Here is a 55,852-nt window from a genome sequence, read left to right as displayed (position 1 = left end):
ACCGACGCGATCCAGGTGGGCGGCAGCATCGGCAACGTCAACCGCAATGCGCCGGTCGTCGTCGCCCAGATGCTGGGCGTGTTCAGCCTGATGTCGATGTTCGTCGTCACCATCTTCATTGCCGGGACCGTGCTGCGCGACAGCGAAGTGGGCATTTCCGACATGCTGTTCGCCACCCCGATGAAAAAGCACGACTACCTGATCGGCCGTTTTTGCGCCGGCCTGGTGGGCTGCCTGGTGATCTTCGCCCTGGTCGTGGTGGGCATGATGCTGGGCCCCCTGATGCCCTGGGTCGACACCCAGCGCGTGGGACCATTCCCTGCTGGCGCCTACCTGTGGGCCCTGGGCGTGATCGTCGTGCCCAACCTGTTCTTTGTCGGCGCCCTGTTGATGCTGCTGGCGTCGACCACGCGCTCGATCATGCTGGTCTACGTCGGCGTACTGGCCTTCTTCGTGCTGTGGATCGTGGCCGGTAACTTCACCGCGGACATCAACAACGAGTGGGTCGCCGTGCTGGCCGATCCCTTCGGTATCCGTGCCCTCGGCCGCGCCACGCGTTATTTCTCCACCGCCGAAGCCAACGCCGGCCTGCCGGACTTCGCCGGCTACATGCTGGCCAACCGGGTCCTGTGGGGGGCGGTGGCGCTCGCGCTGTTCGGCCTGACCCTGGTGCTGTTCAAGCCCCAGCGCGCCGGGACCGGCAAGCGCCTGTTCGGCAAGGCCAAGCTGCAGGCAGCCGGCGCGCCGGTCGCGGCGCAGCTGGCCCTGCCGCGCATCGCGCCGCGTTTTACCCGTGCGACGCACTGGGTCCAGGCCTGGCACATCTTTACCTTCGATGCGGTGGCGGTCTTCAAGAGCGTGCCTTTCCTCGTCATGCTGCTGTTCGGCGTGCTGAACATGGTCGGCGCCGCCTCGCAGATGGGTGAGATCTTCGGCACCACCGTGTACCCGATGACCCACCTGATGGTCGAGCTGCTGAACGGCAGCTTCAACTTCCTGCTCATTATCATCGTGACCTTCTATGCCGGTGAACTGATCTTCAAGGAGCGCCAGGTGAAGATCGCCGACGTCAACGACGCGATGCCGGTGCCGAACTGGGCGCCGCTGGCGGCCAAGAGCCTGGCCCTGGTGGGTGTCGTGCTGGCCTTCCTGCTCACCGGTATCGTGACAGCCATCGCGATCCAGCTGGTCAAGGGCGGCGCGCCCATCGAGCCGCTGGTCTACCTCAAGGGTGTCCTGATCGCCGGCCTGCCGTATGTGTTCATGGGCCTGTTCGCCGTGGTGCTGCAGGTGGTCACCAACAACAAGTTCATCGGCTACCTGCTCATGATCGTGCTGATGGTGTGGCAGGTGGTGGCGGGCGTCGTGCACCTCGATCACAACCTGGTCAACATCGGCGGCCTGCCGCGCACACCGTACTCGGACATGAACGGCTTCGGCCACTTCATCGCGGGCTGGTCCTGGTTCGCGCTGTACTGGACCCTGTTCACGGTCGCCGCGCTGATCATGGCCCAGGCCTTCTGGGTGCGCGGACTGTCGAGCCAATGGCGTAGCCGCGTGCGCGAAGCAGGCCGCCGCTTGAAAGGTCCCGCCGGCGCCGCGCTGGCGGGTTGCCTGGTCGCGTTTGCCGGCGTGGGTGGCTGGATCTTCCACAACACGAACACCCTGGCGCGCTACGAAGCCGGCGACACGAGCATGGACAAGCAGGCCCTGTACGAGAAGACCTACCGCAAATACAAGGACCTGCCGCATCCGAAGATCACGGACGTGCGCGCGGCGGTGGACATCTATCCGGAACAGCGCCGCCTGATGATCAAGGGCAGCTACGTGTTCGAGAACAAGACCGCGCAGCCGCTCGACACCCTGCGCCTGCAGCTCAACTCCGACGTCGTCACCACCCTGTCGGGATTGCCGGCGCACCGGGTCGAGCTGGACGACAAGGAGGCCGGCTTCCGGATCCTGAAACTGGCCCAGCCTTTGCTGCCTGGCGCGCGCCTGCCGCTCGCATTCACGGTGGACGTGCGCCGTCCGGGATTCACGAACGGCGGCACGCCCGACACCATCAACCTGAACGGCACCTTCTTCAACAACCGCCAGTTCTTCCCGATGGTCGGCTACCAGCCGAGCTTTGAACTCACCGACCGCAACGAACGCCGCAAGCGCGGCCTGGGCGAGCCCGAACGCATGGCCAGGCTGGAAAACCAGGCCGCCCGTGCCAACTCGATGTTCGGTGGCGAGGCGGACTGGATCAGTTTCGAGACCACGGTCTCGACCAGCGCCGACCAGATCGCACTGGCGCCGGGCTACCTGCAGAAATCGTGGAAGGCGGGTGGCCGCAACTACTACCAGTACAAGATGGACCAGAAGATGATGCCGTTCTTCGCCTACCTGTCGGCCAACTGGCAGGTGAAGAAGGGCCACTGGCGCGGCATCCCGATCGAGGTCTACCACGACCCGAAGCACACCTACAACGTCGACCGGATGATCGCGGGCACCCAGAAGGCGCTGGACTATTTCAGCACCCGGTTCACGCCTTACCAGCACAAGCAGGTGCGCATCCTGGAGTTCCCGAACTACAGCACCTTCGCCCAATCGTTTGCGAATACGATCCCGTTCTCGGAATCGATCGGCTTCATCGCCGACCTGCGCGACAAGGAAGACATCGACTACGTCTTCTACGTCACCGCCCACGAAGTGGCGCACCAGTGGTGGGGCCACCAGGTCACCGCCGCCAACGTGCAGGGCGCCAGCATGCTGATCGAATCGCTGTCGCAGTACTCGGCGCTGATGGTGATGGAGAAGGAATACGGCCGCGACAAGATGCGCCGCTTCCTGCGCCACGAGCTCGATCGCTACCTGCGCTCGCGCGGCGCCGAGAGCATCGAGGAACTGCCGCTGGCGCGGGTGGAAAACCAGGACTACATCCACTACCGCAAGGGCAGCCTGGTGTTCTATCGCCTGCGCGACGAGATCGGCGAGGAAGCGCTGAACCGGGCACTGAAGCGCTTCTTGCAGGACAAGGGCTACCAGGAGTCGCCGTTCACGACGTCCGCCGAGCTGCTGGAATATATCCGCGCCGAAGCGCCGCCATCGAAGCAGGCCCTGATCGCCGACCTGTTCGAGAAGATCGTCTTCTACGATAACCGGGTGCTCGAGGCCAGCGCGAACAAGCGGCCCGACGGCCAGTGGGACGTGAGCATGAAGCTGCACCTGGCCAAGATGGAGGCCGACGGCAAGGGCAAGGAAACGGCGCGCGCCTACGACGAGCCGGTGGAGATCGGGATCTTCGCCCGCGCCAAGGGCGCCAGGGAAGCCGACGAGCGCGTGCTGCTGCTGGAAAAGCGCGTCCTGTCGGCCGACAATCCGGTGGTGAACGTGACGGTCAAGGAGCAGCCTTTCGAGGTCGGCGTCGACCCCTACAACAAGATGATCGACCGGGTCTCGCGCGACAACCGCAAGGAAGTCAGCATCGACTGACCGAGAACTGCCCCGCGATCGGCGATGCTTGCGGCCACGGCGCGTCGGCGCTGTAGCGCAAGCATCGCCTCTTGGTTTAGGATAGTGCGACGTGTTCTTTCTCGGCGGCGCCCACAACACATACATATGTTCATGCACCGATTTCTTATCACCGCAGGTCGGTATGGCCGCCAGGCCCTGGCCGCAGTGCTGCTGGCAGTGCTGCTTCCCGCGCTGGCCCTGGGGGCGGAAAGCAATGCCCAGCGCAGCCCGCGCGCCACGGTGACGCTCATCAGCGAGCATGCGGCCGTCAGCCCGGGCCAGCAGCTGCGCATCGGCCTGCGCCAGCGCCTGGCCCCGCACTGGCACACCTACTGGAAAAATCCGGGCGACGCAGGCTCGCCGCCGAACATCGCCTTCAAGCTGCCGCAAGGCGCGTCGGTCGGCGAGATCGACTGGCCGGGGCCCGATCGTTTCATCATCGGGCCGGTTGCCAGCTATGGCTACGAGAACGAGATCGTGTTCCCGATGGGCTTGACCGTGCCGCAGGACGCGCGGCCAGGAGGCCAGCTCGTGATCGAAGCCGATGCCGACTGGGTGGTGTGCGAAAAAGAATGCATTCCCGAAGAAGGAAAGTTCCGTCTAAGCCTGCCGGTGGAAGCGGCGCCGTGCCCGGCCGATGCGGCCTTGCTGGCGGCCTTCGGTATCGCCGATGCGCGCCGGCCGCAGGCGGCGCCATGGAAAGCCACCTTGTCGCCAGGCGGGGCGAACCTGGAGCTGCTGGTCCAGGGCGCGGGCATTTCCGCGCAGTCGGTGCGGTCGGCCCTGTTTTTCCCGGAGCGCTGGGGCGTGGTCGACCACGCCGCCCCGCAAGTCCTGCAGGCAGGGCAGGGCGAGCTGCGCCTGAAGCTGGCAAAGGCCGAAGGCTATGCGCCGGGCGCGTCGCCCGGCTTGCTGGCCGTCACAGACGGGGGCGGCCAACGGCGCTGGTTCGTGCTGGAGCCGGCCGCCGGCGCGGGTACGGCCGCCACCACTGCGCCATCTGCCACCCTGCCGTTGTGGCAGATGGCGGTGTTTGCTTTCATCGGCGGCTCGATCCTGAACCTGATGCCCTGCGTATTCCCGGTGCTGGCGATCAAGGCCACGGCGCTGGCCGGCATGTCCGGCACGGATCGGCGCGAGGTGCGCTGGTCAGGCATTTACTACACGTTGGGCGTGCTGGCCGCCTTCATGGCCCTGGCGATGGCCTTGCTGGCCGTGCGCGCCGGCGGCAGCGCCGTCGGCTGGGGCTTCCAGTTCCAGTCGCCGCTATTCGTGGCCGCCATGTGCTGGCTGATGCTGGCGATCGGCCTGAACCTGTCCGGCGTGTTCGAGGTGGGCGGTTCGCTGGCCGGCGCCGGGCAGCAGTTGGCAGAGCGGAAGGGCCATGCCGGCAGCTTCTTCACGGGCCTGCTGGCCGTGGTGGTGGCGACGCCCTGCACCGCGCCCTTCATGGGCGCGGCGATCGGCTCGGCGCTGGTGGCGCCGGCCTATGTGAGCGTGATCGTGTTTGCGATGATGGGCCTCGGCCTGGCCTTGCCTTTCCTCTTGCTGGGACTGTTCCCGGCGCTGGCGCAGCGCCTGCCGCGGCCCGGCAAGTGGATGATCACGCTGCGCCAGGCGATGGCCTTCCCGATGTACGCAACCGCGGCCTGGCTGCTGTGGGTCCTGACCCAGCAGGCGGGCGAGGCGGGCCTGCGCACGGCCCTGGCCGGGGCCGTGCTGGTGGGCCTGGTCGCCTGGCTGGTGGGTCTGGGCCAGCAGGGCGCAAGAAAAGCCTGGTGGCCGCGTGGCGGAGCGCTGCTGGGCCTGGCCGGCCTGCTCGGCCTGATGGCGGTCCTGCATGCGCTTGAGCCGCCGTCTGCCTCGCCTGCCCAGCAGGCGGCGAATGCGGAACCCTACAGCGCCGCGCGGCTGGCCAGCCTGCGCGCCGAGGGCAAGCCGGTATTCGTGAACATGACTGCCGCCTGGTGCATCACCTGCCTGGTCAACGAGCGCACGACCCTGTCCAGCGCTGCCGTGCAGCAGCTCATGCGGGAGAAGAAGGTGGTCTACATGAAGGGGGACTGGACCAACCGCGACCCGGCCATCACCGCCTTCTTGCAATCCTTCCAGCGTGACGGCCTGCCGTTCTACGCGTTTTATGCGCCCGGAAAGGAGCCGGTGGTCTTGCCGCCGGTGCTGACCCAGGCCATCGTGACCGAGTCCCTGCAGTACTAGCTGGTCCTTGCCGGCGCCGTCCGGCTTCCGATTCACTTTTTTTGAAAGAGGCATTCCATGAACGCTTATCCACGCCGCGCCATGCTGCGCACCACCGCCCTGGCAGCCTGCCTGTTCGTGTCGACCCAGGCGCTGGCCGCACCCGCGGTCGGCCAGCCGGCGCCGTCGTTTGTCGCCGTCGACAGCAAGGGCAAGCAGCACAAGCTGGACGATTTCAAGGGCAAGGTCGTGGTCCTGGAATGGACCAACCACGAATGCCCTTACGTGAAGAAGCATTACGGCGCCTCGAACATGCAGAACCTGCAAAAGCAGGCACAAGCTGCCGGCGTGGTGTGGCTGAGCGTGATTTCCTCGGCGCCGGGCGAGCAGGGGCATGTCGCCGGCGCCAGGGCCGACGAGCTGACCGCCAGCCGCCAGGCTGCGCCGACGGCCGTGCTGCTCGACCCGCAAGGTACGATCGGGAAGGCCTACGACGCGCGCACCACGCCGCACATGTATGTGATCGACGCCAAGGGCATCCTGCGCTATGCCGGCGGCATCGACAGCATCGCCTCGCCCAAGGCCGACGATATCGCGAAGGCCGATCCGCTGTTCAAGAGCGCGATGGAGTCGGTCGTGAAAGGGGAGAACGTCAAGCAGGCGGTGACGCGCCCTTACGGCTGCAGCGTGAAGTACAAGTCGTAAGCCGGGGCTGGCCCGCTGCGGCAAGCGCAGCGGGCCGCATTTGGCTCAGCCCGAAATACCGTACTTGCGCCTGGCCTGCTGGAATTCCTCCGCCAGCGCCGCCAGGCGCGGGTGGTTCGCGTCCAGCGCGCGCAGCCGCTCGATCTGCTCGTGCGCGACTTCGCCCAGGGCGTGGTCCCAACCGAGCTCGTTCACCTGGCGCAGGATGCCGCCGGCCACCGCCACCATGACCTGCTGGTTGCCGGGCGCCATATGCAGCGCTTCCATCAGGGTCTGCACGGCGCCGCGCACGTCGCCCATGTTGCGCTTCTCGTCGGCCACGCCGAGCAGGATCTGGGCTTGCGCGCGCAGTTGCTGGCCCATGCCGTCGGCCAGGTCCGGCCGGCCGGCGCGCACGAATACGCCGATGGCCTGGTCCACCGTGACAGGACTCGCGGCGTCATGCATCACCGTCATCATCACGTTGGAAGCCTGCTCGTCCATCTGGTGCTCGAGGCAGGCCTGGGCCAGGCCGATCTTCAGGTTCGAGGACAGGCCGCTGCTGGCGCGGGTGGCGCTCACCGCCATCTGCAGCTCGGCGACCGCGGCGCCGATATTGCCCATCTTTTCGTGCAGCAGGGCGCTTGAATAGGCCTTGCAGGCGTCCACGTTGGCGTTGCCGCGCAGCGAGCGCTCCAGGTCGCGGATCACGCCGCCGGCGCCCTGGACGTCGCCGCGCGTGACCATGGCCTTGACCAGGTTCACATGGTCTTCCGGGTCGCGGAATTCGGAATAGCGCGCCTTGCTCACCACCTGCTTGAAGGATTTCTCGGCCGCTTCCGCATCGCCGTTCTCCAGCGCGACTTCGCCCAGCTTGCGCAGCCGGCGCACCATGTGCGGCGAGATCGCCACGGCTTCTTCCAGGATCTTCTGCGCCTCGCTGCTGGCGCCGAGCTGTGCGTGGCAGCGCGCCAGCAGGTCGTAGGCGCCCATCAGGCGCGGGTTGCCCTGCACGAGGTGCTCGAGGGTCGCGCGCGCCTCCTCGAAGTTGCCTTGCGCAACCATGGTGCGCGCCAGGCCGAGGCCGGCCCAGCCCAGCGGGCGCTCGGCCAGCACGTCGCGGTAGAGGGCGCCGGCTTCGAGGTGTTCGCCCACCGAGACGTGCAGCTCGGCCTTCAGGCGCAGGAAGTCGAGTGCGTAGCGCGGGCTGGTGAGGGCGGCCGTGGTGCAGGCGCGGATCGCGTCGCGTGGCTTGCCTTGCGCGGCCAGCTGCCACACCGGAAGCAGGGCGGTGCGGCGCTCGAGCGCGCGCTTGATCCGGCCGCTGAGCATGTCGACGGTGAAGGGCTTGAGCACGTAGTCGGTCGGGGTCAGTTCGGCCGCGCTCACGACCTTGCCGTAGACGCCTTCGGAGGTGAGCATGATGAAGATGGTCGAGGCGGTGATCAGGCGGTGGTGGCGCAGGTCTTCCAGCAGCTGCTGGCCGTCCTGGCCGTCGCCGCCGGGGCCGTCGAGGTCGTATTCGCACAGGATCACGTCATAGCTGCGCTTGCCCAGCTGCTTGATCGCGGTGCTGGCATTGACTGCGGACTCGACCTTGGTGATGCCGGCCTGGTTCAGCATGTTCTGCAGGCTGGCGCGCATGCCCGGGTTCGGGTCGACCACCAGCACCGACAGGTTGGCATTCTCTTGCATCTTCGCTCTCGTTCCCCGTTGGGCGCGCGCGAGTTTGCGGCGCACCTTTTGTAATTATGGTCCCGTTACAATACCGATAAGTTCCAGAAGGATCAAGAAATGTCCGTACTACAAGGCCACGGCTGCCTGGAATGCAACGCTGCAATGCAACACTGTATAATGGCGGGCTATCTTCCACCCAAGCAGCGACGCTGCATCAACCGACTTCTCAGCCATGTTGATTCTGCCGGGTTCCAATGCCCTGTCCGCCTTCCGTAGCCAACGCCTCCTGTCGCAACTCCAAGCCGTCGCCCCATCGATTGCCGCAGTCCAGGCCCGCTTCTTCCACTTCATCGACGCCAGCGCACCGCTGACCACCGCCGATACCGAGCGCCTCACCGCCATGCTCACCTACGGCGAAACGGCGGCCCAGACCCTGTACGAAGGCGTGACCGAGGAATTCTTCGTGATCCCGCGCCTGGGCACGATCTCGCCGTGGGCCTCGAAGGCCACCGACATCGCCCACAACTGCGGCATGGCGCACGTGCACCGCATCGAGCGCGGCGTCGGCTATACCGTTGTGCTCAAGGGCGGCCTGCTCGGCACCGGTATCGGCGCGCCGAAGAAGCTTGCCGACGACCAGCTCGCGGCCGTAGCTAGCCTGCTGCACGACCGCATGACCGAGACCGTGCTGCGCTCCGCAAGCGAAGCTTCGCGCCTGTTCGACGAGCTGGAAGGCAAGCCGCTTGAAACCGTGGACGTGCTGGGGCAGGGCGTCGAGGCGCTGCTGAGGGCGAACACCGAGCTGGGCCTGGCGATGTCGATGGACGAGATCGACTACCTGAACGAAGCCTTCACCAAGGCGGCGCGCAACCCGACCGACGTCGAGCTGATGATGTTCGCGCAGGCCAACAGCGAACATTGCCGCCACAAGATCTTCAACGCCGACTGGATCATCGACGGCGTCAGGCAGGACCGCTCGCTGTTCGGCATGATCAAGAACACACACCAGCTGAACCCGCGCGGCACCGTGGTCGCCTACAGCGACAATTCCTCGATCATCGAGGGCGCCAGCGTGACGCGCTTCTTCCCCCGCGGCGCCGGGCACGAATATGCACCCGCAACGGACCTGACCCACATCCTGATGAAGGTCGAGACCCATAACCACCCAACCGCGATTTCGCCGTTCCCGGGCGCCTCCACCGGCGCCGGCGGCGAGATCCGCGACGAAGGCGCAACCGGCCGCGGCGCCAAGCCCAAGGCCGGCCTGACCGGCTTCACGGTCTCGAACCTCTACCTGCCCGGCGCCCAGCGCCCATGGGAAAACGGCTCGGACGTAACGGGCGGGCAAGCCGGCCGCGCCGACAGCGTCTACGGCAAGCCGGAACGCATCGCCTCGGCGCTGCAGATCATGACGGAGGGCCCGCTCGGCGGCGCCGCCTTCAGCAACGAATTCGGCCGCCCCGTGCTGGGCGGCTACTTCCGCACCTACGAGCAGAATGTCGGCGCGGCCGGCGGCCAGGGCACCGTCTACGGCTACCACAAGCCGATCATGATCGCCGGCGGCATCGGCAGCATCTCGGCCAGCCACACCCACAAGGACGAGATCCCGGTCGGCAGCCTGCTGGTGCAGCTGGGCGGCCCGGGCATGCGCATCGGCATGGGCGGCTCGGCCGCCTCGTCGATGGCTACCGGCACCAATACCGCCGACCTCGATTTCGATTCGGTCCAGCGCGGCAACCCGGAGATGGAGCGCCGGGCCCAGGAAGTCATCAACGGCTGCTGGCAGATGGGCGAGGACAACCCGATCATCTCGATCCACGACGTCGGCGCCGGCGGCCTGTCGAACGCCTTCCCGGAAATCGTCAACGACGCCAAGCGCGGCGCGCTGTTCGACCTGCGCAAGGTGCCGCTCGAAGAGAGCGGCATGGCTCCGAAGGAAATCTGGTCGAACGAATCGCAGGAGCGCTACGTGCTGGCGATCGCGCCGATGGACCTCGATAAGTTTGCCTCGCTGTGCGAGCGCGAGCGCTGCCCGTATGCGGTGGTCGGGACCGCCACCGAGGAACGCCAGCTGCGCGTGATCGACCAGGAGTCGAGCGGCGTCTCGCCGGTCGACATGCCGATGAACGTCTTGCTGGGCAAGCCACCGAAGATGCTGCGTGAGGTCGAGCACGTGACCTACAGCTTCCCGGCCGTGGACCTGACCGGCATCGACCTGGAAGAAGCCGCGCGCCGCGTGCTGCTGCTGCCGACAGTGGGCGATAAATCCTTCCTGATCACGATCGGCGACCGCACGGTCGGCGGCCTGACCGTGCGCGACCAGATGGTCGGCCCGTGGCAGGTGCCGGTGGCCGACTGCGCCGTCACCGCGATGTCCTTCGAGGGCTACGTGGGCGAAGCGATGGCGATGGGCGAGCGCACCCCGCTGGCCGTGATCGACGCCGCGGCATCGGGCCGCATGGCCGTGGGCGAGGCGATCACCAACATCGCCGCCGCCGCGATCGACGACATCTCCGACATCAAGCTTTCGGCCAACTGGATGGCGGCCTGCGGCCAGCCGGGCCAGGACGCCGCGCTGTTCGACACCGTGAAAGCCGTGGGAATGGAACTGTGCCCGGCGCTGGGCGTGTCCATCCCGGTGGGCAAGGATTCGCTGTCGATGCGCACCACCTGGAACGACGACGGCGCGAACAAGGCCGTGGTGTCGCCGGTGTCGCTGATCGTCTCGTCCTTCGCCCCCGTGGCGGATGTACGCCGTTCCTTGACCCCGCAACTGCGCACCGATCTTGGCGAGACCGCGCTGATCCTGGTGGATCTCGGCCGCGGCAAGAACCGCATGGGTGCCTCCGCACTGGCGCAGGTCACGCAGCAGCTGGGCGACAGCGTCCCGGACATCGACGCGCCGCAGGACCTGAAAGCCTTCTTCGTGGCGATCCAGCAGCTCAACCGCGACGGCAAGCTGCTGGCCTACCACGACCGCTCGGACGGCGGCCTGTACGCCACGCTGGCCGAGATGGCCTTTGCCGGCCGCGCCGGCGTGTCCGTCAACCTCGACATCCTGGCCATGGAAGACGGCCATGGCGCCGACTGGGGCGATGCCAAGAACTGGGCCGGGCAGGTGGCCGAGCGCCGCAACGAGCTGACCCTGCGGGCACTGTTCAACGAGGAGCTGGGCGCAGTGGTCCAGGTGCGTAGCGAGGACAAGCAGGCCGTGATGGCGGTGCTGCGCGAGCAGGGCCTGGGCGCCTGCAGCCACATCATCGGTAAACTCAACGACCGCGGCGTGGTGGAATTCACGCGCGACGCCAAGGTGATCTACCACCAGAAGCGCGCCGACCTGCACCGCCTGTGGAGCGAGACCAGCTGGCGCATCGCACGCCTGCGCGACAACCCGGACTGCGCCGACCAGGAATTCGAGCGCCTGCTCGACGACAGCGATCCTGGCATGACGCCCAAGCTCATATTCGACATTCAGGAAAACGTGGCCGCGCCCTTCATCGCGACGGGCGTGCGCCCGCGCGTGGCGATCCTGCGCGAGCAGGGCGTCAACTCGCATATCGAAACCGCCTGGGCGATGCACCAGGCAGGCTTTGCCGCGATCGACGTGCACATGAGCGACCTGATCGCCGGCCGCGCGAAGCTGGAGGACTTCCAGGGCGTGATCGCCGTGGGCGGCTTCTCGTATGGCGACGTGCTGGGCGCGGGCGAAGGCTGGGCCAAGACCATCCTGTTCAACCCGCAGCTTGCGGACGCCTTTGCCGGCTTCTTCGCGCGCCAGGATACCTTTGGCCTGGGCGTGTGCAACGGTTGCCAGATGCTGAGCAACCTGAAGTCGATCATCCCGGGCGCGCACGCCTGGCCGAAGTTCACCCGCAACAAGTCGGAGCAGTTCGAAGCGCGCTTTGGCATGGTCGAGGTGCTGGACTCGCCGTCGATCTTCTTCCAGGGCATGGCAGGCACCCAGGCGCCGATCGCGATCGCGCACGGCGAAGGCTTTGCCGACTTCTCGCTGACGGGCGACGTCAACGCGGCGATCAAGTCGCTGCGCTATGTCGACAACCGCGGGCAGGCGACCGAAACCTATCCGTTCAACCCGAACGGCTCGCCCGGCGGCCTGACTGCCGTCACGACCGAGGATGGCCGCTTCACCGCGATGATGCCGCACGCCGAGCGCGTGCTGCGCACCGTCGTGCATTCGTGGGCGCCGGAGGGCTGGCCGGACGAATCGCCCTGGATGCGCATGTTCCGCAATGCGCGCAAGTGGGTGGGCTAAGCAAGTAGAAAAGCGCCTCTCTTGAGGCGCTTTTTTTTATGATCCGTTGAAGCCGTACGGTGGGCAAGTCCCTTGCCCACGCGTTCACGTCACGTGTGAAATGTCTGCACGTGTTTTGTTCCACTGGGCGAACGCGTGGGCAGAATCCGCCCACCCTACGATACGCGGCGGAGCGACGGTCAGCTTCCCCAGATCGGCTCATCCTTCGAGCCATTCCCCTTGGGAGTACCCGGCGCGGCGCCGGCACCGGCACCCGCATTGTCCAGCCCACCGGCAGCGCCGGTGTCGTCCTGTCCGCTCCCTCCGCCGCCGGTCTCCGGTTTCCCGGCACTACCGCGGCTGGTCTGTGGCGCCCCCGCCGGCCCGACGTTGCCTTCGGCTGGCGCCTTCGGGAAATTGGTATGCCGGATATCCCCACCGCCCGCGCCAGGCGGAGGCGACAGCGCATCCGCACGGCTGCGTTCGTCGTCGCGCGTGCCGCCCGACTGATCAACGTTCTCGTTAGCCATCATTCGCTCCTGCATCAGTGACAGTGGAACCTATCCTAAGCTTTCCCGGCAGAGCCGCCATAGGCGCACTGGTCCCGCTCACGTAGGACGGCACGCACGCAGGCCCGGCCGCTGCATGAAAATCGGCAATTTGTGGTTAAAAATCAAGCGCTTGCGCAGATGCGCAGCCACAAACCGGGCGCTTCGGCACCGTGCATCATGGAGAGATGGCGGCTTGGGCCGCCTACCATTTCCGAGGAGATAGCCATGAGTGTCAGCATGCGGTTCACGCGGTTTGCCCTACGAACATTCGTCGCAGCCGGACTGTTGCTCGGCATCGGCGCGAGCCCGACGGCCGCGCTGGCGGCGGGGCCGGCCTCCGTCCAGCTCAAGGACGACGCCGGATGCGACGGCCAGCTGGTGGCGACGCGTGAAACAGCCGATGCCGCGCTGGCCGATTGCGGCTGCCCGCCGAAAGGCTGCGTGCGCACGCAGGGCTACTGGGGCAACAAACCGGGCGTGGTCTGGCAGGCGCCGTATGAGCGCAACGCACCCTTCTTCCAGAGCGGCTTGAGCTGGCAGGAAGTGCTCGACAGCCCGACCCGGGGCGACGCCTATTTCATCCTGGCCCACCAGTACATCGCCGCGGTGCTCAACGGCGCGGCAGGCGCCTCGGCGCCGAACAGCCTGCGCGCAGTGCTGCTGGGCGCCGGCAACTGGCTGCGCACCGCCACGCCGGGAACCTGCGTGCGTGGCGCCTGCCAGCTGCAGCGCTCCTGGGCGAACGTGCTCGACCAGTATAACAACGGCAACTACCCGGGCGGGCCGGATCACTGCGACGACTGAGGGCAGGGCGGCCGCAGGGGGCTCGCCCATGAAAAAAGCGCTCCCTCGGGAGCGCCTTCTCGTCGGGCCGGACCAGGATTACTGGATCTTGGCCTTCTTCACCAGGCTTTCGCGGTACTGGGCCAGCTGACGCTGTTGCAGTTGTTCCGCGACCTGCTGCTTGACTTCGTCCAGTGCCGGCACCTTGGCGGCGCGGACGTCTTCCAGCTTGATCACGTGGAAGCCGTACTGGGTCTTGACCGGGGCTTCGGTGATAGCGCCTTTTTGCAGGGCGACCATGGCTTTCGAGAACTCAGGCACGTAGTTGGCCGGGCTTGCCCAGTCCAGGTCGCCGCCGTTGGCTGCCGAACCGTCTTTCGACTGCTTGGCCAGCTCTTCGAACTTGGCGCCGCCCTTGAGCTTGGTGATGATGGCCTTGGCTTCGTCTTCGGTGGTCACCAGAATGTGGCGTGCGCGGTATTCCTTGTCGCCGACCTGGGACTTGTACTTGTCGTACTCGGCCTTGATCTCGGCATCCTTGATCGGGTTCTTCTTGACGTAGTCGGCGAGCATCGCGTTGATGATGATGCTCTGGCGTGCGTTGTCGATCGCTGCCTTGACATCGGCACGGCCGCCGACGCCTTGCTTGTCGGCTTCCTGGATCAGGACTTCGCGGCCGATCAGATCCTTCTTGATCGCATCGCGCAGCTGCGGCGAATCGGTGGCGCGACCCTGGGCGACGACTTGCTTGACCATCTGGTCAACCTTGGCCGCCGGGATGGCTTTGCCATTGACGGTTGCAACGTTTTGCGCGAACGCAGGCGCGGCAACCAGTGCGATCATGGCTAACAACAGGCGGGCTGGCTTCAAAATCATTGTTGAGGTCCTATCTAAACACGAAAAAGTTCGCCGCAGGCGGCAAAAAAACCGGCGAGTGGCTCACCGGCGGTAACACATATTACTGCACCTTTGCCTTTTTGACCATTTGCTCTTTGTACGCTTCGAGCTTCTTCTGGGCCAGGGCGTCGGCGATCTGCGGCTTGACTTCTTCCAGGGTCGGCAGCTTCGCGGCGCGGGTGTCGTCGAGCTTGATGACGTGGAAGCCATTGGCGGTCTTGACCGGGTTCTCGTTCACGGCGCCTTTTTGCAGGCCGGTGAAGCCAGCGGCGAATTCAGGCGGGAAGGAAGCAGGGGCTGCCCAGTCCAGGTCGCCGCCGTTGTTGGCGGTGCCGGTGTCCTTCGACTGCTTGGCCAGCTCTTCGAACTTGGCGCCGCCCTTGATCTTCGCGATCACGGCCTTGGCTTCGGCTTCGGTCTCGAGCAGGATGTGGCGGACGTGGTATTCCTTGTCGCCGGTCTGCTTGGTGAAGCGGTCGTATTCGGCCTTGATCTCGGCATCGGTCACCGGGTTCTTGCCGATGTAGTCGCGGGCCAGCTGGTTGACGACGATGGCCTGGCGCGCGTTGTCCAGCGCGGCTTTCACTTCCGGCTGCTTGTCGTAGCCCTGCTTGATGGCTTCCTGCATCAGCACTTCGCGTGCGATCAGGTCGCGCTTGATCACTTCGCGCAGCTGCGGCGAATCCTGGCCCTGGCCGGCGGCGACTACCTGCTTGACCACGGCGTCGACGCGCGACGACGGGATCGGCTTGCCGTTGACCACGGCGAGGTTCTGCGCGAAGGCAGGGGCTGCGACAACGGCGATCAGGGCTAACAGCAGGCGTGCTGGCTTCAAAGTCATTTCTGGAATTCCTGTGGGGAGAGTTGCTTGGACGAGATTGCTCAGTTCTTTTACTTCGTGTTGTGGACGTCTTCTACTTCGCCTTACGCGAAAGATTGTCGGCGAGTTTCCTTAAAGCTGACTGAAGGCAACCGCGAACGGCGCGCCCTCAGGCAGCTTCAGCGGGGGTGATGGCCGTGATGGCCAGCGCATGGATCTCCGCCTTGTTAATCATTTCGTGAACGGCATCATACACAAGACGATGGCGCATGACCAGCGGCAGGCCGGTGAACTGCTCGGAGGCGATTTTCACACTGTAATGGCTGCCGCCCGAGGCCGCGCCGGCATGGCCGGCGTGCAGGTGGGAGTCGTCGGTGATCTCGAGCAGGGTCGGGGCCAGTTCGGCCTGCAGGCGCTCGCGCAGGCGTTCGGTACGGGTTTGATCAGTCATGCATCCTCCTGAATATGTTTAGACAGCATTAACGATTGAATGACGATGAAGGCGAACAGGATGCCGGTGATGCCGAACAGCTTGAAGCTGACCCAGGCGCCGGTGTCGCTACGGAAGACAACGAAGGCCATCAGGAGGTTCAGCAGGCCCAGCACCGTGAAGAAGGCCACCCAGGCGTAGAGCACGCGGTTCCAGACGGCGTCCGGCAGGTTCATGGCGCCCCCGAGCGCCGAGCGCATCAGGTTCTTGCGGTAGACCAGGTGGGTAAACAGCAGGGCCGCGCCGAAGGCCCAGTACAGGATGGTCGGCTTCCACTTGATGAAGGTGTCATCGTGGAAGTAGATGGTGGCCCCACCGGCGATCACCACCACGCCCAGCGACAGCCACAGCATGCCGTCGACCTTGCGCCGGCGCGCCAGCAGATAGACGATCTGCAGCACGGTCGCCAGGATGGTGACGAAGGTCGCCAGCAGGATCGGCGACTGCGAGGCCGGCACCGCGCCGCCCGAAATCAGGAAGCCGAGGTAGTCGGTGACCAGGCCGTGGGCCCAGTCCTGGTTGCTTTCGCCATACTTGTAGATCCCGAAGAACAGGATCACCGGGAGCATGTCGAACAAGAACTTGATCATGTAGTGCTTCCTCAGGCAGGTTCGAAGCGCAGCGACGCGGAATTGATGCAATAGCGCAGGCCGGTCGGCGGCGGGCCGTCCGGGAAGACGTGGCCGAGGTGGGCGTCGCAGACGGCGCAGATGATCTCGGTGCGCACCATGCCGTGGGTGCGGTCGGTCTTCTCGATCACATTGGCCGGGTCGAGCGCGCGGAAATAGCTCGGCCAGCCGCAGCCGGAATCGAACTTGGCGTCGGACTCGAACAGCGGCGTATTGCAGCACACGCAGGTGTAGATGCCGTGCTCGTGGTGGTCCCAGAACTTGCCGGTGAAGGCGCGCTCGGTGCCGGCGTGGCGGGTCACCTGGTATTCCATCGGATCGAGCTGGGCGCGCCACTCGGCGTCGGTCTTGGTCAGTTTGTCGGTCATGTCGGTCTCGCGGTTCCTTGCAAATGTCAGGATGAGCAGCTTACTTCAAGATGGGCGGCCCAGCTCGGGGGCAGGGCCGCATAGGCTTCGTTCTCGGGCTGCTCGTCGAAGGGGCGCTCCAGAACTGTCAGGAGCTTGTGCACGCCGCTGTAGTCGCCGTGTTGCGCCTGCTCGATCGCCGTCTGCGCCAGGTAATTGCGCAGCACGTATTTCGGATTGGCGCGCTGCATGGCGGCGCGGCGCCGCTCGTCGCTGCTGTTTTCCTGGCGCAGGCGGGTGCGGTATTGCAGCGCCCAGGCGTCGAAGGCCTCGCGGTCGAGGAACAGGTCGCGCAGGGGCGCGTCCTGCGCCAGGCCGCCGTCCTGCTGCAAGTCGCCCAGGCGGCGGAAGAACAGCGTGAAGTCGGCGTGGTTGGCCTGCAGCAGCTTGAACATGGCGTCGAATAGGGCTTCGTCGCCCTCGCGCACGTCAAACAGGCCGAGCTTGGCGTGCAGCAATTCGTCGAGCCTGGCGCCAAAGGCCGGGCGATAGGCGTCCAGCGCTTCCTCCGCTTCGTCGGGCGTGCCGATCAGGGGGAGCAGGGCGTTGCCCAGCGCATAGCAGTTCCAGTGGCCGACCGGCACCTGGTTGGCGTACGAATAGCGCCCGCCCTGGTCGGTATGGTTGCAGATATGGTTGGCGTCGAAAGCGTCCATGAAGCCGAAGGGACCGTAGTCCAGCGTCAGGCCCAGGATCGACATGTTGTCGGTATTCATCACGCCATGCATGAAGCCGACCGACTGCCACTGCGCGATGGTGCGCGCGGTGCGGCGCGTGACCTCCGCCAGCAATTCCTTGTACGGGTTGGCGGCGCCTGCAAATTCCGGATACCAGTGCTGGATCACGTAGTCGGCCAGGATGCGCAGCTCGTCCTGCCTGCCGCGGTGGTACCAGTGCTCGAAGGAGCCGAAACGCACGAAGGTGGGCGCCATGCGCGTCACCACCGCGGCGGTCTCGACCGTTTCGCGCATGATGGGCTGGTGCGAGCCCGTCACCATCAGGGCGCGCGTGGTCGGGATGCCGAGCGCGGCCATGGCTTCCGAGCACAGGAATTCGCGCAGCGAGGAGCGCAGCACCGCGCGCCCGTCGCCCATGCGCGAATAGGGTGTCAGGCCCGCACCCTTGAGCTGGATTTCCATCTGGCCGGTGTCGGCGGGCAGGTCGCCCAGGGTAATGGCGCGGCCGTCGCCCAGCTGCCCGGCCCAGACGCCGAACTGGTGGCCGGAATAGACGGCCGACAGCGGCTGCGAGCGCACCGCCACCTTGTTGCCGGTGAAGACCTCGACGAAGTCGGGACGCTCGAGATCCTGCGGGTCGAGCCCGACCAGCCTGGCGGCGGGCGTGCTGGCCGCGATGAAGGTCGGCGCCGGCAGGGGCGTGGGCATCAGCCGGGTATAGAACGCCGGCGGCAACTCGGCAAACGAGTTGTTGAAGGGGAGTTCGTCAGCAGTGATGGCAGTTCCAGTATGAATATGCAAGCGGTGGCGAAGTAGACGCAATCTTGGCAGGATTCTACCGTACCGGGGCGTTTCCATTGGCGCACGGCTGCCGCCCGCCCCGGAAATCGCTCCCGTCGGGCACCCTGCATGGCTTGCTGCGGCGCGTCATCGAATTGCGTTGACGCAGCTCCGGGGGCCGGATGACACTCGGCATCGATTTGCCAATGTTGCCAATCCAGCCCCGGGAAAACCGCATGACAGACTATCCAGCAAGCCCCCTGATGGGCCAGATGATGGACCAGCCGCTGCTGGTCTCGAGCATCATCGCATTCGCCGCCCGCCACTACGGCAGCAGCGAGATCGTTTCGCGTCGCGTGGAAGGCGACCTGCATCGCTATACCTACCGCGACTGCGAGGCGCGCGCCCGCCGCATGGCGCAAGCCCTGCAGGGCCTGGGCGTGGCCATGGGCGACCGGGTCGCCACCCTGGCCTGGAACGGCTACCGCCACATGGAGCTGTACTACGCCGTGTCCGGCTCGGGCGCCGTGCTGCACACGATCAATCCGCGCCTGCACCCGGAGCAGATCGCCTACATCGTCAACCACGCCGAAAGCCAGTACCTGTTCTTCGACCTGACCTTCCTGCCGGCGATCGAGCAAATGGCGCGCCACTGCAAGACCATCAAGGGCTATGTCGCGATGTGCGAGCGGGCGAACATGCCGCAGGAGACGGCCATCCCGACCCTGCTGTGCTACGAGGACCTGGTCGCCACCTCCTCGGGCGACTACGCCTGGCCGCAGTTCGACGAGCGTTCGGCGGCCAGCCTGTGCTACACCTCCGGCACCACAGGCAACCCGAAGGGCGCGCTGTATTCGCACCGCTCCACCGTGCTGCATGCCTACGCGTCCGCCATGCCCAATGCGCTGAACGTTTCCAGCGCCGATACCGTCCTGCCGGTGGTGCCCATGTTCCACGTGAATGCCTGGGGCCTGCCGTATTCGGTGCCGCTGTCGGGCGCGAAGATGGTGTTCCCGGGACCCGCGCTCGACGGCAAGTCGCTCTACGAGCTGTTCGAGTCCGAAGGCGTCACCTTCTCGGCCGGCGTGCCCACCGTCTGGCTGGGCCTGGTCAATCACGTGCTCCAGAACGGCTTGCGCTTCTCGACCTTCCGCCGCACCGTGATCGGCGGCTCGGCCTGCCCGCCGGCGATGATGGACACCCTGATCGACGGGCTCGGCGTGGAAGTGGTGCATGCCTGGGGCATGACGGAAATGTCGCCGCTGGGCACGGCCTGCACCTTGAGCAGCCGTCACAAGACCCTGCCGCCGGACGCCCAGCGCGCCGTGCTGCGCAAGCAGGGCCACGCGATCTATGGCGTGGACATGAAGATCGTCGACGACGAGGGAAGCGAGCTGGCCTGGGACGGCGCAACCTATGGCCACCTGCTGGTAAAGGGGCCGTGGGTGGTGTCGGGCTACTTCCGCGGCGAAGGTGGGGACGTGCTGCAGGACGGCTGGTTCCCGACCGGCGACGTGGCCACCATCGACCCAGACGGCTACCTGCAGATCACGGACCGCAGCAAGGACGTGATCAAGTCCGGGGGAGAATGGATCGGCACCATCGACCTGGAAAACATCGCCATGGCCCATCCGGCCGTGCTGCAGGCGGCCTGCATCGGCGTGGCGCACCCGAAATGGGCCGAGGGCCCGCTGCTGGTGGTGGTCAAGCGTCCGGCAATGGACGTTACGCGCGAAGAATTGCTGGCTTTCTACGATGGAAAAGTGGCAAAGTGGTGGATTCCGGACGACGTGGTGTTTGCCGAGGCCTTGCCGATGGGCGGCACCGGCAAGATCCAGAAGAACAAGCTGCGCGACGTCTACCACGAACACCGCTTGCCAAGCGCTTGAGCCTTCCCTTGCACACCATGAAAAAATTGCTTCCGCTGCTGCTCGCAGCCCTGTTCGCACCCGGCGCACTCCACGCGAATGAACTGTCCAGGGCCGTCGCCAGGGACTATGACGCCCATCTGGCGCCGCTGCTGGATTACTTCCACCGCAATCCCGAGCTCTCCTTCCTGGAAGTGAACACCGCGGCGCGCATGGCAAAAGAGCTGCGCGCGGCAGGCTTCACGGTGACCGAGGGCGTGGGCGGCACCGGCGTGGTGGGCATCCTGAAGAACGGGCCCGGACCGCTGGTGATGATGCGCGCCGACATGGACGGCTTGCCGATGCAGGAAAAATCCGGCCTGCCGAATGCCTCGACCCGCACCCAGAAGGACATGGAAGGCAACCTGACGCCGGTGGCGCACGCCTGCGGCCACGACATCCACATGACCAGCCTGGTCGGCACGGCGCGCCGCATGGCGGCCGAGCGCGCCAGCTGGTCGGGCACCCTGATGCTGGTCGGCCAGCCGGCCGAGGAGCGCATCGGCGGGGCGCTGGCGATGATGAAGGATGGGCTGTACAAGCGCTTCGGCCAGCCCGATTTCGCGCTGGGCTTCCACGTCAAGGCCGACATGGCCACCGGCAAGGTGCACGCATCCGAGGTGTCGCCTTATTCGGGCGCCGACACGGTCGAGATCCTGGTCAAGGGCGTGGGCGCGCACGGCGCGCAGCCGCACCGCGGCAAGGACCCGATCGTGCTGGGCGCGATGATCGTCGTCGGCCTGCAGACCATTGTCAGCCGCGAGCTCGGCCCGCGCGAACCGGGCCTGATCACGGTCGGCTCCTTCCACGGCGGCAGCAAGGCCAACATCATCGGCGACAACGCCAGGCTGCAACTGACGGTGCGCTACGAGAACCCGAAGACGCGCGACCTCTTGATCAACGGCATCAGGCGCATGGCCGAGCACACGGCGCGCGCGGCCGGCATGGCGGAGAACGAATTGCCCGAGGTGAAGCTGGTGGACACGCCGGCGCCGCCGGTGCTCAACAACGTCGAGCTGGTGCGCCGCCTGAAAGCGGCCTGGACCGGCAAGCTGGGCGCGAGCGCATTCGGCGAAGAAGAATTTCGCGAAGGCATGGGCTCGGAAGATTTCCCGCAATTCGTGACCGACCCCTATATCCCGAGCGTGTACTTCACGGTGGGCGGCACCGCGCCCGAGACGATCGCCGCCGCCAGGGCCGGCAAGCTGCGCCTGCCGAGCCATCACAGCCCGCTGTTCAAGGTCGAGCACGGGCCGGCGGTGCGCATGGGGGTGGAAGCGACCGTGGTGGCATTGCAGGACCTGATGCCGCGCCGCTGACCCGGCTCAGTGCGGCGCCACGTCCCAGTGCGCCGGGCGCGGCTGGCGGTACAGGTCAACGAGCTGCTCGGGGGGCAAGGGCCGGGCCAGCAGGAAGCCCTGGATTTCGTCGCAGCCATGCGCTTCCAGGAACCGCGCCTGGCCCTGGGTCTCCACACCCTCGGCATTGACCCGCATGCCGAGCGTGCGCGCGAAGGAAATCACGGCCAGGGCCACGGCGGCGGCGCTCGGTGCGGTTTCGACCTCATGCACGAAGGAGCGGTCGATCTTGAGCTTATCGAAGGGGAAGTTGCGCAGCGCGCTCAGGCTCGAATAGCCGGTGCCGAAATCGTCGATCGAAATCGTCACCCCCAGGCCCTTGAGTTCGTTCAGCAGCTGCGCGGCGTGGTCCAGGTCGTGCATGATCGAGCTTTCGGTGATCTCCAGCTCCAGGCAGCTGGGCGGCAAGGCGGTATCGCGCAGCACCGCCTTGACTGTCCCGACAATGTGGTCGTCTCGGAACTGCCGCGCAGCCAGGTTGACCGCCACCGACTTCGTGCGCAGGCCCTGGTCGTGCCACAGCCGGGACTGCAGGCAGGCTTGCGCCAGCACCTGCTCGCCCAGGGCCACGATCAGCGCGGAATCCTCGGCCAGCGGGATGAAGCGGTCCGGCGGCAGCAGGCCGCGGGTCGGGTGCGCCCAGCGCACCAGCGCTTCGGCGCCGCGCCAGGCCTGGGCAACCAGGTCGAACTTGGGCTGGTAATGCACCACCAGCTGGCCGGCGGGAATCGCGCGCCGTAGCTCCGATTCGAGCGTCATGCGCTCGCCCACGGCCGCGTCGCGCGTGGCGGCGTAGAACTGGATGCTGTCCTTGCCCGCGCGCTTGGCGCGGTGCATCGCCGAATTCGCGCGCCGCACCAGTATCTCGGGATCGTCGCCGTCCAGCGGATAGGCGCAGGCGCCGATGCTGCAGGTCACCACCACGTCCTTGCCGTCGAGGCGCACCGGCTCGCGCACCGCCGCCTGCATCGCGCTCAGGCGCGCGCTGCTGCGCTCGATGGCGTCGAGGCCGCCGAACACGATCACGAACTCGTCCGAGCCGATGCGCGCCACCGTGTCGCTGTCGCGCACCAGCGCGCCCAGCCGGCGCGCGGTCTCGCGCAGGAATTCGTCCCCGCAGGCATTGCCCAGTCCCGTATTCATGAAGGTAAAGCTGTCCAGGTCGAGGTAGACCACGACCACCATGCGCCCGCTGCGGTGGGCGTGCCCGAGCGCGGCGCGCAGGTGGTCGATCAGGAGGGCGCGGTTGGCCAGGCCCGTAAGGGGATCGTGGGTGGCCCGGAATTCGAGCTCGCGCGTGCGTTCGGCCACCCGCAGCTCGAGGTTGTCCCGGGCCTCGCGCAATTCCTCGTTGAGCTCGGCCAGCCGCGCCTGGTAGTTGCGCGAGGCGATGATGCGGCCGACCGTGTTGGCGATATTGCTCAGGAAGGGCAGGTAGGGCCGTAGCGCGTCCTCGTCGTCGATCTCGATGACCAGCCAGCCGAAGCGCTGGTCCGGCGTTTCGATGACAAAGCAGTGGGCATGCGTGTCGAGGCGGCGCAGGGCGTTGCGCGCCGGGGCCGCATGCAGTTCGCGCTTGCAGCGCTCCAGGCGCGCGGCCATGCGCACGTTCGGCGCGCTCGTGTGGTTTTCCAGGTGCAGGTAGACGTCGGCCACGCCCGGCAGGGCGCCGAGCGAGCGGCGCACGAATTCGGCAATGCGCGCCGCGTCGGGAATGGCGTCGATGGTCTGCTGGATCACGAGCAGGCGCCCGAGCACCTCCGCTCTCGGTTGGCCGGGCTCGGCGGAAGTCGCGTGGGCCATGGCCTTCAGCCGGCTTGCTGGTAGAAGGGATTGCGCAGGACGTGGCCGCTGACGATCATGACCGGGTGCACGTTCATGACGTCGAAGATCATGGCGCCGTCGAATTTGCGCATGTCGTACTGGCACATCACCGTGATCGGGGCTTCCTTGACCAGCTCGTTGATCCGGGACTCGCATTCCAGGATGCGGTCGGCGCCGGGAATGCCGCGCAGCGCCCAGTCCATTTCGCCGGTGATGCGGGCGCCGGCCAGGCCTGCCGCCAGGCAGCGCTGGTAGGTTTCGCGCAGGCGCGCGAGCATCGCATCGGGATCGAAGCGCCCGTCGGGATAGTAGCCCTGCTGCGAGGTGGCCATCTGCACCTGGCCGGGCAGGTCCTGCACTGCCGCGGCCAGCTCGAGCCTGGCCATCACCTGCGGCAAATCGGCCTGGCTCGGCACATCGGCCAGGTAGTCGAAGGACTCGTGTTCGAGCAGGGCGTGGCGTGCGAACAGCGGCAGGATGCGCCGCCGCTCGTCCTCGTCGTTGTAGAGGTAGCAGATATGCGTTCCCTCGGGATAGTGCTCGTCGGTAAACCCGAGGCAGATATGGCGTCGACCTTCCATTGCACCCTCCTGGTGCGTGTTCTGAAAGGCGGCGGCGCAGGCCGTCGTCCCGGCAAGCATACACCCGCTGGTATCGAGGGGATAGCGATTTGCGAGCGCCGTGCGGTGGCGCACCGCGCCGCCATCGTGCTAGCGGCTGGCTGGATGCAGGTGACGGAAGGTCGGTTCGATGCCCATCGCATGCAGGTGGCGCACGATGTCTTCCAGCGTGGCGTCCTTGAGCAGCAGGCCATCCGGGTTACTGCGCTCGGGGTCCGGCGCCGGCGCCGGCGCCGGCGCGTCGCCCTGTTTCATCGAGACCAGGGCGTCGAAGAACTGGGCCTTGCCGATGCTGTCGAGTCCCTCCAGGAAGGCGACCTGGGCCAGCACCGGCGGCGCCATTTCCAGCCCGGCGTCCTCGGCGAACGAGGCGCCCATGCCGGGGTGGATGAAGGCTGCCCATTTGCCGGTCGCCGCGTTCAGGCAGGGCGGCAGTGCCGCCTCGACCGCCACCTGCAGGTCGCGCTCGGGGAAATGGGCGTCGCGCAGAATGGCCACGAAGCGGCGCGCGTCGCCCAGCGGCACCGGATCGAACAGCGACAGCCACAGCTGGTAGCCGCTGGCGCCGTTGATGCTCACGGCCGGCGGCGGGAAGCCATAGGCTTCCTGCAGCCGGTTGGCGACTTCGCACAGGTTCAGCCAGTGCTGCTCGGGGTTGCCGCCCCTGAGCCTGGGAAAGTCGATGACGATGGCGCGGGTCAGGTCGTCGCTCGATGCCAGCGTAATACTGAGGGCCTGGGTGCCATGGAAATGCTGGGCCAGCGCCTCGTTCGACGCCAGTTCGGGCATCAGGTACAGGCGGTGCAGTTGCGCGATCAGTTTTTCCATGGCGTCATTCCGGTTGCGTCGTGAGGCGCTATTCTTGCATACCGTCGATGCTGCCGAAAATAATACGAACGTTCTTTTAGTTGAGGTATAGTTAAACGATCGCCAGTCACACCAACAAGGAGATGGAAGAGACATGAGTGCCGACTATACCGTCCAGGGCAGCGTTGCCGTTATCAGTCTGAACAATCCACCGGTCAACGGGCTTGGCCTGGCCACGCGCCAGGCTGCCGTCGAGGCCATGCAACGCGCGCAGAACGATCCCGCGGTCAAGGCGATCGTGCTGACCGGCGCCGGCAAGGCCTTTTCGGGCGGCGCCGACATCCGCGAATTCAATTCGCCCAAGGCGCTCACCGAGCCGACCCTGCACACGCTGATCCGCGCGGTCGAGGACAGCAGCAAGCCGGTGGTCGCGGCCATCCACAGCGTTGCCATGGGCGGCGGGCTGGAGCTGGCCCTGGGCTGCAACTACCGGGTCGCGCTGCCGGGCGCCCAGATCGCGCTGCCGGAAGTGAAGCTGGGCTTGCTGCCCGGCGCCGGCGGTACCCAGCGCATGCCGCGCGTCGTGGGGCTGGAAATGGCGCTGAACATGGTGGTCTCCGGCACGCCGCTCCTGTCGGAAAAGCTGGCCGGCACGGCACTGTTCGACCAGGTTTTCCCGGCCGGGACCGACCTGCTCGCCGCCGCGATCGAGTTCGCCAACGCGAAGGCCGATGTGCGGCCGCTGCCGAAGGTGCGCGACCGCCAGGTCGACTATCCGAACCACGAAGGCTTCATCGCCGCCTCGCGCGAGTCGGTCAAGGCCCTGGCCGGTCCCTTCCCGGCGCCGCTAGAATGCGTCGAGACGGTCGCCGCTTCGATCACCATGCCTTTCGAGGAGGGCCTGAAGTTCGAGCGCGAGCGTTTCCTGCACCTGATGGCCACGCCTGAATCGAAAGCCCAGCGCCACGCCTTCATGGCCGAGCGCGCCGCCAGCAAGGTGCCCGACGTACCGGGCGACACCCCGGTGCGGACCATTGCGCGCGCCGCCGTGATCGGTGCCGGCACCATGGGCGGCGGCATTGCGATGAATTTCGCGAACGCCGGCATTCCTGTGACTATCCTGGAAACCACGCAGGAAGCATTGGACAAGGGCCTGGGGACGATCCGCAAGAACTACGAGAACACCGTCAAGAAGGGCAAGCTGACGCCGGAAAAGGGCGAGCAGCGTATCAGCCTGATCAAGGGCACGCTGGACTATGCCGATATCGCCCAGGCCGATATCGTGATCGAGGCAGTGTTCGAGGACATGGGCGTGAAGCAAGCCGTGTTCACCCAGCTCGATGCGGTCATGAAGCCGGGCGCTATCCTGGCCTCGAACACCTCGACGCTCGACCTGGACCGCATCGCGGCCTTTACCGGGCGCCCGCAAGACGTGATCGGCCTGCATTTCTTCAGCCCCGCCAATGTCATGAAGCTGCTGGAAATCGTGCGCGGCAAGCAGACCGGCAAGGACGTGCTGGCCACGGCGCTCGCGCTGTCGAAAAAGATCAAGAAGACGGGCGTGGTCTCGGGCGTGTGCGAGGGCTTCATCGGCAACCGCATGCTGGAACAATACCTGCGCCAGGCGTACTTCCTGCTCGACGAAGGCGCGCTGCCGCAGCAGGTGGACGCCGCCATCGAGCGCTTCGGCTTTGCCATGGGGCCCTTCCGCATGAGCGACTTGGCGGGCAACGACGTCGGCTGGTATATCCGCAAGCGCCGCGCGGTGGAGTCGCCCGGGATCGCGTATTCGAAAACCGCCGACCTGCTGTGCGAACAAGGCCGCTTCGGCCAGAAGACCGGTGCCGGCTGGTACGACTACCAGGCGGGCGACCGCAAGGCTACCCCGTCGAACCTGGTCAACGACATGATCGTGCAGCATTCGAAGGACCTGGGCCTGGAACGCCGTGCGATCGGCGACGACGAGATCGTCGAGCGCCTGGTGTACGCCCTGGTGAACGAAGGCGCGAAGATCCTGGAAGAGGGCGTTGCCCTGCGCGCGTCGGACATCGACATGGTCTACCTTACCGGCTACGGCTTCCCGCTGCACCGCGGCGGCCCGATGTTCTATGCCGACACCGTCGGCTTGTCCAAGGTGCTCGATGCGGTGCGCAAGTATGCGGGCGGGCGCCACGGCGACGCCTGGAAACCGGCGCCGCTACTGGAACAGCGCGCAGCCGAGGGCAAGGGCTTCAACGGCTGAATGTTCTGGTAGTACGCGCCTCAGCGCCGCCCTCGGGCGGCGTTTTCCGTTGCATCAGCCCGGGGTCAGGTCTGACATTCAGACACGGACTCATGCATCAGCCTGGGGTCAAGCCTGACATTCAGACACGGACTCAAGCGTGATAAGGATGGGCTCGTGTCCGAATGTCAGACCTGACCCCGAAGTAGGGGTGTTGTTTGCGGCGATGTGCAGGCGTACCGACAAAGAAAAAGGGAATGCGGCGATCTTGCCCGCATTCCCTTTTTTGCTACCGGCGCAAGCGCCGGCTGGCCGCCTTAGTCGGCCGCGTAGATGTCGTTGTTCTTGGTTTCCTTCACGAACAGTCCGCCGATGACCACCGTTGCCAGCGCGATGATGATCGGGTACCACAGGCCATAGTAGATGTCGCCCTTGAACGCCACCAGGGCGAAGGTCACGGTCGGCAGCATGCCGCCGAACCAGCCGTTACCGATGTGGTAGGGCAGGGACATCGAGGTGTAGCGGATGCGGGTCGGGAACATTTCGACCAGCATGGCCGCGATCGGGCCGTAGACCATGGTGACGTACAGCACCAGGATGAACAGCAGCAGCACCAGCATCGGCTTGTTGATGCCTGCCGGGTCGGCCTTTTCCGGATAGCCCGCCGTCTTGAGCGCGCCGGTCACGTCTTTCTTGAACGCGGCTTCCTTGGCCTTCGAGTCGGCGTCGAAGTTCAGGTTATCCGGCGTCATGACCGCGTTGAAGGATGGGAAGGTGGTGTCGCCGACCTTGATCGAGGCCACCGTGCCGGCTGGCGCTTCCTGCACGTTGTAGCTCACCGAGGCGGCGGTCAGCATGCGGGTGGCGATGTCGCAGGAGGACGGGAATTTCTTGGTGCCGGTCGGGTCGACCTGGAAGTGGCAGGTAGCCGGGTCGGCCACGACCACGACCGGAGCGGTCTGGATCGCGCGTTCCAGCGCCGGGTTGCCGTAGTGGGTGATGGCCTTGAAGATCGGGAAATAGGTCGCCGCGGCGATCAGGCAGCCGCCCAGGATGATCCACTTGCGGCCGATCTTGTCCGACAGCGAGCCGAAGAAGATGAAGAAGGGCGTGGCCAGGGCCAGCGCAATCGCGATCAGGATGTTCGCCAGCGGCTCATCCATCTTCAGGGTCTTGGTCAGGAAGAACAGGGCGTAGAACTGGCCGGTGTACCAGACCACTGCCTGGCCCATGGTCAGGCCGGCCAGCGCCAGGAAGGCGACCTTGGCGTTCTTCGGTTTCAGGAAGGCTTCCGACAGCGGGGCTTTCGAGGTCTTGCCTTCGGCTTTCATCTTGGCGAAGGCAGGCGACTCGGCCATCGACATCCGGATCCAGACCGACACGCCCAGCAGGACGACCGAGATCAGGAAGGGAATGCGCCAGCCCCAGGCTTGGAACTCGTCCTCGCCCATGGCGGTGCGGGTGCCCAGGATCACCATCAGCGACAGGAACAGGCCGATCGTCGCGGTGGTCTGGATGTAGGAAGTGAACAGCCCGCGCTTGCCTTCGGGAGCATGCTCGGCCACGTAGGTGGCGGCGCCGCCGTATTCGCCGCCCAGGGCCAGGCCCTGCAGGATGCGCAGCGTCACCAGGATGATCGGCGCGGCGATGCCGATGGTGGCGTAGCTGGGCAGCAGGCCGACCAGGAAGGTCGAGGCGCCCATGATCAGGATGGTCACCAGGAAGGTGTACTTGCGGCCGATCATGTCGCCCAGGCGGCCGAACACCAGCGCGCCGAAGGGACGCACGATGAAGCCGGCGGCGAAGGCCATCAGCGCGAAGATGAAGGTGGTGGTCGGGTCGCCGATGAAGAATTGCTTGGCGATGATGGTGGCAAGCGAGCCGTACAGGTAAAAGTCGTACCACTCGAAAACGGTGCCGAGTGAGGAAGCGAAAATGACTTTTTTCTCTTCCTTGGTCAGTCCGGTGGAGGAAGGTGCCGCTTTTCCTCCCGCGGTCATGCCGGGTGTGATTGCCATGGGTGTCTCCGTATAGGTTTTAATGTCGTCGGAAAGGCTGATGGTGTGTCAGCTTGAGCGGAGTGTGTGCCGCTATCCTTACACGGTGCTGTCTTCAAACTTACGCCAAGCTTACTGATGAGCTATAGGAAGGCATGGCGATGCGGCTTGCGCCTCTGGAGCAAAGCATGGTGCAATGCGCAATATTTTTTGATAATTTATTTGCGAACGACCGTACTTAAACATGCTATTCTCGTCTGGCCGGCAGCAGCGGGAATGAACAAAACCGGGGCCCGTGCGCCTCCTGGACAGGAGCAGGAATGATCAAGCATATCGTGATGTGGAAGCTGAAGGACCAGGCCGAAGGCCGTGACCGCGCCGCCAATGCGGTCGAGATGAAGCGCAGGCTCGACGAATGCGCGAACATCGTGCCGGGCATGCTCGCCTTCGAGGTGACGATCGCGCAGCCGGGGCTGGAAGCGACCTACGACATCGTGCTGTATTCGGAATTCGCCGACCGCGCGGCGCTCGAGGCCTATGCGAACCACCCGACCCACAAGGCGCTGGTGCCCTTCATCGGGGCCATCCGCGAAGGGCGGCAGTGCATGGATTACGAATTGTAGGACGGCGCGGGCGTCCACCCGAAGCCGGCAGCAGCGAACACTCGACAACAATACGGAGACAAGCAATGCGCACTACCCAGGAACTGTTCTCGTTGAAAGGCAAGACCGCCATCGTCACCGGCGGCTCGCGCGGCCTCGGCCTGCAGATGGCCGAAGCGCTGGGCGAGCAGGGCGCGCGCGTGCTGCTGTCCTCGCGCAAGCAGGAAGAACTGGACGAGGCCGTGGCCCATTTGCAGGCGCGCGGGATCGACGCCTGCAGTATCGCCGCGGACCTGTCCGACGAAGCCCAGGCCCATGCCTTTGCCGAGCAGGCCGTCGCCCGGCTCGGCCACGTCGACATCCTGGTCAACAATGCCGGGGCCAGCTGGGGCGCCCCGGCCGAGGACTATCCGCTGGAAGCCTGGGACAAGGTGATGAACCTGAACGTGCGCAGCATTTTCCTGGTGACCCAGGCGGTCGCCAAACTGTCCATGATCCCGCGCGGCTACGGGCGTATCATCAGTATCTCGTCGATCGCCGGCCTGGCCGGGAACCCGCCGGGCACCATGCAGACCATCGCCTACAACACCTCGAAGGGCGCGGTCGTGAACTTCACGCGCGCGCTGGCCGGCGAGTGGGGCCGCTACGGCATCACGGTCAATTCGATCGCGCCGGGCTTCTTCCCCTCTAAAATGACCAGGGGCGTGCTGGCGGCCTTCGGGGCCGAGAAGCTGGCCAAGGACGCGCCGCTGAACCGCCTGGGCGACGACGAGGACCTCAAGGGCGCGGTGGTGCTGTTCGCCTCGGACGCGGGCAAGCACATCACCGGCCAGACGCTGGCCGTGGACGGCGGCGTCTCGGCAGTCTGAACAAGAACGGGTAACACGGGGAGAATGGCATGAAGGATTTTCGCGGCAAGGTCGCCGTCATCACCGGCGCCGCAAGTGGCCTGGGGCGCGAGTTCGCCAACACGGCGGCAAGCCTGGGCATGAAACTGGTGCTGGCCGACGTCCAGGCCAAGGCGCTCGAGCACGCCACCGAGGAATTGCTGGCCCAGGGCGCCGAAGTGCTGTCCATGGTGTGCGACGTCAGCAAGGGCTCGCACGTGCAGGAACTGGCCGATTCGGCCATCGCCCGCTTCGGGGCGGCGCACCTGGTCTTCAATAACGCCGGCGTCGGGTCCGGCGGCCTGGTCTGGGAAAACTCGGTCGAGGACTGGGAATGGGTGCTGGGCGTGAACCTGTGGGGCGTGATCCATGGCGTGCGCGTGTTCACCCGGGTGATGCTCGAGTGCGCGCAGCGCGACGCCGACTACCAAGGGCATATCGTGAACACGGCCTCGATGGCGGGCCTGCTCGCGCCGCCGGCCATGGGCGTCTACAACGTGTCCAAGCACGCGGTGGTGGCGCTCTCGGAAACCCTGCACCACGATTTGCAACTGGTCGATGCGCCGATCAAGGCTTCGGTACTGTGCCCGTATTTCGTCCCGACCGGCATTGCCCATTCCGAGCGCAACCGCCCGCACGAACTGAGCAGCCACGAGCACCGCACCGCCAGCCAGGCGGCCGCGCAGATGCTCACCGAAAAAGCGGTCGAATCAGGCAAGGTGACGGCGCAGGACGTGGCGCGGATGACTTTTGACGCGATCCGCGAGGGCCGGTTCTACATCTACTCGCACCCGCAGGCCCTGCAGACGGCGGCCGAGCGCTTCGATGCGATCGTGCGCGGCGAGCAGCCGGCCGATCCCTATGCGGCGACGCCCCAGGTGCGGGACATGCTCAAGGCAGGCATCAAGGGACGGCGCTAGATAAGCCCAAGGCATCCGGCTGCACGACGCGCTCGTGCAGCTCCGCCTGCCCCTCGCGGTAGAGCTTGACCACGGTCGAGGTACGGGTGCCGTAGCCCGGTGATTCGATGCACACGGGCGAAAGCATGCGCTCGACCTCGATGGGCATGCCCGTTTCCGGCAGGCGCAGGTCGGGCGCGCGGGTGGTGTCGGCCAGCATCTCGAAATAGGCGTCTTCCGGCGCGCCCTGGCACAGCAGGCTGGCGAACTGCGCCTTGGTGCGCAGCACCTTGGGCCAGGGGGCATCGAGCAGACCGTTCGAGATGCCGTAGATGCGGCCCGGTTCCAGCGGCTTGCCGTTGCGCGGGTCTTCTCCGCCCCGGTTCGAATACCAGTACAGCGCGTCGCGGTCGCCCAGCACCAGGTTGTAGCCGTTGTACACGTCGCCGCGGGCGACGATCTGCTCCAGGTAGGCTTGGGCATCGAGCGAACCGGCCAGGAAATCCGCTACCAGGTCGCCGCGCGTCGGGGCGTTCTCGCGCCGTTCCAGCGGGCCGCGGATATTGGTCAGGGCGGCGAATTTCGGGCCGTTCGGCCCGGTCGTCGTGATCCCCATCCAGCTGCCGCCGCCCTGCAGGTCGCGTCCGGCGATCACCTGCGGGTGTTCCGGCCAGGGCGCGGCCGGGGTCGCGGGACGGTCGTAGAATTCGTCGCGGTTGGCCGCGGCAATGACAGGCACGCCCGGCATCACATGCCAGGCAAAAACGATCAGGCACATGGCGGCAGGTCCGTAAAGATTTCGGACCGGCGCGGGCCCTGGGTATAGGCGGCGAGGCCGGCTTCATCGGCGGCAGCCTGCACCACAGTGTCGAAGCCAGCGGGCGCGACGGGATAGACCTCCATCCAGGTCTGCACGCCGTCGCGCGCTTCCGGACGATGCTTGAGCTGGCTTGCCACGCCTTTGGCAGCGAGCCCGGCCTGCATGGCGCGCACGCGCGGCGCCAGCAGTGCGGCATCCTCGGTCCGCACCTTGTAATAAACGTACAGGTCGATCATCGCTAGATGTCGAGCGCGTCGAGGTGGTAGGGCATCTGTTCGAAACGCAGGGCCGCGCCCTCGGCGCCGCCCAGGCGCACGTCTTCGCCCAGCGCGCCCAGCTTCATCTCGACCAGCAGGTCGGCGCCGCCCAGGCCGTTGGCGGCCGCATTGACCACCATGCCGCAGGGCTGGCCCGGATCGACCGTCGAATAGACTTCGTCGCCGGCCCGCGCCGCAGCAGTCTCGACGGTCGCGAGCGCCGTGCGTCGCTTGAGCTTGCCCAGGTACTGGCTGCGTGCGACGATCTCCTGGCCCGGGTAGCAGCCTTTCTTGAAATTGACGCCGCCGAGCAGCTCGAGGTTGACCATTTGGGGGACGAACTGCTCCTGCGTCGCCGCGGTGATGCTTGGCACGCCGGCGTGGATGGCGGCCAGTTGCCAGGCCTGGTTGCCGCCCAGGGCGAGTTCGCCGGACAGCACCGGCAGGGCGGCGGCGGCCGCTTCTTCATTAGCCAGCCACAGCCAGCGCGGCGCGGCGAAGGCATTGGACAGGCGGATCACGGTGCCGAAGTCGCCGTCGACCTTGCCGCCGGCGACTTCGGGCAGGCTCGGGGCAAAGCGGCGCAGCAGGGCTTCGGCCCTGGCGCCGCCCAGCCCGAGGACGGCGGCAAACGGCGCTTCGCCGGTAGCGTCGCGCAGCTTGGCCTTGGCGCGCAGCACGAACATCGACAGGCGCTTTTGCAGCGGCGCCTGGATCGCGCGCGGCAGCTGCAGGTAGACGGCGTCGGCGTCGCGCCAGTACAGGAAAGTGGCCTGCAGGCGGCCCTTCGGTGTGCAATAGCCGGCCAGCCGGGCTTCGGACTGGCCGAGGTGCTCGACGTCGTTGGTCAGCTGGTTGTGCAGGAAACTGGCGGCCTCGAGGCCTTCGACGGCGATGATGCCGAGGTCGGTGACCGGGGCGACGAAGCCGTCGGTGAGCTCCGCCGCGGCCAGCGGTCTACCGAAGTCGTCAATACTCGAAGCATCGTCCACGTGAAAGCGGGCGCCGAGCGAGGCGAGTGTGTCTGTCCAGTTAGGCATAAATCCAGTTAGTATTAGCAATTAGGCTTTATCATTACGGGCTCATTATAAAGATGTCGGCAAAATCGCGCCGGGGGCAACGAAACCCTCGCCAGAAACCCAAACAAAAACACATGTCATTCATTAAAAAATTCCTGGTCACCGCCATCGTCGTCCTGGTGGCTGCGGCCGCCGGCTTTTCCTGGTGGGCCAAGCGCCCTTTGACCACGAGCGGGCCGGTGATCGAATTCTCGATCAACCCGGGCAGCGGGGTCGGGGCGGCCGCCCAGCAGATGGCCAACGCCGGCGTGCCGGTCAACCGCACGCTGTTCAATATCCTGGCGCGGGTCACCGGTCAGGCCGGGAAAATCAAGGCCGGCAGCTACGAGCTCAAGCCGAACACCTCGCCACGGCGCCTGCTGTCCCAGCTGGTGCGCGGCGAATTCGCGCAGGAAACCGTCACCATCATCGAAGGCTGGACCTTCCGCCAGATGCGCGCCGCCCTGGCAGCCCACCAGCGCCTGAAGCACGACACCGTCAAGCTCAGCGACCAGGAGCTGATGGCGAAGATCTCCAAGGAATACACCTCGCCGGAAGGCCTGTTCTTCCCGGATACCTATTTGTTCGCCAAGGGCTCGTCGGAACTGGATATCTACAAGAAGGCGCACCAGGCCATGCTCAGCCAGCTGAAAACCGCCTGGGAAGGACGCGACAAGAGCCTGCCTTACAAGACTCCGTACGAAGCGCTGGTGATGGCCTCGATCATCGAGAAGGAAACCGGGCAGAAAAGCGAGCGCAACATGATCGCAGGCGTGTTCGTCAATCGCCTGCGCACCGGCATGCTGCTGCAGACCGACCCGACCGTCATCTACGGCATGGGCGAGCGCTTCGTCGGCCAGATCCGCAAGAAAGACCTGGAAACCGACACGCCCTACAATACCTACACGCGCTCGGGGCTGCCGCCCACGCCGATCTCGCTGCCGGGCGGCCAGTCGCTGGCGGCGGCATTGGCGCCGGCCAAGACCGAAGCCCTGTATTTCGTCTCGCGCGGCGACGGCACCAGCCAGTTCTCGGACAACCTGAACGACCATAACCGGGCCGTGAACCAGTACCAGCGGCGGATCAAGCAATGACGCAAGGCGGTACCGTACCAGGCAAGTTCATCAGCTTCGAAGGCATCGACGGCGCCGGCAAGTCGACCCATATCGGTTTCGTCAACGATTTCCTGTCGATGCGCGGCAAGACCGTGGTGGCCTCGCGCGAGCCGGGCGGCACGCCGCTGGGCGAAAAGCTGCGCGACCTGCTGCTGCACGACAAAATGCACCTGGAAACCGAGGCGCTGCTGATGTTCGCCAGCCGCCGCGAGCACCTGGCGCAAGTCATCGAGCCGAACCTGGCCGCGGGCAACTGGGTGCTGTCGGACCGGTTTACCGACGCCAGCTTCGCCTACCAGAGCGGCGGGCGCGGGCTGGACCGCGCCAAGATGGAAGCGCTGGAAGCCTGGGTGCATCCCCACCTGCAGCCGGACCTGACCCTGCTGTTCGACGTGCCCCTGGAAGTGGCGCGCGAACGGCTGGACGCCACCCGCACCCTCGACAAGTTCGAGCGCGAGCAGGCCGACTTCTTCCAGAAATGCCGCAACGAATACCTGCGCCGCGCCGCGCAGTTCCCGGAGCGGATCGTGGTGGTCGATTCGACCCGCTCGATCGGCGACATCCAGCTGCGCCTGGCGGAAGTGTTGGAGAAATTGTTGTGAAGACTTATCCATGGCAGGGCGAGGCCTGGGCCCGCCTGCAGGCCATGCGCGCGCGCCTGCCGCACGCCATCCTGTTCCACGGACCGGCAGGCGTAGGCAAGTCCGATTTCCTGGAGACCTTTGCGCAGTCCCTGCTGTGCGAGAACGTGCGCCCGGACGGCCATGCCTGCCAGGCCTGCGCCTCCTGCGGCTGGTTCGCCCAGAACAACCATCCGGATTACCGCCGCGTGCGGCCGGAAGCGCTGGAAGACGAGCTGCCGGGCGAAGGCGAGGAGGGCGCCGAGCCCGCAGCCAAGTCGAAGTCGGCCAGGGCGCCCTCGAAGGAAATCAAGATCGAGCAGATCCGCCAGCTCGCCGACTTCATGAACATCTCGACCCACCGCCAGGGCTTGCGCGTGGTGGTGCTGTATCCGGCCGAAGCGCTGAACATGCCGGCCTCGAACGCGCTGCTGAAAACCCTGGAAGAGCCCCCTCCGGGCACGGTGTTCCTGCTGGCCTCGAACAGCCTGGACCGCCTGTTGCCGACCATCCTGTCGCGCTGCCGCAAGTTCGCCCTGCCGATGCCCTCGCACGCCGAGGCGCTGGCCTGGCTGTCGGCGCAAGGGGTGGTGGATGCGGACAGCTGGCTGCGCGAGCAGGGCGGGGCGCCGCTGGCGGCGCTGGCGCAGGCCGAAGGCGGCAGCCGCGACGACCTGGACGCGCTGCTGCAATTCCTGGCCGCGCCCAGCGTCGAGGGCGCCTTGCGCGCGGCCGAGAAGCTCTCCAAGTCGCCGCTGGCCTCGCTGGTATCCTGGCAGCAGCGCTGGCTCTACGACCTGATGTCGGTGAAACTGGCGGGCAAGATCCGCTATTATCCGCGCTACGAGAAGCAACTTGCGAGCCTGGCGGGCCGGGTGCACACTGCCAGCTTGAACCGGGCGATCAAGTCGGCCAATGAACGCCGCGCGGTGGCCGACCACCCCTTGTCGGCGAAATTATTTGTCGAAGATATGTTGCTTGAGTACACTTCATGCTGCGCATGAAAGGATATCGATGACCGCCACGCCCCCAGAGCCGAACGCCCCGCAGGCGCCGCGGCCGTCCGTGCTGTCTCTGGCGATCAAGGAAAAAGCGGCCCTGTATGCGGCCTACATGCCTTTCCTGAAGCATGGCGGCATGTTCGTGCCTACCAACAAGCCCTACAAGATCGGCGACGAGATCTACCTGATCCTGTCGCTGATGGACGACCCGAACAAGTACCCGATCGCCGGCAAGGTCGCCTGGATCACCCCGGCGGGCGCGAACAACAACAAGGCGCAAGGCATCGGCGTGCATTTCCCGGACGACGAAGCCGGCCAGCGCGCCAAGCTGCGCATCGAGGAAATCCTGGGCGCCGCCCTGCGCTCGGCCCGCGCCACCCATACCCTGTAATTAACCTGCGCTAAGCTTTTCCAGCAGTTGATTAGCCGCGCTTATTTTTCATCCACTATGCCGTCCTACGTCCACCGCCTGGCTACCCGCGACGATTTGCCGCTCATCGTCGACATCTACAATTCCACCGTCGCCTCGCGCGAAGTCACGGCCGACACCGAGCCCGTGACCGTGCAGTCGCGCGAAGGGTGGTTTGCCGACCATACGCCGCAGCGCCGCCCCCTCTGGGTGATCCATGCGGCCGACGACCGGCGTGAGCAACCGGAAGTGCTGGGCTGGCTATCCTACTCGAATTTCTACGGCCGTCCGGCCTATTCCGGCACGGCCGAGCTGTCGATCTATATCGCGGAAAGTGCGCGCGGAAAGGGCATCGGGCGCTATTGCCTGGAGCAGGCGATCGCATTTGCGCCGAACGTCGATGTGCATACGCTGCTGGGCTTCATTTTTGGGCACAACGCGCCCAGCCTGGCCCTGTTCGGCAAGTACGGCTTCGAGAAGTGGGCGCATTTCCCGCGCGTGGCGAACCTGGACGGGATCGAACGCGACCTGATCATCCTGGGCAAGCGCGTCGCCTGAGGCGCCCAAGCGCGACTCGCCAAGGCCCGTGTCGGGCCTCGGGTACAATATTGGCATGTTCATCGATTCCCACTGCCATATCAATTTCCCGGAACTGAACGCCCGCATGCCCGAGATCCTGGCCAAGATGGCCGAGAACAAGGTCACGTATGCGCTGTGCGTCTCGGTCGACCTGCCGGACTTTCCCCAGGTGCTCGCACTGGCCGAGCAGCATCGGCATATCTACGCTTCGGTCGGCGTGCATCCCGACTACGAAGACACGCCCGAACCCACGGTGCAGCAGCTGGTGGAATTGTCGAACCACCCAAAGATCATCGCCATCGGCGAGACCGGCCTGGATTACTACCGCCTCGAGGGCGACCTGGAGTGGCAGCGCGAGCGCTTCCGCACCCATATCCGGGCCTCGCGCGAAACCCGCAAGCCGCTCATCATTCATACCCGCGCGGCCAGCGCCGACACGATCCGCATCATGCAGGAAGAGGGCGCCGGCACGGGTGCCGGCGGCGTAGCGGGCGTCATGCACTGCTTCACGGAGTCGCTGGAAGTCGCGCAGGCGGCCATGGAGCAGGGCTTTTATATCTCGTTCTCGGGCATCGTCACGTTCAAGAGCGCCAAGGAATTGCAGGAAGTGGCCAGGGCCGTGCCGCTCGAGCGCATGCTGATCGAAACCGATTCGCCCTACCTGGCGCCGGTGCCGTTTCGCGGGCGCATGAACGAGCCTGGCTACGTCGCCCACGTCGGCGAATACATTGCCACCCTCAAGGGCGTGTCGCTGCGCGAGGTCGCGGACCGGACCAGCGAGAATTTCTTCACGCTGTTCAGCACTGCGCAAGCATGAACATGATCACGACCCGCCGCACGCTCCTGCTCGGCTGCCTGCTGGCCGCAACGCTCCCCGGGAGCCTGGCCCTGGCGGCCACGCCCGGCGAAGTCGCCGCGTTCTTCCGCGCCGTCCAGCTCGACGACGTGAAGAAGGTCGAGCAACTGGCAGCCGGCGCGGTCGATCCCAATCTCATCAACCCGGCGGGCGGCGAGCCGGCCCTCGTTATCGCCGTGCGCGAAGACGCGAAGCGGGTGTTCGCGCATTTGCTGGCCCATCCGGCCATCGACCTGGAAACCACGGCGATGAACGGCAATACCGCCCTGATGATGGCCGCCTACAAGCCGAATCGCGAGGCGGCCGCCGCCTTGCTGGCCCGGGGCGCGAAGGTCAACCGTCCGGGCTGGACGCCGTTGCACTACGCCGCCGCCGGCGGCGACGTCGCCATCGCCCGCCTGCTCCTCGAGCGCAAGGCCAAACTGGACGCCCTGTCGCCGCTGCAGAGCGGCGCCTACACGCCCCTGATGATGGCGGCGCGCGAAGGCAAGCCGGAGGTGGCGGTCTTCCTGCTGGAGCAGGGCGCCGATCCCCGCCTGAAGAATTCCGAAGGGCTCACCGCCGCCCGGATCGCCGAACGCGCCGGCCGCAAGGACATCGCCGCCACGATCGACGGCTTCAAACTATAGCTCTTCAGCATTGCCGCGCGGAACTAGGCGGTAAACACCCCCCAGCTCGGCCAATCGGCCCGGTGCTTCCTTGTCCATAATGGCCTTACCGTACAAGCCGTAAGGGCAAAGGAACACCATGCTGAACGAACGCGAAATCGAAAGCTGCTACCTGGGGCAGTTCATTCCAGTCCATTACCATCACAATATGCTGATGGACCAGAACCGGATGCACAGCTTCAAGTCCGCCATCCACTACGCGGTCAAGCCGGGCGCCAAGGTGCTGGAACTGGGCGGCGGCACCGGCGTGCTGTCCTTCTTCGCAGCCCAGGCAGCGAGCAAGGTCTATTGCGTCGAGTTCAATCCCGACATGGTGCGCGAGGCGCGCAAGTTCCTGGCGATTAATCCGAACGGCCACAAGGTCGAGGTCATCCACGCCGACGCCTTCGACTACCTGCCGCCGGAGCCGGTCGACGTCGTGATCTGCGAAATGATCCACGTGGCCATGCTGCGCGAAAAGCAGGTCGAGGTCATCGAATCGTTCAAGCGCCGCTACCTGGCCAAGTTCGGCGGCCCGCTGCCGGTCTTCCTGCCCGAAGCCGTGATCATGGCGGCCCAGCCGGTCGAGCAGGAATACGATTTCGAGGGCTTCCACGCGCCGATCGTGCAGTTCCAGGAAACCAACGTCATCTACCCGGGCACGGTGGAGCTGGCCCAGCCGGCGGTGTACAGCCTGATCGACTTCAGCCAGCCGGTGGACAGCATGTTCGCCTGGGAAGGCGCGATCGTGGTCGAAAAGAGCGGCACGCTCAACGCGATGCGCTTCATCACCAAGAACGTGCTGGCAGTCGTGCAGGAAGAATCGAACACGATCGACTGGCTCAACCACTACATGACGCTGCCGATGGAGCAGCCGGTCAAGGTGGTGGCGGGCGACCTGCTGCACATCGCCTTCCAGTACCGCGCCGGCGGCTCGATCCCTTCGCTGCAGGCCTCCCTGCGCGCCCAGGTGATCAACCAGCACGTCGCCCGGGACGTTCCCGCCTACGCGTGAGTTGTGCACCCGCCACCGCCACCGGCCCCGGTGGCGGTAGGGGGCAATCCGCTTACCATGCGAATTCCCCCATCCAGCCCGCCTTTTCCCCCGCCTGTCGCACGGCGTTTGTTCCGTCCCGCCTGACCCTCTAGAGTGTTCCTGCGCCGTCAATTTCAAAGGAGCGAGGACAATGTTAGGTTTCCTGCTATGGTTGGTACTGCTGTTCCTGTGCTGGCCCATTGCACTGCTGGCCCTGGTGCTGTATCCGCTGGTGTGGCTGCTCTTGCTGCCGTTCCGGCTGCTCGGCGTGGGCGTCGAGGCGGTGTTCGAGCTGCTGCGCGCCATTGTCCTGCTGCCGGCCCGCATCCTCGGCGCCTCGCCCGGACGCTGACACCGGCTGAGTGTGGGTCAATTAACAGACGACAGCGTTTCAATCTTCTACTGTGGAACTGCCCCTCTTTCATTGGGAAAGCGGGGCTTTGACTTGAGGAAACGACTATGCGCCTGGATATTTACCGTAGAGCAGAAACTGACGGCAAGCTGTCCTATCTGGCAGTACCGGAAGCACGCAACATCCCCGAAGAAGCGACCAACACGGACTGGGAAATCGAAGTCCGGGCGATCGAGGTCGACGACGGCGCCGAGCAGCTGCCCGACTACGACATCGAGAACGTCAGCGGCCAGATCGACGAAAAGGGGTATGCCATCACCTCGGTTCAGCACTGAGTTTCCCCAGCCCGGTCCCGAACCGGGCATCCCGCCGCGCTTCGCACGTCCTTGCCTGCTGCCGGCAGGATCTTCATCGTCGGCGCGTTGCAGGCATAAAATTTCTTCTAGCCAAAAGCCCGGCCTTCAACGGCTGTCTGGCCCTTATGGTATCCTGCGTCCCTTGCTAAGAAGCCAGCCGCCTGTGCGCTGGGACGGGAGATGCGATGAAGTGGGTAGTGGTTGGCTTTTATTTCCTATCGATCCTGCACATCCATTTCCGCGGCCGCGTGCGCCTGCCGTTTCGTCGCCAGCTGTTCGACCATTCGTCGTTCATGGCGCCGATCAACATCTTCATGCACAAGTTTTCCAAGGTGCCGAGTACGCCGTTCATTCCGGTGAGCGCCTTCCCGGAACTGGCGAAGCTGCAGGAGAACTGGCCCGTCATCCGCGCCGAGGCCGAGAATTTGCTGGCCCTGAAAAAGATCAAGGCCGCCGAGCAGAACGACGACGCCGGCTTCAATTCCTTCTTCAAGAACGGCTGGAAACGCTTCTACCTGAAATGGTATGACGCCAGCCACCCCTCGGCCGAGCGCCTGTGCCCGCAGACCTATGCGCTGCTGCAATCGATCCCGACCGTCAAGGCCGCGATGTTCGCCGAGCTGCCGCCGGGCGGCAAGCTCAACCCGCACCGCGATCCCTTTGCCGGTTCGATGCGCTACCACCTGGGCCTGGCCACGCCGAACGACGACCGCTGCTTCATCGAGGTCGACGGCGAGCGCTATAGCTGGCGCGACGGCCAGGGCGTGATCTTCGACGAAACCTTCATCCACTGGGCCATCAACGGCAGCGACAGCGACCGCATCATCCTGTTCTGCGACATCGAGCGCCCGATGCGCTTTGGCTGGATGGGCGCCTTCAACCGCTGGTTCGGCCGCACCGTGATGACCGCCGCCGCCTCGCCCAACGAGACGGGCGACCAGGTCGGCCTGGTCAGCAAGCTGTTCCGCATTTCCTTCTACATGGGCCAGTACCGGCGCCGCCTGAAGGCCTGGAACAAGACCGTCTACAACCTGGTGCGCATCGTGCTGGTCGTGGCCCTGGGCCTGTTGATCTGGTGGATCTGAGGCGAAGTGAAAGCACCGACAAGGGCCGCGCAAGCGGCCTTTTTTACGCCCCTGCGAGCCGCCCGGCACGAAATGGCGTTTCCGCACACAATGTCGGTTCGCAGTTCATGAACAACGTATCTAACCAAGGGAGGAAAGCAATGTCGAAAGTCCTGGTTCTGTATTACTCGACCTATGGTCATATCGAAACCATGGCCAAGGCCGTCGCCGAAGGCGCGCGCGCTGCCGGCGCCACCGTGGAGGTGAAGCGGGTGCCGGAAACGGTGCCGGAAGAGGTCGCCAAGAATGCGCATTTCAAGCTGCAGCAGGATGCGCCGGTCGCCACGCCGAACGAGCTGGCCGACTACGACGCCATCATCATCGGTGCGCCGACCCGCTACGGCCGCATGCCGGGGCAAATGGCGGCCTTCCTCGACCAGACCGGCGGGCTGTGGGCCAAGGGTGCGCTCAACGGCAAGGTGGGCGGCGCCTTCACCTCCACCGCGACCCAGCACGGAGGCCAGGAAACCACGCTGTTTTCCATCATCACCAACCTGCTGCACTTCGGCATGACGGTGGTCGGCCTGCCGTACAGCTACCAGGCGCAAATGACGCTCGACGAGATCGTCGGCGGCAGCCCCTACGGCGCCTCGACCATCGCCGGCGGCAAGGGCGAACGCCAGCCGAGCGAACTGGAACTGGGCGGCGCGCGACACCAGGGCGAACTGATTGCGCGCATGGCCAACAAGCTGTTCGGCTAGCGGCAGGGCAGGCAACCGGGCCGCCTTCGGCACGCCGCGGGGAAGTTTGCTATCGTTGGCAGTCCCTCAACATCACACCGACTGCCATGACCGATCTTTCCAGCTTCCCCGTCAGCACCAAGTGGCCCGCCCGGCATCCCGAGCGCCTCCAGCTGTATTCGCTGCCCACGCCCAACGGCGTGAAAGTGTCGATCATGCTGGAAGAGACCGGCTTGCCCTACGAAGCCCACAAGGTCAGCTTCGATACCAACGACCAGATGTCGCCGGCCTACCTGGCGCTCAACCCGAACAACAAGATCCCGTCCATCATCGACCCCGACGGCCCGGGCGGCAAGCCGCTCGCGCTGTTCGAGTCCGGCGCCATCCTGATTTACCTGGCCCAGAAGACCGGCAAGTTCCTGCCCCTCGATCCGGCCGCGCGCTACCACACCATCCAGTGGCTGATGTTCCAGATGGGCGGGATCGGGCCGATGTTCGGCCAGCTCGGCTTCTTCCACAAGTTCGCCGGCAAGGACTACGAAGACAAGCGCCCGCGCGACCGCTACGCCGCGGAAACCAAACGCCTGCTGGGCGTGCTCGAGGGCCAGCTGGCGAAGCACCGGTGGGTGGCGGGGGAGGAATACACGATCGCCGACATCGCGATCTTCCCGTGGGTGAACAACTTGATCGGCTTCTACGACGCCGGCGAACTGGTCGGCGTCAAGGATTTCCCGCGGCTGCAGGCGGCGGTGGAAGCCTTCCGCCAGCGTCCTGCCGTGGCCGCAGGCCTGGCGATTCCCGCTTAAGCGGCCCGGGGCCGGCGCCGCAGGAGCGCCATGCCGGCCAGCGCCGCGCCGAACAGCCAGAAGCCAGGCGGCTCCGGCACTTCGGCCGCATCCCGGTCTTCCTCGTCGGTGGGCACCGCGGGAGCCGGCAGGGCCAGGCTCGGCTCCGGTATGAAGGGACCCGGCTTGGCATCGGCCTCGCCTGGCGGAACGACGATGCTGCCGCCACCGCCGCTGCCGCCGCCAGGAATACCGCCGCTGGCAGGCGGGCGTGCATCGACGCCCCCGGTGGCAGGCGGCTGGACGCCGGGGAGGAAGGGAGCGACGGTGCCGGGCAGCGTGCTGCCGGTGCCGCCAGCAAGCGGCGCCGTACCGACCGCCGTATCGGACGCCGGACCCGACGCCGCCGGCAGCGTGGCTTCCTGCTGGGGCAGGCCGCCCGGCGCATCCGGGAGCGGCGCGACAGGCGCATCGGCCGACACTTCCAGCGTCGGCGGCGCCGAGCCGGCGCTGACCGGCGCCACGGTCCCCGCAGCGAGCAGCGAAGCCAGGCTGCCGGACGAACCGAACTGGGCGAGCGTCATGCTGTTCATGCCCGTGTTGCTGCTGGAGGAGGGCAGTTTGCCGGCGCTGTTGGCCAGTGCGCGTGCGCCGCCGCCAGTGCCGGACGCGAGCGGGGCCTGCATGCCGCGGCCGGTGTGGCGCAGCATGCCGGCGCTGTCGGCCACGGCAAGCAGCGGCGCGTCCGCAGCGCGCGCCGCGCCGTCACCGTATTCTTCGACCATCGAATCGAGGATTTCGGCGCTGGGCTCCTGCGCCTCGACCGGGAACTGGGCCACATCCGAAATCCGGTTGGCGCAGCGCGTCCGCATTTCATTGCTGCCGTCGGACAGCAGGGTCTCGCCCTCGGCCAGCATGACTTTCTTCGATGTCCAGTACACCTGGTCGCCCTTGCGGTAGGACACGTGCACCGCGCGCGGCTTGGCGACGGTCACCACACGCGCCTTGTCGACCTCGAAGCTGGCGTAATGGGCGGCTACCACCTTGTCGGTGCGAATCACCCGCGCCAGCTCGGTCTGGGTCGCGGCGCCGCCCGGCACGATCGAATACGGGTAGATGCGGCGTGGCGCGGCCATGGCCGGAGCGGTGGCGCCTGGCGTGGTAGCAAGGGCCAGCACGGCCGGGGCAGCGTCGGCTGCGAACCGGTCGGGCTCTCCCGTCAGCGCAAACCCCAGCGTACCGCCCGCGATGGCCAGCATCAGGGCCGCCGCCACACGCTGTTGAAGGCGTGTACGCTTGGTGCGGCGTCGGGTGTAAGGGTAGCGGCGGTCCATGGAAGTGCTCGAGTAGGAGATGTCCTACAGAATAAACTATTTCCAGTAGCAAATCACTACCTCATCGATAAATTCGTCATTTTTCGTTGTAAATATCCAAACCGCGCGCCTCGGCACTGTGGAAAACCACATCGATGAGCCCGTGTGATCGCGGGTCGAATGCGCTACACTAGCCGCTCATGCCAATACATCAATAGAAGGATGGAGACTATGCGTTTACTCTTCGGCACCGGTAAGAAATTCGCTTTCGCTGTGGCGACGTCGGTACTATCCCTGAGCGCCATCGCGCAAACCTGGCCGGATTCGACGGTGACGGTGGTCGTGCCGTGGCCGCCGGGCGGTCCGTCCGACATCGCCGCGCGCCCGATGGCCAAGGGCCTGACCCAGGCGCTGGGACAGACCTTCGTGATCGACAACCGCGCCGGCGGCGGCGGCAATATCGGCACGGCCGCGGTCACCCGCGCCCAGGGCGACGGCAAGACCCTCCTGATCACCTCGAGCGCACCGATCGTGATCAACCCGAGCCTGTACAAGAACATGAACTTCGATCCGCTCAAGGACCTCGCGCCGGTGACCAACCTGCTGCGCGTGCCGCTGGTCCTGGTTGCCCACCCATCGGTGCCGGCCAAGAACCTGAAGGAACTGATGGCGCACATCCAGTCGAAGAAGGGCCAGTTCTCGTTCGGCTCGTCGGGCAACGGCACGCCGCAGCACCTGACCAGCGAACTGTTCGCGAGCGTGGGCAAGCTGCAGATGACCCACGTTCCCTACAAGGGCTCGGCGCCGGCCATTTCCGACCTGCTCGGCGGCCACATCCCGATCATGTTCGACAGCACCATCGCGATCATGCCGCACATCAAGAGCGGCAAGGTCAAGGCGATTGCGATTTCCGGCGCCAAGCGCTCGCCGCTGCTGCCGGACGTGCCGACCTTTGCCGAAGCGGGCCTGGCGGGCATCGAGTCCTACGCCTGGTACGGCATGTTCGCCCCGGCCAAGACGCCGAAGGCCGTGGTCGCCAAGATCAACGCCGAAGCGATCAAGGTCATGAAGGGGGCCGAGTTCCAGAAGGTGCTGGCCGATACCGGCTCCGAATTCGTGGGCGAGTCGCCGGAAGCCTTCGGCAAGTTCGTGCAGGCCGAATCGGTGCGCTGGTCGAAGGTCGTCAAGGACAGCGGCGCGACGGTCGATTAAGGCCACACGCGCAGGCAGGAACAACAACGCCGCCGGGGCAACCCGGCGGCGTTGGTCATTCAGGCGCCGGTTCAGGCGCGCGGGCGCTGGCGGTGGAAGGTCAAGGGGCTGTAGGCCACGGCCGAAGGCGGGGGCGATTGCAGGATGTTCTGCTTCATCGCGCCGACCACATGCATCTCGCAGGGCTTGCAGTCGAAGCGCAGCGTGTAGCGCTCGTTGCCGCTGACCAGGGTCATCGGTTCGGCGCGGACCTGCCCCTGCACGCCGGTGACGCCCTTGGCCTGCTTCGGGCACAGGTTGAAGGAAAAGCGCAGGCAGTGCTTGGTGATCATCAGCGACACTTCGCCCGGCTCTTCGTGCGATTCGTAGGCCGCATCGATCAGCTGCACGCCATGCTTGTGATAGAAGGCGCGCGCTTTTTCATTGTAGACATTGGCGAGATAGCTCAGCTGCTGGTCCGGGTAGATCGCCGGCGGCTCGGCCCTGGGTTTGCGTTGCGGCCGCTCCCAGGCGGCCAGGCGCGCCGCTTCGTGGGCAAGGATGGCGTCGCGGCGCAGGGCGTTGATCGCGCTCGACGGCACGAACCAGGGCTGGGACAGCTGCAGCTCCACGGCGCCGGCCTCGAACATCGTGTTGCCGAGCTTGGCGAGGCTGGCGCGCAAGCCGGCTTCGGCCTGGGCTGCCTGCTGGGCCGGCTGCAGCGCGACCTGGGCGTCGAGCATCGACGCGATGCCATCCTCGTCGCGCACGCTCAGGCGCAGGCCGCCGGGCTGTTCGCTCAGGGTCAGGTCGACCCGCACCTTGCGCTCGGACGACTTCTTGTTGAGCGCCGATTCCCACTGGTGGTCGCGGTTGCGGTGCACGATGGTGCCGACCCTCAATCCCGGCAGGCTGCCCAGCACCTCGTTGGGGAACACGCGCCAGCGCTGGCCATCCTCGTCTTCGCCGAGCTTTTCGGCCTTGTTGGCCTGCACGCCGACGGTGGCGCGCTTGTTCATGTAGTTCAGGCCGTCGCCATTGGCCATCGCCGCATTGGTCGCCAGGTCGATGAAGTCCGCGCCGATGCGCGTGACCGTGCCCAGCTCGACGCCGATGTACTTGGGCGAATCGAAGGCGCCGATGTCTTCCTGGCGGCCCAGCGCGAAATAATCGGTATGGCCGCGGTGGAAATTCTTGTCCACGTCCGGGCTGAACAGCACGCGCGTGGCGCCGCTGGCGGCGCGCGAGAATTCCGGCCGGCGCTCGAGCAGCTCGTCGAGCAGCAGCCGGTAGTGGGCCGTGATGTTCTTGACGTAGCCCATGTCCTTGTAGCGGCCCTCGATCTTGAACGAGCGGATGCCGGCATCGACCAGGGCTTCCAGGTTGCGGCTCTGGTCGTTGTCCTTCATCGACAGCAGGTGCTTTTCATAGGCCACCACGCGGCCTTCGCCATCGCTCAGGGTGTAGGGCAGGCGGCAGGCCTGCGAGCAGTCGCCGCGGTTGGCGCTGCGGCCGGTGTCGGCGTGCGAGATATAGCACTGGCCCGAGAAGGCCACGCACAGGGCGCCGTGCACGAAGTATTCGAGCGGGGTGTCGACCTGGGCGTGGATCTTGCGAATCTGTTCGACCGTGAGCTCGCGCGCCAGCACCAGCTGCGAAAAGCCGACGTCGCCCAGGAATCTGGCCTTCTCCACGGTGCGGATGTCGCACTGGGTGCTGGCGTGCAGCTGGATCGGCGGCAGGTCCAGTTCCAGCAGGCCCATGTCCTGGATGATCAGGGCGTCGACGCCGGCGTCATACAAGTCGTGTATCTGCTTGCGCGCCAGCTCCAGTTCGCTGTCGTGCATGATCGTGTTCATGGTCACGAAGATGCGCGAGCGGTAGCGGTGGGCGAACTCGACCAGCCCGGCAATGTCTTCCAGGGGATTGCTGGCGTTGTGGCGCGCGCCAAAAGCCGGGCCCCCGATATACACCGCATCGGCGCCGTGCAGGATGGCCTCGCGGCCGATTTCGGCGGTTTTGGCGGGCGACAGGAGTTCAAGCTGGTGGGCTGGCAAAGACATGGCGGGATCCTCGGTGCGAAGACCGAAATTATAGCCATTTCGCCACCCCAAGTCATTCCCCGCGGGTGGCCATCGACAGGTTCACGACAGGCTGGGCAGGCGCCTGAACAGCGCCGGGTAGTGCACCACCAGACCGTCGGGGTCGACCTCGAGCTCGGCCTGGAAGCCGCCAACCGGCCCTTCGTACAGGTAGCGGCGCTCGGCCAATCGCGTATAGGCCTGGTCGGCGCGCGCCAGTTCCAGGGTCGGCACCGGAATGTAGACGACAGCAAGGCTGGTGCGCCGGTCCAGGTGCTCGCCGAGGCGGCGGATGGGAAGGGTGTTGGTGAAGGGCGTGGCGGAGATGTCGACGTCGATGCAGCCCGCCAGGTCGGGCAGGGCAAGGCCGTCGCCGTCGCGCCAGGCGCCGCCGCCGTCGGTGGTGAGCACGCGCGACTCGCCGCCCGCGGCATGCACCTCGACCGCGCGCACGCGCCAGCGCACATCGCAGCAGATCCGGTAGCTGCAGCCGAAGGGGCCGCTCTCGTCGGCGCCGATGACGACGCCCTCCGCGACGATGATGTCGTCGCGGTGCTGCAAAGTCAGGTGCTCGAGTCCGATGCCGTCATCGGACTGCCAACGGTAGACGCGCTGCATGGCCCATTCCCATCGCGCCAAAATTAGCACAGCGCGCACCGGTGTGGCGTGCCTCAGTGGAAGAGGTGGAAATGGTTCGGCAGCACAAGCACTGCCACGCCTGCCTAGTCGTTGCGTGGCGTGCGGCGGCGCTCGATGCGGCGGCGGCGCGCGGGCTCTTCGATGGCGCGGATCAGGATATCGCGTGGGATGTGGCAGTTGTCCAGGTAGTCCAGCGCGAAGCGCAGCCCTCGGGTTTCCGCCAGGAAGAAGGCGTACTCGGCAGTTACAGCGGTCTGGTCATCTCGTCGTCGTTGCGGCATTGGCAAACTTTCTGCATGAAGGCGCACCGGCATGCACGCGCGCATCTTGCGTAATCGGGTCGGCAGAGGCAAAGCCCCTGCCTGGCCGGCACCCCCGATTACGTACCGGCTTGTTGCCTATAGTACAACCGGGAGCCCGGCGCACGGGACGATTATGTTAGCGTTTGTTACAACACAACGAAACTGGCATCCATGCGGTTGAGATGCAAACGGCGCGTCTCTCGACGCGCCGCGTGTATGAAGCATGAATAAAGCCGTGAGGAATTACTGGCGCAGCAGGCGGCGCAGGGTCCCGGCCAGCTCTTCGGCCGAGAACTTGGCGACATAGGCGTCGGCCTGGACGTTCTTGACGTGTTCCTCGTTCGTCGTGCCCGACAGCGAGGAATGGATGACGACCGGGATGCCGCCGAACCGTCCGCTCTTCTTGATGTTGCGGGTCAGGGTGAAACCATCCATTTCCGGCATTTCCAGGTCGGTCAGCACCAGTGCGACCTTGTCGTGCACGGTCTTGCCTTCGGCCTCGGCGGTGGCGGCGATGGCGTTGAGCTGGTCCCAGGCTTCCTTGCCGCTCTTGGCCATGATGTAGGGCAGGCCCATGGCCTTGAGGCCTTCTTCGATCAGGGCGCGGGCCACCACGGAATCGTCGGCTGCCAGCACGACCGAGCCGGCCTTGATCTGGATTTTCGAGCCGACCGTCTGCTGGTTGATCTCCGGTCCCGAGTCCGGGTTCATGTCGCGCAGGATGGTCTCGACGTCGAGCACCTGGGCCAGGCGGCCTTCGTCGCCGTTCTCGCTCGGCAGGCGGGCGATGCTGGTGACCATGCCGCTGCCGGCGCAGCGCTCGGCCGACATCACCTGGCTCCAGTCCAGGCGCACGATTTCTTCCACGCTCTCGACCGCGAAGGCCTGGGTGGTGCGGGCAAATTCCGTGACCAGCATGATGTTCAGGCCGGTCTTGGGCTTGACGCCGGCGATTGCCGGCAGGTCCAGCACCTGGATGATCTGGCCGCGCAGGTTGACCACGCCCAGCACGTGCGGCATTGCGCCGGCCACGGCGGTAATCGCCGGCATGGCGACGATCTCGCGGATCTTGAACACGTTAATGCCGAACAGCTCGCTACGCTCGCCATGTTCGTCGCCGCCGAGGCGGAACAGCAGCAGCTCGAATTTGTTGGTGCCGGTGAGGTTGCTGCGTTCGTCGACTTCTTGTTGTACCGATTTCATGATCCCGGATCTTCCATAGTAATGCCGTTAGGAAAGCATTCTACGTGCGAAAAGAAAGGAACCGGTGGCGCTGGAGCCGAATTCGTCAGATTTTCCAGCGCCGGACTGCGCGAAAACAACGAAATATAAAGACGACATGAAAAAGCGCCGCAATAGCGGCGCTCTTCATGGAGGCAGCAAGGCCCGTTTGTTACTTGCGGCGGCGCAGCCCGGCCAGGCCGGCCAGTCCCAGTCCCAGCAGGGCCATCGAGCCCGGTTCCGGCACATTGGTCGCGGTAATGGCGGTGGTGAAATAGGCCACAGTCAAACGGCCACGCGGTCCGGCGCCACGAAGGCCAGGCCTTCCTCGAAAGAACGCAGGATCATGTCGACGTGTTCTTCCACCAGTGCGCGCTTGGGCAATTGTTCGTCATATGGCAACAATACGGTGACCATCAGGGCTTCCGGCAGGTCGGCGCGCAATTCGGCGACGGCCGCCAGCCATTCCTCGATATTGTCCTGGCGCGGGTAGGTCATGAAGACAGTCGACACCAGCGCCGGGTTGCCCCCTTCGGGCCGCTCTTGCGGCGCGCCCGCCACGATGCTGCGGGCGTCGACCTCCGCTTCGCGCAGGGCGCGCACCAGCAGTTCGGTGAGGAATTCGTCGCGCTCGGACGGCAGGCCGGCGCACAGCACGATCGAGCCGCTCGGGACGTCGAGCGAGCCCTGCCAGCGCCCGAAGCGGGCTTCGCGCATCTGGCGCAGGTGGGCGCCGATGTTCGCGTCCAGCAGCGGCACCGCCTTGCGCCGCGTGCGCGCACCTGAATCCGTAGCCGAAGCCACCGTCTCGGCGATGTTCGCGATCACCGCGCGCATGCGGTCCTGCTGGAGCTTGTCGATGGTCCCGGTGCCGAGGTCCGACACCGCCATGCGCAGGCCCGGCAGCAGCACGTGGTCGCAATAGCGCGCGAAGCTGTAGCGCCGCACATAGGCCTGCGCATCCTTGGTCAGTTCGTCGGCTTCGCCGGCCAGCACGCGCTGGTGGAAGCGCTCGGCGTCCGACATGTTGGGCGCGTCGCCCAGCAAGATGGTGATCGGCGCCAGCGCGCGCACGTGGCGCCCGGCCACCACCAGGCACAAGGTCAATGGCGTGGACAGCAGCAGCCCGACCGGCCCCCACAGCGCGCCCCAGAACAGGGCCGAGACGATCACGGCCAGCGGCGACAGGCCGGAACTGTGGCCATAGACCTTGGGCTCGATGAAATTGGCCAGCACCAGCTCGAAGGCCAGGAAGATCGCCAGGCAGGTGACGGCCAGCGACCAGCCCGGGTCGATCGCGGCCACGAACACGGCGATGATGGCGCCGGCCAGCAGCACGCCCAGGTAGGGCACGAAGCGCAGCACGCCGCTGAGCACACCCCACAGCACCGCGTGGGGCACGCCGACCAGCCACAGCGACAGGCCGATGGCCGCGCCGAAGGTGGCGTTCACCACGAACTGCGAGAAGAAAAAGCGCGACACGCCCTGCGCGGCGTCGCCCAGCGTACGGATGGTGCGGCTCACTTCCGCCTGGCCGGCCAGGCGCACCAGGCGGTCGCGCAGGGAGCCCTGTTCGAGCAGGATGAACACCAGCAGGATCAGCACCACGCCGGCTTCCCCGATCGGGCCCCACACCAGGCCGACGATCCGCCCCAGCGTGTCCTTCATGGTGCGCGGGGTGCGCACCTCGACCGGCACCGGCGCACTGGTGGCGGTGTTGGCCGCGGTCGCCGTCAGGTTGCCGCCGCGGCGCGGACGTACCGGCTCGACCGTGGGGCTCGGGGCCACCGCGCTCAGTTCGGCCTCGATGCGCGAGATCGGGCGCTCCACCACCTCGCGCACCTTGGCGACCTTGGTGCGGATCGCGCTGCGGTATTGCGGCAGGTCGCGCGTGATCGTCACCAGCTGGGTCGCCAGCACCGCGCCGACGCCGGTCAGGAAGGTCGACACCAGCGCGACCGACAGCAGCACGGCCGGCATGCGCGCCAGGCCGATCCGGGTCACGCTGCGCACCAGCGGCGCCAGCACCAGGCTGAGGATCAGCGCGAGGGCCAGCGGCTCGAGCACTTCGCGCCCGAAATGCAGGAGGGCGACGATGCAGGTGGCGCTGACGACAGCGTTCGCGCTCAGGCGCAGGGAAGGTGGCTGGAAATTCATGCGGCGGGTCGGCGGCTCATCGAGATGAAAACCGGATATGTATAAAGGAAAATAGCTCTTTCGCCAAGTGCTCCGGCATTGACCCGGTCGCGCACGCGGCATCGCCGGCGATTCCCGACGAAAAAATTCCGCCGGGAAGGGTCAATGCCTTATTATTCAGGCAACAGGAGAACCCGACCATGGATGCACTGATACAAGCAGGCTTACCGGCATGATCGCCGCCGACAGCTTCGACTACGATACCGCTCTGGCAGCCTGCGCCCGCGGCGACCAGGCGGCGCTGCGCCGCATCTACGACCGCGACGGCCGCAGCCTGCTGGGCGTCGCGCTGCGCATCGTGCGCCACCGCCAGATCGCCGAAGACGTGCTGCACGACGCCTTCCTGAACATCTGGACCCGGGCCCACAGCTTCGACCCGGCGCGCGGCGCCGGCCGCGGCTGGATCTACAGCGTCGTGCGCAACCAGGCCCTGAGCCTGGTGCGCAGCGGCGAGCGCGAAGTCGGCGTCGACGAAGAGGTGCTGGACGCGCTCGGCGCAGCCGCGGCCGACAGTGGCGCGCCCGACGCCTTCGAACTGCACCAGGATCTGGGCCGCCTGCACGATTGCCTGGTCGGCCTCGACACCGTCAAGCGCAACAGCATCCTGTACGCCTATGTCGACGGCTGCTCGCACAGCGAGATCGCCGAGCGCCTGCAGACGCCGCTCGGCACGGTCAAGACCTGGATCCGGCGCGGCCTGAGCGCGCTGCGGGAGTGCATGGGATGAACCGCGAGCGCGACGAACTCGATGGCCTGGCCGGCGAATATGTGCTGGGCTGCCTGCCCTTGCCGAAGCGGCGCGAAGTGGAAGCGGCGCTGCCCCGCGATGCGGAACTGCGCGCTTCGGTGGCGCAATGGGAAGCCAGGCTGCTGCCCCTGACGCGACTGGCCGAACCGGTGGAACCGTCGCCGCAGCTGTGGGGCCGCATTGCCGGCTCGATCGCAGCCGCAGCGGCCCGGCCGGCACGCGCCGGCTGGTGGGACCGGCTCGGCCTGTGGCGCAGCCTGGCCGCAGCCGGTTTCGCCGCCGCGGCGGCCATGGCGGTGATCACGGTGCAGCAGCCCGGCGCACCGGCGCCGCGCTACATGGTGGTGCTGGCCGCGCCCGGCAGCATGGCGCCGGGCTGGGTGCTGCAGTCGCAGGACAGCGGCAAGCTGCGCCTGGTGCCGCTGCGCGACACCGCCTTGCCGGCGGCGCGCTCGCTGCAGCTCTGGACCAAGGGCGACGGCTGGGCCGGACCGGTCTCGCTCGGACTGGTCCAGCCGGGCAAGTCGGTCGAGGTGGCGCTGGGCGACCTGCCGCCGCTGGCGCCGAACCAGCTGTTCGAGATCACGCTCGAGCCGGAAGCCGGCTCGCCGATCGGGCGTCCGACCGGGCCTATCCTGTTCATCGGCCGCGCCGTCAAGATGATCTGAACGCCATCCCGGCCGCAGCCGGGATGGCAGGGGATTACCGCAGCGAGATCGCGAGGTCGCGCAGGCCCAGGCTGCTGCCGACGACCGACAGCGCCGGATTGGCCGTGCCGCCCGCCAGCGTGGCCGCGCCCGTGGCCAGGTCGATCCGGTACAGCGACGACGGACCGCTCGCGCTGGTCCGCAGGGCCGCCAGTACGAGCCCGTTGGCGCCGCCGCCGATATCGAAGCCCACGTCGCCCGCCACCGCCACGCCCAGCGCGCCGACATTGACCAACACGCCGTCGTTCGGCGGATTCTGCAGGGCCAGGCTGTCGCTGTCGGTATCGATGTCGAACAGCTGGGTCGTCGTGGCGCCGGGGACGCTGTTGGTGTAGGCGGCGGCCGTCACGACCGGCGTGGCGCCTGCGCGGTTGACGGCGCCGTCGGTCGTGGTCGCCCCCGTATCGACATTGATGCGCAGGCTTTGCCCGGTGTTGCCGATCACGCGCAGGCGGTCGGCGACCGGGTTGAAGTCCACCGCAAAGGCGGTGCCGGCGATGGCGGTATAAGGATTGGTGGCGTCGGCAGCGTCGGCCGCAAGGCTGGCCTTGACCGTGGCCACGCCGGTGGCCGCGTCGATGGTCACGATGCGCGCGGCGGACGTGATCCCGTACAGCAGGCCGTCCTTTGGCCGGAAATCGATCCCGAGCAGGGTTTCATTCGCATTCAGCCCGGCCACGCCGATGTCGAGGGTCAGGCTGTTGGGCGTGGCGGGACGGAAGGCCACGATGCGGCCGGCGTCGGTCAGGCCCAGCACCACCGGCGCCGCAGTGGCGCGCGCGGCCAGGCCGCGCACATCTTCGCTGATGCCCAGCGCGCCGATCGCGGTGGCCGCATTGGCGGTGGCGCCCAGGTTGATGCCGTACAGGGTGCGTGCGCCGCCCACGTTCAAGACTGCGTAACCCATGTTGGTGCGGGCGTCGATGTCGAAGCCGTTCACGCCGCCGGCGTCCACGCCCAGGGCAACCGGCGTGGCCAGGGTGCCGTTGTTGGGCGGGTTCTGGGTGTAGAGGGTGTCGGTTGCGCTGTCCAGCGCGTACAGGGTGGTGGCGCCCGTGCCGGCAAACGAATTGGTGTAGGCCGAAGCGGTGACGGTGGTGGTCGCCGCGCCGCCGTTGATGTTGCCGTCGGTGGTGGTCGCGCCCGTATCGACATTGATGCGCAGGCTCTGGCCGGTGTTGCTCACTACGCGCAGGCGGTCGGCCGCCGGATTGAAGTCCACGCCGAACTCGGTCCCGGACAGGGCGGTGAAGGGCGCCGTGGTGTCGGTCGCATCGACGCTCAGGGTCGATTTCAGGGTGGCGGCGCCGGTGGCGGGATCGATCGTGTACAGGCGGCCGCTGCTGCCGACGCCATACAGCAGGCCGTCTGCCGGGCGCACGTCGATGCCGACCAGGTTCTCGCCGGACTGCAGGCCGGTCACCGCCGCGGTGGAGCGGATGGTCGCGGGCGCGGCGCGGTCGAAGGAAACGATCCGGTTGCTGGCCGTCAGGGCCAGCATGTCGCCCACCGAGACCGCCGGAGGCGTCGGGGAGGGCGCAGGCGCGGCGACCTGGTCGTCGTCGTCGCTGCTGCCGCAGCCGGCCAGTGCGGCGGCGATGGCGGAGACAAGAATGAGTTTGGCGAAGCGCTGGTCGTTCATGGTCATGGTCCTTTTTGTGGAGTGGAAGTCGTAGTGACACGAGCTCTACGCGCCAGGAAAGGATTTGGATGCAGCTTTGCCAAAATTATTTGTTTGGTATGCCGAAAACGACAAAGCCAGCCCCGGGAGGCTGGCTTTTCCACATCCGCCCGGCGAACCGGGCAAGAAGAAAGATTACTGCAGGAGCGACATGACCATCGACGACATGCTGTTCGACTGCTTGAGCATGGCGGTGCCGGCTTGCAGCAGCATCTGGCTGGAAGTCATGTTGGCGCTTTCGGTGGCGAAGTCGACGTCCATGATCAGGCCGGCAGCGGCCTTGCTGTTGGTGCTGATGTTCGACAGGTTGTTGTAGACGTGTTCCAGGCGGTTCGCTGCAGCGCCCAGGCCCGAACGGACCTTGTTAACCGAAGCCAGCGCGGTTTCCAGGGTGCCGATGGTGGCGTTGGCGGCGCCGGTCAGTTCCGCACCGGTAGCGGCCGAACCGTAGTTGACGGTGGCGGCGCTGACGTCGGTGACGACTTGCGCCACGTCGGTGCCCAGGTTGACGGCCATGGTCTCGCTCGACGACGCGCCGATCTGGAAGGTCATCGACGAAGCGATGGTGCCGCCCACCAGCAGCTTGGTGCCGCCGAAGGTGGTGTTCTTCAGGAT

General features: G+C 66.1%; 51 protein-coding genes (1 of these 51 cut by a window edge). 27 read left to right on the top strand and 24 right to left on the bottom strand.

Annotated elements, in window-relative coordinates; all coding sequences use genetic code 11:
* The 3 genes from AC3XQU_RS21740 to AC3XQU_RS21730 form a co-directional block, all read left to right on the top strand.
* On the top strand, positions 1-3,477 hold the 3' portion of the coding sequence (locus AC3XQU_RS21740) for a M1 family aminopeptidase (RefSeq protein ID WP_489876243.1). It extends 105 nt beyond the left edge of the window; 3,477 of the gene's 3,582 nt are visible here — the last part of the coding sequence; its start codon lies off the left edge, out of view; the stop codon is at positions 3,475-3,477.
* A 132-nt stretch (positions 3,478-3,609) separates the two neighbouring features.
* Positions 3,610-5,715: a protein-disulfide reductase DsbD family protein gene (locus AC3XQU_RS21735; protein WP_489876242.1), complete on the top strand. Its 2,106-nt coding sequence runs from the start codon at positions 3,610-3,612 to the stop codon at positions 5,713-5,715.
* 57 nt (positions 5,716-5,772) lie between these two features.
* Positions 5,773-6,399: a redoxin domain-containing protein gene (locus AC3XQU_RS21730; RefSeq protein ID WP_489876241.1), complete on the top strand. Its 627-nt coding sequence runs from the start codon at positions 5,773-5,775 to the stop codon at positions 6,397-6,399.
* A gap of 45 nt (positions 6,400-6,444) precedes the next feature.
* Here the strand turns inward: AC3XQU_RS21730 and AC3XQU_RS21725 are convergent, their stop codons facing one another.
* Positions 6,445-8,073: a tetratricopeptide repeat protein gene (locus AC3XQU_RS21725; protein ID WP_489876240.1), complete on the bottom strand. Its 1,629-nt coding sequence runs from the start codon at positions 8,071-8,073 to the stop codon at positions 6,445-6,447.
* 214 nt (positions 8,074-8,287) lie between these two features.
* Here AC3XQU_RS21725 and purL point away from each other — a divergent pair, with 214 nt between their 5' ends.
* Positions 8,288-12,328 (top strand): phosphoribosylformylglycinamidine synthase, encoded by a 4,041-nt coding sequence (gene purL, locus AC3XQU_RS21720; RefSeq protein ID WP_489876239.1) that lies wholly within the window; start codon positions 8,288-8,290, stop codon positions 12,326-12,328.
* A 179-nt stretch (positions 12,329-12,507) separates the two neighbouring features.
* Here the strand turns inward: purL and AC3XQU_RS21715 are convergent, their stop codons facing one another.
* A complete protein-coding gene (locus AC3XQU_RS21715; RefSeq protein ID WP_489876238.1) occupies positions 12,508-12,840 on the bottom strand; it encodes a hypothetical protein in 333 nt (110 codons plus the stop codon).
* Between the two features lie 243 nt (positions 12,841-13,083).
* Here AC3XQU_RS21715 and AC3XQU_RS21710 point away from each other — a divergent pair, with 243 nt between their 5' ends.
* Positions 13,084-13,662, top strand: coding sequence for a hypothetical protein (locus AC3XQU_RS21710; protein ID WP_489876237.1), 579 nt, complete (start codon positions 13,084-13,086; stop codon positions 13,660-13,662).
* A 78-nt stretch (positions 13,663-13,740) separates the two neighbouring features.
* Here AC3XQU_RS21710 and AC3XQU_RS21705 read toward each other — a convergent pair whose 3' ends face one another.
* From AC3XQU_RS21705 to AC3XQU_RS21680, 6 genes are all read right to left on the bottom strand, one after another.
* Entirely contained in the window at positions 13,741-14,517 is a 777-nt protein-coding gene (locus tag AC3XQU_RS21705; RefSeq protein WP_489876236.1) for a peptidylprolyl isomerase, read from the bottom strand.
* An 82-nt stretch (positions 14,518-14,599) separates the two neighbouring features.
* Complete coding sequence (locus AC3XQU_RS21700; protein ID WP_489876235.1) at positions 14,600-15,379, bottom strand: peptidylprolyl isomerase; 780 nt, start codon at positions 15,377-15,379, stop codon at positions 14,600-14,602.
* A 148-nt stretch (positions 15,380-15,527) separates the two neighbouring features.
* Complete coding sequence (locus AC3XQU_RS21695) at positions 15,528-15,809, bottom strand: BolA family protein (protein WP_489876234.1); 282 nt, start codon at positions 15,807-15,809, stop codon at positions 15,528-15,530.
* Positions 15,806-16,435 carry a septation protein A gene (locus AC3XQU_RS21690; RefSeq protein WP_489876251.1) on the bottom strand — a complete coding sequence of 210 codons (630 nt, stop codon included), beginning with the start codon at positions 16,433-16,435 and terminating at the stop codon, positions 15,806-15,808. The genes AC3XQU_RS21695 and AC3XQU_RS21690 overlap by 4 nt, the downstream gene beginning before the upstream one ends.
* A 14-nt stretch (positions 16,436-16,449) precedes the next feature.
* Positions 16,450-16,845, bottom strand: coding sequence for a peptide-methionine (R)-S-oxide reductase MsrB (gene msrB, locus AC3XQU_RS21685; protein ID WP_489876233.1), 396 nt, complete (start codon positions 16,843-16,845; stop codon positions 16,450-16,452).
* Positions 16,846-16,871: 26 nt separating this feature from the next.
* Entirely contained in the window at positions 16,872-18,419 is a 1,548-nt protein-coding gene (locus AC3XQU_RS21680) for a protein adenylyltransferase SelO (RefSeq protein ID WP_489876232.1), read from the bottom strand.
* A 158-nt stretch (positions 18,420-18,577) separates the two neighbouring features.
* On the opposite strand from AC3XQU_RS21680, the gene AC3XQU_RS21675 reads away from it, so the two are divergent.
* Together AC3XQU_RS21675 and AC3XQU_RS21670 are read left to right on the top strand one after the other, a co-directional pair.
* Entirely contained in the window at positions 18,578-20,230 is a 1,653-nt protein-coding gene (locus AC3XQU_RS21675) for a 3-(methylthio)propionyl-CoA ligase (RefSeq protein WP_489876231.1), read from the top strand.
* Positions 20,231-20,247: 17 nt separating this feature from the next.
* Complete coding sequence (locus AC3XQU_RS21670) at positions 20,248-21,567, top strand: amidohydrolase (RefSeq protein WP_489876230.1); 1,320 nt, start codon at positions 20,248-20,250, stop codon at positions 21,565-21,567.
* 6 nt (positions 21,568-21,573) lie between these two features.
* Here AC3XQU_RS21670 and AC3XQU_RS21665 read toward each other — a convergent pair whose 3' ends face one another.
* The 3 genes from AC3XQU_RS21665 to AC3XQU_RS21655 form a co-directional block, all read right to left on the bottom strand.
* On the bottom strand, positions 21,574-23,409 hold the full coding sequence (locus tag AC3XQU_RS21665; RefSeq protein WP_489876229.1) for a putative bifunctional diguanylate cyclase/phosphodiesterase: 1,836 nt from the start codon (positions 23,407-23,409) through the stop codon (positions 21,574-21,576).
* A gap of 5 nt (positions 23,410-23,414) precedes the next feature.
* Complete coding sequence (locus AC3XQU_RS21660; protein ID WP_489876228.1) at positions 23,415-24,011, bottom strand: MEDS domain-containing protein; 597 nt, start codon at positions 24,009-24,011, stop codon at positions 23,415-23,417.
* Between the two features lie 129 nt (positions 24,012-24,140).
* Positions 24,141-24,878, bottom strand: a complete 738-nt coding sequence (locus AC3XQU_RS21655) for a hypothetical protein (protein WP_489876227.1) — start codon at positions 24,876-24,878, stop codon at positions 24,141-24,143.
* 133 nt (positions 24,879-25,011) lie between these two features.
* On the opposite strand from AC3XQU_RS21655, the gene AC3XQU_RS21650 reads away from it, so the two are divergent.
* Entirely contained in the window at positions 25,012-27,099 is a 2,088-nt protein-coding gene (locus tag AC3XQU_RS21650; protein WP_489876226.1) for a 3-hydroxyacyl-CoA dehydrogenase NAD-binding domain-containing protein, read from the top strand.
* A 296-nt stretch (positions 27,100-27,395) separates the two neighbouring features.
* On the opposite strand, the gene AC3XQU_RS21645 is transcribed toward AC3XQU_RS21650, so the two are convergent.
* Positions 27,396-29,096, bottom strand: coding sequence for an MFS transporter (locus AC3XQU_RS21645; RefSeq protein ID WP_489876225.1), 1,701 nt, complete (start codon positions 29,094-29,096; stop codon positions 27,396-27,398).
* A 299-nt stretch (positions 29,097-29,395) separates the two neighbouring features.
* Between AC3XQU_RS21645 and AC3XQU_RS21640 the strand changes: the two genes are divergently transcribed.
* The 3 genes from AC3XQU_RS21640 to AC3XQU_RS21630 all read left to right on the top strand — a co-directional run bounded on the left by AC3XQU_RS21640 (position 29,396) and on the right by AC3XQU_RS21630 (position 31,484).
* Positions 29,396-29,698 carry a Dabb family protein gene (locus tag AC3XQU_RS21640; protein WP_489876224.1) on the top strand — a complete coding sequence of 101 codons (303 nt, stop codon included), beginning with the start codon at positions 29,396-29,398 and terminating at the stop codon, positions 29,696-29,698.
* A 65-nt stretch (positions 29,699-29,763) separates the two neighbouring features.
* Entirely contained in the window at positions 29,764-30,546 is a 783-nt protein-coding gene (locus tag AC3XQU_RS21635; protein ID WP_489876223.1) for an SDR family oxidoreductase, read from the top strand.
* 29 nt (positions 30,547-30,575) lie between these two features.
* Entirely contained in the window at positions 30,576-31,484 is a 909-nt protein-coding gene (locus AC3XQU_RS21630) for an SDR family oxidoreductase (RefSeq protein ID WP_489876222.1), read from the top strand.
* Here the strand turns inward: AC3XQU_RS21630 and AC3XQU_RS21625 are convergent.
* Genes AC3XQU_RS21625 through ygfZ form a run of 3 tightly spaced genes read right to left on the bottom strand, consistent with a single transcriptional unit; the run spans position 31,468 to position 33,580 of the window.
* A complete protein-coding gene (locus AC3XQU_RS21625; protein ID WP_489876221.1) occupies positions 31,468-32,241 on the bottom strand; it encodes an NRDE family protein in 774 nt (257 codons plus the stop codon). The two genes, AC3XQU_RS21630 and AC3XQU_RS21625, sit on opposite strands and share 17 nt — an antisense overlap.
* Positions 32,232-32,519, bottom strand: a complete 288-nt coding sequence (locus tag AC3XQU_RS21620) for a DUF4936 family protein (protein ID WP_489876220.1) — start codon at positions 32,517-32,519, stop codon at positions 32,232-32,234. The genes AC3XQU_RS21625 and AC3XQU_RS21620 overlap by 10 nt, the downstream gene beginning before the upstream one ends.
* 2 nt (positions 32,520-32,521) lie before the next feature.
* Positions 32,522-33,580: a CAF17-like 4Fe-4S cluster assembly/insertion protein YgfZ gene (gene ygfZ, locus AC3XQU_RS21615; RefSeq protein WP_489876219.1), complete on the bottom strand. Its 1,059-nt coding sequence runs from the start codon at positions 33,578-33,580 to the stop codon at positions 32,522-32,524.
* A gap of 113 nt (positions 33,581-33,693) precedes the next feature.
* On the opposite strand from ygfZ, the gene mltG reads away from it, so the two are divergent.
* From mltG to AC3XQU_RS21550, 13 genes are all read left to right on the top strand, one after another.
* Positions 33,694-34,692, top strand: coding sequence for an endolytic transglycosylase MltG (gene mltG, locus AC3XQU_RS21610; protein WP_489876218.1), 999 nt, complete (start codon positions 33,694-33,696; stop codon positions 34,690-34,692).
* Positions 34,689-35,315 (top strand): dTMP kinase, encoded by a 627-nt coding sequence (gene tmk / locus AC3XQU_RS21605; protein ID WP_489876217.1) that lies wholly within the window; start codon positions 34,689-34,691, stop codon positions 35,313-35,315. Before mltG ends, tmk begins: the two co-directional genes overlap by 4 nt.
* Positions 35,312-36,337: a DNA polymerase III subunit delta' gene (locus AC3XQU_RS21600; protein WP_489876216.1), complete on the top strand. Its 1,026-nt coding sequence runs from the start codon at positions 35,312-35,314 to the stop codon at positions 36,335-36,337. Before tmk ends, AC3XQU_RS21600 begins: the two co-directional genes overlap by 4 nt.
* Positions 36,338-36,347: 10 nt before the next feature.
* Positions 36,348-36,725 (top strand): PilZ domain-containing protein, encoded by a 378-nt coding sequence (locus AC3XQU_RS21595; protein ID WP_489876215.1) that lies wholly within the window; start codon positions 36,348-36,350, stop codon positions 36,723-36,725.
* 57 nt (positions 36,726-36,782) lie between these two features.
* Positions 36,783-37,301, top strand: coding sequence for a GNAT family N-acetyltransferase (locus tag AC3XQU_RS21590; protein ID WP_489876214.1), 519 nt, complete (start codon positions 36,783-36,785; stop codon positions 37,299-37,301).
* Between the two features lie 55 nt (positions 37,302-37,356).
* On the top strand, positions 37,357-38,139 hold the full coding sequence (locus AC3XQU_RS21585) for a TatD family hydrolase (protein ID WP_489876213.1): 783 nt from the start codon (positions 37,357-37,359) through the stop codon (positions 38,137-38,139).
* Positions 38,136-38,807, top strand: a complete 672-nt coding sequence (locus AC3XQU_RS21580; protein ID WP_489876212.1) for an ankyrin repeat domain-containing protein — start codon at positions 38,136-38,138, stop codon at positions 38,805-38,807. Before AC3XQU_RS21585 ends, AC3XQU_RS21580 begins: the two co-directional genes overlap by 4 nt.
* Before the next feature lie 118 nt (positions 38,808-38,925).
* The gene (locus AC3XQU_RS21575) at positions 38,926-39,840 is read left to right on the top strand and encodes a class I SAM-dependent methyltransferase (RefSeq protein ID WP_489876211.1); all 915 of its coding nucleotides are present in this window, start codon (positions 38,926-38,928) and stop codon (positions 39,838-39,840) included.
* Between the two features lie 172 nt (positions 39,841-40,012).
* Complete coding sequence (locus tag AC3XQU_RS21570; RefSeq protein WP_489876210.1) at positions 40,013-40,213, top strand: hypothetical protein; 201 nt, start codon at positions 40,013-40,015, stop codon at positions 40,211-40,213.
* Positions 40,214-40,320: 107 nt separating this feature from the next.
* Complete coding sequence (locus AC3XQU_RS21565) at positions 40,321-40,548, top strand: DUF6139 family protein (RefSeq protein ID WP_489876209.1); 228 nt, start codon at positions 40,321-40,323, stop codon at positions 40,546-40,548.
* A gap of 206 nt (positions 40,549-40,754) precedes the next feature.
* A complete protein-coding gene (gene lpxO / locus AC3XQU_RS21560) occupies positions 40,755-41,654 on the top strand; it encodes a lipid A hydroxylase LpxO (protein WP_489876208.1) in 900 nt (299 codons plus the stop codon).
* A 140-nt stretch (positions 41,655-41,794) separates the two neighbouring features.
* Positions 41,795-42,394 (top strand): NAD(P)H:quinone oxidoreductase, encoded by a 600-nt coding sequence (wrbA, locus tag AC3XQU_RS21555; RefSeq protein ID WP_489876207.1) that lies wholly within the window; start codon positions 41,795-41,797, stop codon positions 42,392-42,394.
* An 86-nt stretch (positions 42,395-42,480) separates the two neighbouring features.
* On the top strand, positions 42,481-43,179 hold the full coding sequence (locus AC3XQU_RS21550) for a glutathione S-transferase N-terminal domain-containing protein (RefSeq protein ID WP_489876206.1): 699 nt from the start codon (positions 42,481-42,483) through the stop codon (positions 43,177-43,179).
* Here AC3XQU_RS21550 and AC3XQU_RS21545 read toward each other — a convergent pair.
* A complete protein-coding gene (locus AC3XQU_RS21545; RefSeq protein WP_489876205.1) occupies positions 43,176-44,492 on the bottom strand; it encodes a PEP-CTERM sorting domain-containing protein in 1,317 nt (438 codons plus the stop codon). The two genes, AC3XQU_RS21550 and AC3XQU_RS21545, sit on opposite strands and share 4 nt — an antisense overlap.
* A gap of 210 nt (positions 44,493-44,702) precedes the next feature.
* Here AC3XQU_RS21545 and AC3XQU_RS21540 point away from each other — a divergent pair, with 210 nt between their 5' ends.
* The gene (locus AC3XQU_RS21540) at positions 44,703-45,683 is read left to right on the top strand and encodes a Bug family tripartite tricarboxylate transporter substrate binding protein (RefSeq protein WP_489876204.1); all 981 of its coding nucleotides are present in this window, start codon (positions 44,703-44,705) and stop codon (positions 45,681-45,683) included.
* A gap of 71 nt (positions 45,684-45,754) precedes the next feature.
* On the opposite strand, the gene AC3XQU_RS21535 is transcribed toward AC3XQU_RS21540, so the two are convergent.
* The 6 genes from AC3XQU_RS21535 to AC3XQU_RS21510 all read right to left on the bottom strand — a co-directional run bounded on the left by AC3XQU_RS21535 (position 45,755) and on the right by AC3XQU_RS21510 (position 52,062).
* On the bottom strand, positions 45,755-47,725 hold the full coding sequence (locus AC3XQU_RS21535; protein ID WP_489876203.1) for a peptidase U32 family protein: 1,971 nt from the start codon (positions 47,723-47,725) through the stop codon (positions 45,755-45,757).
* An 81-nt stretch (positions 47,726-47,806) separates the two neighbouring features.
* Entirely contained in the window at positions 47,807-48,361 is a 555-nt protein-coding gene (locus AC3XQU_RS21530) for a putative glycolipid-binding domain-containing protein (protein WP_489876202.1), read from the bottom strand.
* Positions 48,362-48,465: 104 nt separating this feature from the next.
* Complete coding sequence (locus tag AC3XQU_RS21525) at positions 48,466-48,663, bottom strand: hypothetical protein (protein WP_489876201.1); 198 nt, start codon at positions 48,661-48,663, stop codon at positions 48,466-48,468.
* Between the two features lie 264 nt (positions 48,664-48,927).
* On the bottom strand, positions 48,928-49,887 hold the full coding sequence (locus tag AC3XQU_RS21520; protein ID WP_489876200.1) for a chemotaxis protein: 960 nt from the start codon (positions 49,885-49,887) through the stop codon (positions 48,928-48,930).
* Positions 49,888-50,077: 190 nt separating this feature from the next.
* Positions 50,078-50,188: a PEP-CTERM sorting domain-containing protein gene (locus tag AC3XQU_RS21515; protein WP_489876199.1), complete on the bottom strand. Its 111-nt coding sequence runs from the start codon at positions 50,186-50,188 to the stop codon at positions 50,078-50,080.
* A gap of 2 nt (positions 50,189-50,190) precedes the next feature.
* Positions 50,191-52,062, bottom strand: coding sequence for an AI-2E family transporter (locus AC3XQU_RS21510; protein ID WP_489876198.1), 1,872 nt, complete (start codon positions 52,060-52,062; stop codon positions 50,191-50,193).
* Positions 52,063-52,273: 211 nt separating this feature from the next.
* On the opposite strand from AC3XQU_RS21510, the gene AC3XQU_RS21505 reads away from it, so the two are divergent.
* On the top strand, positions 52,274-52,828 hold the full coding sequence (locus tag AC3XQU_RS21505; RefSeq protein WP_489876197.1) for a sigma-70 family RNA polymerase sigma factor: 555 nt from the start codon (positions 52,274-52,276) through the stop codon (positions 52,826-52,828).
* On the top strand, positions 52,825-53,517 hold the full coding sequence (locus tag AC3XQU_RS21500) for an anti-sigma factor (protein WP_489876196.1): 693 nt from the start codon (positions 52,825-52,827) through the stop codon (positions 53,515-53,517). The genes AC3XQU_RS21505 and AC3XQU_RS21500 overlap by 4 nt, the downstream gene beginning before the upstream one ends.
* A gap of 34 nt (positions 53,518-53,551) precedes the next feature.
* Here AC3XQU_RS21500 and AC3XQU_RS21495 read toward each other — a convergent pair whose 3' ends face one another.
* Entirely contained in the window at positions 53,552-55,204 is a 1,653-nt protein-coding gene (locus AC3XQU_RS21495) for a DUF4394 domain-containing protein (RefSeq protein ID WP_489876195.1), read from the bottom strand.
* 168 nt (positions 55,205-55,372) lie between these two features.
* On the bottom strand, positions 55,373-55,852 hold a 480-nt coding region (locus tag AC3XQU_RS21490; protein ID WP_489876194.1), incomplete at its 5' end, for a flagellin.

It is taken from the genome of Telluria sp. AZSoR62 (genome assembly GCF_058111565.1).
Note: the sequence above shows the minus strand (reverse complement) of the source record. Positions and strands in the feature narration are given on the sequence as shown.

Excerpts from the sequence above, each read along its gene's own strand:
- AC3XQU_RS21640 (WP_489876224.1), top strand. The coding sequence starts at position 29,396 with ATGATCAAGCATATCGTGATGTGGAAGCTGAAGGACCAGGCCGAAGGC.
- AC3XQU_RS21650 (WP_489876226.1), top strand. The coding sequence starts at position 25,012 with ATGAGTGCCGACTATACCGTCCAGGGCAGCGTTGCCGTTATCAGTCTG.
- AC3XQU_RS21665 (WP_489876229.1), bottom strand. The coding sequence starts at position 23,409 with ATGGCCCACGCGACTTCCGCCGAGCCCGGCCAACCGAGAGCGGAGGTG.
- AC3XQU_RS21715 (WP_489876238.1), bottom strand. The coding sequence starts at position 12,840 with ATGATGGCTAACGAGAACGTTGATCAGTCGGGCGGCACGCGCGACGAC.
- wrbA (WP_489876207.1), top strand. The coding sequence starts at position 41,795 with ATGTCGAAAGTCCTGGTTCTGTATTACTCGACCTATGGTCATATCGAA.
- AC3XQU_RS21645 (WP_489876225.1), bottom strand. The coding sequence starts at position 29,096 with ATGGCAATCACACCCGGCATGACCGCGGGAGGAAAAGCGGCACCTTCC.
- tmk (WP_489876217.1), top strand. The coding sequence starts at position 34,689 with ATGACGCAAGGCGGTACCGTACCAGGCAAGTTCATCAGCTTCGAAGGC.
- AC3XQU_RS21655 (WP_489876227.1), bottom strand. The coding sequence starts at position 24,878 with ATGGAAAAACTGATCGCGCAACTGCACCGCCTGTACCTGATGCCCGAA.
- AC3XQU_RS21675 (WP_489876231.1), top strand. The coding sequence starts at position 18,578 with ATGACAGACTATCCAGCAAGCCCCCTGATGGGCCAGATGATGGACCAG.
- AC3XQU_RS21700 (WP_489876235.1), bottom strand. The coding sequence starts at position 15,379 with ATGACTTTGAAGCCAGCACGCCTGCTGTTAGCCCTGATCGCCGTTGTC.
- AC3XQU_RS21530 (WP_489876202.1), bottom strand. The coding sequence starts at position 48,361 with ATGCAGCGCGTCTACCGTTGGCAGTCCGATGACGGCATCGGACTCGAG.
- AC3XQU_RS21520 (WP_489876200.1), bottom strand. The coding sequence starts at position 49,887 with ATGAAATCGGTACAACAAGAAGTCGACGAACGCAGCAACCTCACCGGC.
- mltG (WP_489876218.1), top strand. The coding sequence starts at position 33,694 with ATGTCATTCATTAAAAAATTCCTGGTCACCGCCATCGTCGTCCTGGTG.
- AC3XQU_RS21505 (WP_489876197.1), top strand. The coding sequence starts at position 52,274 with ATGATCGCCGCCGACAGCTTCGACTACGATACCGCTCTGGCAGCCTGC.
- AC3XQU_RS21580 (WP_489876212.1), top strand. The coding sequence starts at position 38,136 with ATGAACATGATCACGACCCGCCGCACGCTCCTGCTCGGCTGCCTGCTG.
- AC3XQU_RS21660 (WP_489876228.1), bottom strand. The coding sequence starts at position 24,011 with ATGGAAGGTCGACGCCATATCTGCCTCGGGTTTACCGACGAGCACTAT.
- AC3XQU_RS21730 (WP_489876241.1), top strand. The coding sequence starts at position 5,773 with ATGAACGCTTATCCACGCCGCGCCATGCTGCGCACCACCGCCCTGGCA.
- msrB (WP_489876233.1), bottom strand. The coding sequence starts at position 16,845 with ATGACCGACAAACTGACCAAGACCGACGCCGAGTGGCGCGCCCAGCTC.
- AC3XQU_RS21680 (WP_489876232.1), bottom strand. The coding sequence starts at position 18,419 with ATGGAAACGCCCCGGTACGGTAGAATCCTGCCAAGATTGCGTCTACTT.
- AC3XQU_RS21540 (WP_489876204.1), top strand. The coding sequence starts at position 44,703 with ATGCGTTTACTCTTCGGCACCGGTAAGAAATTCGCTTTCGCTGTGGCG.
- AC3XQU_RS21565 (WP_489876209.1), top strand. The coding sequence starts at position 40,321 with ATGCGCCTGGATATTTACCGTAGAGCAGAAACTGACGGCAAGCTGTCC.
- AC3XQU_RS21735 (WP_489876242.1), top strand. The coding sequence starts at position 3,610 with ATGCACCGATTTCTTATCACCGCAGGTCGGTATGGCCGCCAGGCCCTG.
- ygfZ (WP_489876219.1), bottom strand. The coding sequence starts at position 33,580 with ATGCCTAACTGGACAGACACACTCGCCTCGCTCGGCGCCCGCTTTCAC.
- purL (WP_489876239.1), top strand. The coding sequence starts at position 8,288 with ATGTTGATTCTGCCGGGTTCCAATGCCCTGTCCGCCTTCCGTAGCCAA.
- AC3XQU_RS21525 (WP_489876201.1), bottom strand. The coding sequence starts at position 48,663 with ATGCCGCAACGACGACGAGATGACCAGACCGCTGTAACTGCCGAGTAC.
- AC3XQU_RS21725 (WP_489876240.1), bottom strand. The coding sequence starts at position 8,073 with ATGCAAGAGAATGCCAACCTGTCGGTGCTGGTGGTCGACCCGAACCCG.
- AC3XQU_RS21510 (WP_489876198.1), bottom strand. The coding sequence starts at position 52,062 with ATGAATTTCCAGCCACCTTCCCTGCGCCTGAGCGCGAACGCTGTCGTC.
- AC3XQU_RS21545 (WP_489876205.1), bottom strand. The coding sequence starts at position 44,492 with ATGGACCGCCGCTACCCTTACACCCGACGCCGCACCAAGCGTACACGC.
- AC3XQU_RS21620 (WP_489876220.1), bottom strand. The coding sequence starts at position 32,519 with ATGATCGACCTGTACGTTTATTACAAGGTGCGGACCGAGGATGCCGCA.
- AC3XQU_RS21635 (WP_489876223.1), top strand. The coding sequence starts at position 29,764 with ATGCGCACTACCCAGGAACTGTTCTCGTTGAAAGGCAAGACCGCCATC.
- lpxO (WP_489876208.1), top strand. The coding sequence starts at position 40,755 with ATGAAGTGGGTAGTGGTTGGCTTTTATTTCCTATCGATCCTGCACATC.
- AC3XQU_RS21705 (WP_489876236.1), bottom strand. The coding sequence starts at position 14,517 with ATGATTTTGAAGCCAGCCCGCCTGTTGTTAGCCATGATCGCACTGGTT.
- AC3XQU_RS21575 (WP_489876211.1), top strand. The coding sequence starts at position 38,926 with ATGCTGAACGAACGCGAAATCGAAAGCTGCTACCTGGGGCAGTTCATT.
- AC3XQU_RS21695 (WP_489876234.1), bottom strand. The coding sequence starts at position 15,809 with ATGACTGATCAAACCCGTACCGAACGCCTGCGCGAGCGCCTGCAGGCC.
- AC3XQU_RS21595 (WP_489876215.1), top strand. The coding sequence starts at position 36,348 with ATGACCGCCACGCCCCCAGAGCCGAACGCCCCGCAGGCGCCGCGGCCG.
- AC3XQU_RS21630 (WP_489876222.1), top strand. The coding sequence starts at position 30,576 with ATGAAGGATTTTCGCGGCAAGGTCGCCGTCATCACCGGCGCCGCAAGT.
- AC3XQU_RS21585 (WP_489876213.1), top strand. The coding sequence starts at position 37,357 with ATGTTCATCGATTCCCACTGCCATATCAATTTCCCGGAACTGAACGCC.
- AC3XQU_RS21500 (WP_489876196.1), top strand. The coding sequence starts at position 52,825 with ATGAACCGCGAGCGCGACGAACTCGATGGCCTGGCCGGCGAATATGTG.
- AC3XQU_RS21550 (WP_489876206.1), top strand. The coding sequence starts at position 42,481 with ATGACCGATCTTTCCAGCTTCCCCGTCAGCACCAAGTGGCCCGCCCGG.
- AC3XQU_RS21625 (WP_489876221.1), bottom strand. The coding sequence starts at position 32,241 with ATGTGCCTGATCGTTTTTGCCTGGCATGTGATGCCGGGCGTGCCTGTC.
- AC3XQU_RS21495 (WP_489876195.1), bottom strand. The coding sequence starts at position 55,204 with ATGACCATGAACGACCAGCGCTTCGCCAAACTCATTCTTGTCTCCGCC.
- AC3XQU_RS21710 (WP_489876237.1), top strand. The coding sequence starts at position 13,084 with ATGAGTGTCAGCATGCGGTTCACGCGGTTTGCCCTACGAACATTCGTC.
- AC3XQU_RS21570 (WP_489876210.1), top strand. The coding sequence starts at position 40,013 with ATGTTAGGTTTCCTGCTATGGTTGGTACTGCTGTTCCTGTGCTGGCCC.
- AC3XQU_RS21670 (WP_489876230.1), top strand. The coding sequence starts at position 20,248 with ATGAAAAAATTGCTTCCGCTGCTGCTCGCAGCCCTGTTCGCACCCGGC.
- AC3XQU_RS21590 (WP_489876214.1), top strand. The coding sequence starts at position 36,783 with ATGCCGTCCTACGTCCACCGCCTGGCTACCCGCGACGATTTGCCGCTC.
- AC3XQU_RS21535 (WP_489876203.1), bottom strand. The coding sequence starts at position 47,725 with ATGTCTTTGCCAGCCCACCAGCTTGAACTCCTGTCGCCCGCCAAAACC.